Origin of the sequence: Burkholderia contaminans (genome assembly GCF_029633825.1) — a bacterium.
GTDB lineage: Bacteria > Pseudomonadota > Gammaproteobacteria > Burkholderiales > Burkholderiaceae > Burkholderia > Burkholderia contaminans.
Genome location: NZ_CP090641.1, coordinates 1,265,424 through 1,323,094 on the forward strand (window position 1 = coordinate 1,265,424; position 57,671 = coordinate 1,323,094).

General features: G+C 66.6%; 43 protein-coding genes, 2 rRNA genes and 1 pseudogene (1 of these 46 only partly in view). 22 read left to right on the forward strand and 24 right to left on the reverse strand.

The genetic code is table 11. The features are described from left to right. Positions 1 to 482, reverse strand: the start of a protein-coding gene (locus LXE91_RS23345) for a porin (RefSeq protein ID WP_039339654.1). Its footprint begins 712 nt before the window's first position; only the first 482 of its 1,194 coding nucleotides appear in the window; it begins with the start codon at positions 480 to 482; its stop codon lies beyond the left edge, outside the window. Between the two features lie 305 nt (positions 483 to 787). Between LXE91_RS23345 and LXE91_RS23350 the strand changes: the two genes are divergently transcribed. The 4 genes from LXE91_RS23350 to LXE91_RS23365 all read left to right on the forward strand — a co-directional run bounded on the left by LXE91_RS23350 (position 788) and on the right by LXE91_RS23365 (position 3,494). Beyond that, a complete protein-coding gene (locus LXE91_RS23350) occupies positions 788 to 1,420 on the forward strand; it encodes a LysE family translocator (protein ID WP_039339656.1) in 633 nt (210 codons plus the stop codon). Between the two features lie 12 nt (positions 1,421 to 1,432). Then, positions 1,433 to 1,969, forward strand: coding sequence for a GNAT family N-acetyltransferase (locus LXE91_RS23355; RefSeq protein ID WP_039339765.1), 537 nt, complete (start codon positions 1,433 to 1,435; stop codon positions 1,967 to 1,969). A 125-nt stretch (positions 1,970 to 2,094) separates the two neighbouring features. Continuing rightward, on the forward strand, positions 2,095 to 2,829 hold the full coding sequence (locus LXE91_RS23360) for a metallophosphoesterase family protein (RefSeq protein ID WP_039339657.1): 735 nt from the start codon (positions 2,095 to 2,097) through the stop codon (positions 2,827 to 2,829). Positions 2,830 to 2,882: 53 nt separating this feature from the next. Then, positions 2,883 to 3,494, forward strand: a complete 612-nt coding sequence (locus tag LXE91_RS23365) for an alpha/beta fold hydrolase (RefSeq protein WP_039339660.1) — start codon at positions 2,883 to 2,885, stop codon at positions 3,492 to 3,494. 90 nt (positions 3,495 to 3,584) lie between these two features. Here the strand turns inward: LXE91_RS23365 and LXE91_RS23370 are convergent, their stop codons facing one another. Both LXE91_RS23370 and LXE91_RS23375 read right to left on the reverse strand, forming a co-directional pair. After that, entirely contained in the window at positions 3,585 to 4,907 is a 1,323-nt protein-coding gene (locus LXE91_RS23370) for an ATP-binding protein (protein WP_039339661.1), read from the reverse strand. Next, on the reverse strand, positions 4,904 to 5,644 hold the full coding sequence (locus LXE91_RS23375; RefSeq protein ID WP_039339664.1) for a response regulator: 741 nt from the start codon (positions 5,642 to 5,644) through the stop codon (positions 4,904 to 4,906). Before LXE91_RS23375 ends, LXE91_RS23370 begins: the two co-directional genes overlap by 4 nt. Before the next feature lie 221 nt (positions 5,645 to 5,865). On the opposite strand from LXE91_RS23375, the gene LXE91_RS23380 reads away from it, so the two are divergent. Continuing rightward, the gene (locus tag LXE91_RS23380; protein WP_039339665.1) at positions 5,866 to 6,447 is read left to right on the forward strand and encodes a thioredoxin family protein; all 582 of its coding nucleotides are present in this window, start codon (positions 5,866 to 5,868) and stop codon (positions 6,445 to 6,447) included. Between the two features lie 55 nt (positions 6,448 to 6,502). Here the strand turns inward: LXE91_RS23380 and LXE91_RS23385 are convergent, their stop codons facing one another. Continuing rightward, complete coding sequence (locus LXE91_RS23385) at positions 6,503 to 7,141, reverse strand: FMN-binding negative transcriptional regulator (protein ID WP_039339668.1); 639 nt, start codon at positions 7,139 to 7,141, stop codon at positions 6,503 to 6,505. A gap of 123 nt (positions 7,142 to 7,264) precedes the next feature. Here LXE91_RS23385 and pdxR point away from each other — a divergent pair, with 123 nt between their 5' ends. Together pdxR and LXE91_RS23395 are read left to right on the forward strand one after the other, a co-directional pair. Next, positions 7,265 to 8,779, forward strand: coding sequence for a MocR-like pyridoxine biosynthesis transcription factor PdxR (gene pdxR, locus LXE91_RS23390; protein ID WP_039339670.1), 1,515 nt, complete (start codon positions 7,265 to 7,267; stop codon positions 8,777 to 8,779). 193 nt (positions 8,780 to 8,972) lie between these two features. Beyond that, positions 8,973 to 11,201, forward strand: coding sequence for a penicillin-binding protein 1A (locus tag LXE91_RS23395; RefSeq protein ID WP_039339672.1), 2,229 nt, complete (start codon positions 8,973 to 8,975; stop codon positions 11,199 to 11,201). 164 nt (positions 11,202 to 11,365) lie between these two features. Here LXE91_RS23395 and add read toward each other — a convergent pair whose 3' ends face one another. Next, entirely contained in the window at positions 11,366 to 12,466 is a 1,101-nt protein-coding gene (gene add, locus LXE91_RS23400) for an adenosine deaminase (protein WP_039339674.1), read from the reverse strand. A gap of 48 nt (positions 12,467 to 12,514) precedes the next feature. Further along, on the reverse strand, positions 12,515 to 13,864 hold the full coding sequence (locus tag LXE91_RS23405) for an NCS2 family permease (RefSeq protein WP_039339675.1): 1,350 nt from the start codon (positions 13,862 to 13,864) through the stop codon (positions 12,515 to 12,517). Between the two features lie 94 nt (positions 13,865 to 13,958). On the opposite strand from LXE91_RS23405, the gene LXE91_RS23410 reads away from it, so the two are divergent. Next, a complete protein-coding gene (locus LXE91_RS23410; protein ID WP_039339677.1) occupies positions 13,959 to 14,870 on the forward strand; it encodes a LysR family transcriptional regulator in 912 nt (303 codons plus the stop codon). A gap of 6 nt (positions 14,871 to 14,876) precedes the next feature. Here LXE91_RS23410 and LXE91_RS23415 read toward each other — a convergent pair whose 3' ends face one another. From LXE91_RS23415 to LXE91_RS23430, 4 genes are all read right to left on the reverse strand, one after another. Further along, entirely contained in the window at positions 14,877 to 15,929 is a 1,053-nt protein-coding gene (locus tag LXE91_RS23415; RefSeq protein ID WP_039339678.1) for a nucleoside hydrolase, read from the reverse strand. A 10-nt stretch (positions 15,930 to 15,939) separates the two neighbouring features. Continuing rightward, on the reverse strand, positions 15,940 to 17,052 hold the full coding sequence (locus tag LXE91_RS23420; protein ID WP_039339680.1) for a porin: 1,113 nt from the start codon (positions 17,050 to 17,052) through the stop codon (positions 15,940 to 15,942). A gap of 160 nt (positions 17,053 to 17,212) precedes the next feature. After that, complete coding sequence (locus tag LXE91_RS23425) at positions 17,213 to 18,532, reverse strand: hypothetical protein (protein ID WP_039339682.1); 1,320 nt, start codon at positions 18,530 to 18,532, stop codon at positions 17,213 to 17,215. Between the two features lie 388 nt (positions 18,533 to 18,920). Beyond that, positions 18,921 to 20,339 (reverse strand): MFS transporter, encoded by a 1,419-nt coding sequence (locus tag LXE91_RS23430; RefSeq protein WP_039339684.1) that lies wholly within the window; start codon positions 20,337 to 20,339, stop codon positions 18,921 to 18,923. A 450-nt stretch (positions 20,340 to 20,789) separates the two neighbouring features. On the opposite strand from LXE91_RS23430, the gene LXE91_RS23435 reads away from it, so the two are divergent. Continuing rightward, entirely contained in the window at positions 20,790 to 23,234 is a 2,445-nt protein-coding gene (locus LXE91_RS23435) for a DUF3772 domain-containing protein (protein ID WP_039339686.1), read from the forward strand. A gap of 117 nt (positions 23,235 to 23,351) precedes the next feature. On the opposite strand, the gene LXE91_RS23440 is transcribed toward LXE91_RS23435, so the two are convergent. Both LXE91_RS23440 and amaB read right to left on the reverse strand, forming a co-directional pair. Beyond that, positions 23,352 to 23,846 carry a hypothetical protein gene (locus LXE91_RS23440; protein ID WP_082139589.1) on the reverse strand — a complete coding sequence of 165 codons (495 nt, stop codon included), beginning with the start codon at positions 23,844 to 23,846 and terminating at the stop codon, positions 23,352 to 23,354. Positions 23,847 to 24,009: 163 nt separating this feature from the next. Then, the gene (gene amaB, locus LXE91_RS23445; RefSeq protein ID WP_039339689.1) at positions 24,010 to 25,521 is read right to left on the reverse strand and encodes an L-piperidine-6-carboxylate dehydrogenase; all 1,512 of its coding nucleotides are present in this window, start codon (positions 25,519 to 25,521) and stop codon (positions 24,010 to 24,012) included. Positions 25,522 to 26,153: 632 nt separating this feature from the next. On the opposite strand from amaB, the gene LXE91_RS23450 reads away from it, so the two are divergent. The 3 genes from LXE91_RS23450 to LXE91_RS23460 all read left to right on the forward strand — a co-directional run bounded on the left by LXE91_RS23450 (position 26,154) and on the right by LXE91_RS23460 (position 29,950). Further along, positions 26,154 to 27,734, forward strand: a complete 1,581-nt coding sequence (locus LXE91_RS23450) for an amino acid permease (RefSeq protein WP_039339695.1) — start codon at positions 26,154 to 26,156, stop codon at positions 27,732 to 27,734. Positions 27,735 to 27,890: 156 nt separating this feature from the next. Beyond that, positions 27,891 to 29,159 (forward strand): NAD(P)/FAD-dependent oxidoreductase, encoded by a 1,269-nt coding sequence (locus LXE91_RS23455; protein ID WP_039339699.1) that lies wholly within the window; start codon positions 27,891 to 27,893, stop codon positions 29,157 to 29,159. 116 nt (positions 29,160 to 29,275) lie between these two features. Further along, positions 29,276 to 29,950, forward strand: coding sequence for a TetR/AcrR family transcriptional regulator (locus tag LXE91_RS23460; RefSeq protein WP_039339701.1), 675 nt, complete (start codon positions 29,276 to 29,278; stop codon positions 29,948 to 29,950). 75 nt (positions 29,951 to 30,025) lie between these two features. Here LXE91_RS23460 and LXE91_RS23465 read toward each other — a convergent pair whose 3' ends face one another. Together LXE91_RS23465 and LXE91_RS23470 are read right to left on the reverse strand one after the other, a co-directional pair. Continuing rightward, a complete protein-coding gene (locus tag LXE91_RS23465) occupies positions 30,026 to 31,807 on the reverse strand; it encodes a phospholipase D-like domain-containing protein (RefSeq protein WP_039339703.1) in 1,782 nt (593 codons plus the stop codon). Between the two features lie 105 nt (positions 31,808 to 31,912). Further along, entirely contained in the window at positions 31,913 to 32,671 is a 759-nt protein-coding gene (locus LXE91_RS23470; protein WP_039339705.1) for a DeoR/GlpR family DNA-binding transcription regulator, read from the reverse strand. Positions 32,672 to 32,879: 208 nt separating this feature from the next. Here LXE91_RS23470 and LXE91_RS23475 point away from each other — a divergent pair, with 208 nt between their 5' ends. Both LXE91_RS23475 and LXE91_RS23480 read left to right on the forward strand, forming a co-directional pair. Continuing rightward, positions 32,880 to 33,065, forward strand: coding sequence for a hypothetical protein (locus LXE91_RS23475; protein WP_006480515.1), 186 nt, complete (start codon positions 32,880 to 32,882; stop codon positions 33,063 to 33,065). Positions 33,066 to 33,245: 180 nt separating this feature from the next. Then, a complete protein-coding gene (locus LXE91_RS23480) occupies positions 33,246 to 34,115 on the forward strand; it encodes a DMT family transporter (protein ID WP_039339726.1) in 870 nt (289 codons plus the stop codon). Positions 34,116 to 34,195: 80 nt separating this feature from the next. Here the strand turns inward: LXE91_RS23480 and LXE91_RS23485 are convergent, their stop codons facing one another. Then, complete coding sequence (locus LXE91_RS23485) at positions 34,196 to 34,357, reverse strand: hypothetical protein (RefSeq protein ID WP_157644948.1); 162 nt, start codon at positions 34,355 to 34,357, stop codon at positions 34,196 to 34,198. On the opposite strand from LXE91_RS23485, the gene nadE reads away from it, so the two are divergent. Next, on the forward strand, positions 34,356 to 35,204 hold the full coding sequence (gene nadE, locus LXE91_RS23490) for an ammonia-dependent NAD(+) synthetase (protein WP_039339729.1): 849 nt from the start codon (positions 34,356 to 34,358) through the stop codon (positions 35,202 to 35,204). The two genes, LXE91_RS23485 and nadE, sit on opposite strands and share 2 nt — an antisense overlap. Before the next feature lie 75 nt (positions 35,205 to 35,279). On the opposite strand, the gene LXE91_RS23495 is transcribed toward nadE, so the two are convergent. The 3 genes from LXE91_RS23495 to LXE91_RS23505 form a co-directional block, all read right to left on the reverse strand. Then, positions 35,280 to 36,956, reverse strand: coding sequence for a S10 family peptidase (locus LXE91_RS23495; RefSeq protein WP_039339732.1), 1,677 nt, complete (start codon positions 36,954 to 36,956; stop codon positions 35,280 to 35,282). 75 nt (positions 36,957 to 37,031) lie between these two features. Continuing rightward, positions 37,032 to 38,639, reverse strand: coding sequence for a S53 family peptidase (locus tag LXE91_RS23500; RefSeq protein WP_039339734.1), 1,608 nt, complete (start codon positions 38,637 to 38,639; stop codon positions 37,032 to 37,034). A 248-nt stretch (positions 38,640 to 38,887) separates the two neighbouring features. Beyond that, complete coding sequence (locus LXE91_RS23505) at positions 38,888 to 39,514, reverse strand: LysE family translocator (RefSeq protein ID WP_039339737.1); 627 nt, start codon at positions 39,512 to 39,514, stop codon at positions 38,888 to 38,890. 134 nt (positions 39,515 to 39,648) lie between these two features. Between LXE91_RS23505 and LXE91_RS23510 the strand changes: the two genes are divergently transcribed. After that, positions 39,649 to 40,113, forward strand: a complete 465-nt coding sequence (locus LXE91_RS23510; RefSeq protein ID WP_039339739.1) for an Lrp/AsnC family transcriptional regulator — start codon at positions 39,649 to 39,651, stop codon at positions 40,111 to 40,113. Positions 40,114 to 40,244: 131 nt separating this feature from the next. Here LXE91_RS23510 and LXE91_RS23515 read toward each other — a convergent pair whose 3' ends face one another. Next, positions 40,245 to 41,156, reverse strand: a complete 912-nt coding sequence (locus tag LXE91_RS23515; protein ID WP_039339770.1) for a LysR family transcriptional regulator — start codon at positions 41,154 to 41,156, stop codon at positions 40,245 to 40,247. A 138-nt stretch (positions 41,157 to 41,294) separates the two neighbouring features. Here LXE91_RS23515 and speB point away from each other — a divergent pair, with 138 nt between their 5' ends. The 3 genes from speB (at position 41,295) to LXE91_RS23530 (ending at position 45,305) form a co-directional block, all read left to right on the forward strand. Beyond that, positions 41,295 to 42,251 (forward strand): agmatinase, encoded by a 957-nt coding sequence (gene speB, locus LXE91_RS23520; RefSeq protein ID WP_039339741.1) that lies wholly within the window; start codon positions 41,295 to 41,297, stop codon positions 42,249 to 42,251. A gap of 54 nt (positions 42,252 to 42,305) precedes the next feature. Beyond that, on the forward strand, positions 42,306 to 43,631 hold the full coding sequence (locus LXE91_RS23525) for an MFS transporter (protein WP_039339743.1): 1,326 nt from the start codon (positions 42,306 to 42,308) through the stop codon (positions 43,629 to 43,631). Positions 43,632 to 43,802: 171 nt separating this feature from the next. Further along, positions 43,803 to 45,305, forward strand: a complete 1,503-nt coding sequence (locus tag LXE91_RS23530) for a purine-cytosine permease family protein (protein ID WP_046196904.1) — start codon at positions 43,803 to 43,805, stop codon at positions 45,303 to 45,305. A gap of 106 nt (positions 45,306 to 45,411) precedes the next feature. Here the strand turns inward: LXE91_RS23530 and metE are convergent, their stop codons facing one another. Continuing rightward, a complete protein-coding gene (gene metE, locus LXE91_RS23535) occupies positions 45,412 to 47,706 on the reverse strand; it encodes a 5-methyltetrahydropteroyltriglutamate--homocysteine S-methyltransferase (protein WP_039339745.1) in 2,295 nt (764 codons plus the stop codon). A 128-nt stretch (positions 47,707 to 47,834) separates the two neighbouring features. Between metE and LXE91_RS23540 the strand changes: the two genes are divergently transcribed. Continuing rightward, a complete protein-coding gene (locus LXE91_RS23540; protein WP_039339747.1) occupies positions 47,835 to 48,743 on the forward strand; it encodes a LysR family transcriptional regulator in 909 nt (302 codons plus the stop codon). 22 nt (positions 48,744 to 48,765) lie between these two features. Here the strand turns inward: LXE91_RS23540 and LXE91_RS23545 are convergent. Then, a pseudogene (locus tag LXE91_RS23545) lies at positions 48,766 to 49,173 on the reverse strand (CbtA family protein); the annotation flags it as partial. 200 nt (positions 49,174 to 49,373) lie between these two features. On the opposite strand from LXE91_RS23545, the gene LXE91_RS23550 reads away from it, so the two are divergent. After that, positions 49,374 to 50,966, forward strand: coding sequence for an inorganic phosphate transporter (locus tag LXE91_RS23550; protein ID WP_039339749.1), 1,593 nt, complete (start codon positions 49,374 to 49,376; stop codon positions 50,964 to 50,966). A gap of 366 nt (positions 50,967 to 51,332) precedes the next feature. Next, on the forward strand, positions 51,333 to 52,076 hold the full coding sequence (locus LXE91_RS23555; protein ID WP_039339776.1) for a 2OG-Fe(II) oxygenase: 744 nt from the start codon (positions 51,333 to 51,335) through the stop codon (positions 52,074 to 52,076). A 274-nt stretch (positions 52,077 to 52,350) separates the two neighbouring features. Here LXE91_RS23555 and LXE91_RS23560 read toward each other — a convergent pair whose 3' ends face one another. The 3 genes from LXE91_RS23560 to LXE91_RS23570 form a co-directional block, all read right to left on the reverse strand. Then, positions 52,351 to 53,775 carry a DHA2 family efflux MFS transporter permease subunit gene (locus tag LXE91_RS23560; RefSeq protein ID WP_039339752.1) on the reverse strand — a complete coding sequence of 475 codons (1,425 nt, stop codon included), beginning with the start codon at positions 53,773 to 53,775 and terminating at the stop codon, positions 52,351 to 52,353. Between the two features lie 704 nt (positions 53,776 to 54,479). Beyond that, positions 54,480 to 54,592 (reverse strand): 5S ribosomal RNA (gene rrf, locus LXE91_RS23565). Between the two features lie 154 nt (positions 54,593 to 54,746). Then, positions 54,747 to 57,627, reverse strand: a 23S ribosomal RNA gene (locus tag LXE91_RS23570). Positions 57,628 to 57,671: the final 44 nt, after the last annotated feature.

A 57,671-nucleotide genomic window follows, 5' to 3' on the forward strand; every position in this document is an offset into this window, starting at 1 on the left:
CTGTCGACCCGCGCGGTCTGGTCGAGATCGTCGATGTCGCCCGGGTGCGCGCCGAAGCCGCCGATGTACGACGACGGGCCGACCGGGCTCACGAAATCGTCGAGCGACGTGTACTGGCGGCCGAGCGTGACCGTGCCGTAGCGGTCGCTGCCCACGCCGACGAACGCCTGGCGGCCGAACTGGCGGCCACCCTGCCCCGACGTGCCGTTCGCGATGTCGAAGCCGTTCTCGAGGACGAACAGCGCGCGCATCCCGCCGCCGAGATCCTCGGAACCCTTGATGCCCCAGCGGCTGCCGGACAGGTTGCCGGTCGTGAGCCCGACGCTCGAATGGCCGGTGTACGCGCCCGCGGAGCCGACCCGCTCGTTGCTGCGGTAGGTCACCCCCGCATCGACGATGCCGTACAGCGTGACGGAGCTTTGCGCGGCGGCGAGGCCCGCGAGCGAGAGCAGCAGCGGGGCTGCGATCAGTTGCTTGTTCATGGTTGTCGTGTCTCCGGGCGTTGAACCCGTTGTTCTGTCTGTCAGTTGCGAGTAGCGCGCGGGCTGCGAGATCCGCCGGCGGTGCGAGGCCGGCGGCGTCCGCGCGCGACGACGCGGCGGGCATGCCCGCTGCGGCCGCCATGGTAGATGGAACCGGTTTCCATCGAAAGCGGAATAATGAAAACAGTTTCTTGCCAAAATCGAGATAGTCGGACGGGCAGCCTGGTGCGCAGCGCGCCGCACCTGTACAGCCCGGGTGGGCGCAACCGATAATCGAACGCGCGCCATCCATCGGGAGTGCCTTCATGCATGAAACGACCCTGCTGATCTTCGCCGCCGTCGCGTTCGTCGGTATCGCGACACCCGGCCCGACCGTGCTGCTCGCGCTGACCAACGGCTCGCGCTACGGTGCGCGCCGCGCGGCGTACGGCTTCGCGGGCGCGATGCTGTCCGACTTGGTGCTGATCGTCGCGGTCGCGCTCGGCCTCGGCGCGCTGCTGATGGCGTCGGCGTTCTGGTTCTCGGTGGTGAAGTGGCTCGGCGCCGCATATCTCGCTTACGTCGGCATCCGGCTGCTGATGTCGAAGGGGTCGCTCGACGTTGCCGCCGCGCACGATGGCCACGCATCCGGGCGCAACGCGTCGATCTTCGCGAAGAGTTTCCTCACCGCGGTGACGAACCCGAAGGGCTATCTGTTCTTCTCCGCCTTCCTGCCGCAGTTCCTCGATCCGTCCGCGCCGCTCGCGCCGCAATACGTCGCGCTCGCGGTCACGTTCGCACTGCTCGACGGGGTCGTGATGTTCGGCTACGCGCTGCTCGGCGCACGCGCGGTGCGGCTGCTGAAGCGCGCGGGGGCGCTGTGGCTCGAGCGCACGTGCGGCGCGATGCTGCTCGCGCTCGCCGGGTCGCTGGCGCTGTATCGGCGTCATGCGGCATAGGCGCGGATGCGGATGAGAGTCGCTACGCCGCCCCGCTCCGGCTTTCCCGGCCTGTCGCTGCGCCAGATCGAACGCGCCGACCTCGGCGCGTGGTACGCGTACCTGACGAACCCCGACGTCTACCGCCATACGAGCTGGAACCTGCGCTCGCCCGACGATCTGCTTCCGCTGTTCGACGCCATCGATTCGACGGACCCCGATTCGATCCGGCGTCTCGCCGTGATCGACGACGCATCGGGCGCCCTCGCCGGGACGATCGGCCTGCATACCGTATCGACCGTGAACCGCTCGGCCGAGATCGCATACGATCTCGCGCCGTCGCACTGGGGGCGCGGGATCGCGAGCGCGCTGTGCGAGGCCGTCACCGCGTGGGCATTCGCCGATGGCGGCTTCATGCGCATGCAGGCCGTCGTGCTGACCGGCAACGCAGGCTCCGCGCGTGTGCTGCAGAAGTGCGGCTACCGGTACGAAGGGCTGTTGCGCGCATACAAGATGGTGCGCGGCACGCCGGGCGATTTCGCGATGTACGCGCGCCTCGCGACCGACTGACCGCGCCCTGCGGCTTCAGACCCGCGGCTTGACGTACAGCCGCTCACCGCTTCGCGTGCGCTCGCCATTGGACGGCCTGCGCCGAATTGGCGACAATCGCCGTTCCCTTCCCCCGACGATCCCCCATGAAAATCGCCGCGCTGTCCGACATCCACGGCAACCTCGCCGCGCTCGACGCGGTGCTCGACGACGTCCGCCGCCGCGGCGCCGACGTGATCGTCAATCTCGGCGACATCCTGTCGGGCGCGCTCCATCCGCCCGAAACGGCCGACCGCCTGATCGCGCTCGACCTGCCGACCATCAAGGGCAATCACGAACGGCAGTTGCTCACCGGCGATCGCGAATCGATGCGGCTGTCGGATCGCTGGGCGCACGACACGCTGCGCGCCGATCATCTGGCATGGATCGCCGCGCTGCCCGAACGCATGACGCTCGGCGACGACGTGCTGATGGTGCATGGCACGCCCGACAGCGACCTCGTCTATTTCCTCGAAACGGTCACGCCCGACGGCTGCCGCGCGGCCACGCCCCATGAAATCGCGCGGCGCGCGGGCGACGAACCTGCATCGCTGATCCTGTGCGGCCACACGCACATCCCGCGCACCGCCAAGCTCGACGACGGCCGGCTGATCGTCAACCCGGGCAGTGTCGGGCTACAGGCATACACCGACGACCTGCCGCATCCGCACCGCATCGAGACGGGCTCGCCGCATGCGCGCTACGCGATGGTGTCGCGTACGGCCGCCGGCTGGAACGTCGAATTCCACGCGGTCGAATACGACTGGCGCACGGCGGCCGCCACCGCGGCATCGCGCGGACGCGACGACTGGACCGTCGCGCTGCGCACCGGCCGGTGCTGACACGCGCGCCGCGCCATCCCGATTCACTTCATTCACCGGAAAACCACACCGTCATGCCTGTTCCGTCGCAACTGCTCTTCCTGCCCGGTGCATCGGGCAGCACCGCCTTCTGGCAACCGCTCGCCGGTCTTCTCGAGCATCCGGCCGAGCGCCGGATCGTCGGCTATCCGGGCTTTGGCGACACCCCGCGCGATCCGGCCGTCGACGATTTCGACAGCCTCGTGCGTCATGTTCTGGAAACGATCGACCGGCCGACCGCCGTCGTCGCGCAATCGATGGGCGGCGTGATCGCGATGCGCGCGGCGCTCGACAAACCCGAACTGATCACGCACCTCGTGCTGACGGTCACGTCCGGCGGACTCGACATGGCCGGGCTCGGTGCGCAGAACTGGCGCACCGGTTTCGCGGAAGCCAACCCGCAGCTTCCCGACTGGTTCCTGACGTTCCGTGCCGACCTGTCGCAGGAGATCAGCCGCATCGCACAGCCGACGCTGCTGCTGTGGGGCGACGACGATCCGATCAGCCCCGTCGCGGCTGGCCGGCGCCTGCTCGAACGGTTGCCCGACGCGCAGTTGCACGTCGTGCCGGGCGGCCGGCACGATCTCGCGGCCGTGCATGCGGCGACGCTCGCGCCGCTCGTTGATGCGCATCTGCAGCGCGGGTGACGTCGAGCGCTTCGGTTTCGGTTTCGGCTTCAACGTCAGCTTCGGTTTCATCACGAGCCCGAAACCGCGCCGCCCACGCACCGCATCCGGTCACCCCGCATTCCTCAACGTCAGCCGCGCCTCGAGCCCGCCGCCGTCCGTCCGGTTGGTCAGCGTGAGCGTGCCGCCCATTGCAAGCGCGAGCTGCCGCGCGATCGCGAGGCCGAGCCCCGTGCCGCCCGTCTCGCGGTTGCGCGACGTCTCCACGCGCCGGAACGGCTCGAACACCGCGTCGAGCTGATCGTCCGGAATGCCGGGCCCGCGGTCGAGCACGGCGATCACCGCGCCGCCGTCCGGCGCGGCGTGCACGTCGATCTCGGCCGCGCCCGCGAACTTCAGCGCGTTGTCGACGAGGTTGCCGACGATGCGGCGCAGCGCCTTCGGCCGCGTGACGAGCGCGAGCGGCGCGCGGCTGTGCAGCGCGACGTCCTGCCCCGCATCCGTGTAGTCGCACACGATGCTGTCGAGCAGCGCGTCGAGATCGATACGGCGCGCGGCTTCCTCGTTGCCGTGCAGCGTCCGCGCGTACGCGACGCCCTCCTTCACCAGATGCTCCATCTCGAGCAGGTCCTGGCGCAGCTTCGCGCCCTGCGCGTCGTCCTCCATCATGTCGGCGCGCAAGCGCATCCGCGTGATCGGCGTCTGCAGGTCGTGCGAGATCGACGCGAGGATCTGCATGCGCTCGGCCATGTACTGCGCGATGCGATCCTGCATCGCGTTGAACGCCCGGGCGGCGCGCGCGACTTCCGACGGCCCGCCCTCGTTCAGCCGCTCGCCCTTCAGGTCGGGGCCGAGCGCATCGGCGGCCTGCGCGAGCTGCTTGAGCGGCCGCGTCGCGAGCCGCACCGCGAGCCAGCAGCATGCGGCCAGCACCGCGAGCTGCAGCGCGAGCACGACCGGCAGCCAGCCCGACAGCGGCACCGTCGACATCGGATGGATGTCGATCGTCAGCGGCGACCCGTCGGTCAGGCGCAGATGCACCTGCAGATGTTCGCGGTCGCCGGGAATCGCGTTCGCGGTCAGCGGGTAGTCGCCGCCGATGCCATCGGAGATCGAGCGCTCGACGCGCGCCGACAGCCGCGCTTCCGGCGGCGTGCCGGTCTCGCCGGGCCCGAGGATGAACGTATAGCTGCGCCGCGCGAGGCGCGGCAGCCACGCGGCCCGCTCGCCGGGCGGCAGGTGATCGAGCAGCGCGACCGAGCTCGCGACCTCGCGCTCGATGTAGCCCATCATCAGGTTGGTGGTCGCCTGGTCGCGCTCGGTCATGGTGAGCCAGAACGACAGCGTCTGCGCGAGCGCGAGGCCCACGCACAGGATCAGCGCGAGCCGCGCGAACAGCGAGCGCGGCCAGTGCCACGGCATGCGCGCGCTCATTGCGTACCGTCGACTGCAGTCACGGCCGACGAGAACACGTAGCCCTCGTTGCGCAGCGTCTTGATGTAGCGCGGTTCGCGCGCGCCGTCGCGCAGACGCTGGCGCAGCCGGCTCACGAGCAGGTCGATCGACCGGTCGAACGGATCGGATTGCCGACCCTGCGTGAGATTGAGCAACTGGTCGCGCGTCAGCACGCGCTGCGGGTTGTCGAGGAATACGCGCAGCAGCCGGTATTCGGCGCCGCTCAACGCGACCAGCGTGCCTTCCGCATCGAGCAGGTGGCGCCCGGTCGTGTCGAGCCGCCATTCGCCGAACGCGAGCATCTCCGCGGTTTCCGTCACCTGCATGCCGGGCGGCAGCATGCGCGCGCGGCGCAGCACCGAGCGGATCCGCGCGAGCAGTTCGCGCACCGCGAACGGCTTGGCCAGGTAATCGTCCGCGCCCATCTCGAGGCCGATGATGCGGTCGGTTTCCTCGCCGCGTGCGGTCAGCATCAGCACGGGCACCGTGCGGAACTTGCCGGCGCGCAGGTCGCGGCACAGCGTGAGGCCGTCCTCGCCCGGCATCATCAGGTCGAGCACGATCAGGTCGGGCGCGCCGTCGTCCAGCACGTTGCGCATCTCGCGGCCATTCGCGGCCAGCGAGACGCGCATGCCGTTCTTCTCCAGGTAATCCGCGATCAGTTCGCGGATCGCGCGGTCGTCGTCGACGATCAGCACGTGGTCGATCTTGTCCATGAGTCGGTGTCGAGGTATTCGGGCAGGTGATGTCCGCTTTTATACCGCACGGCGGGCAGGCGTTTGTATCCCAATGTATCGCGCCGCCGCGACGACACACAACATTGCACACGCGTGGCTCGCCGGACACATCGCAGATACGTCGGCGCCGCCTAATGGGGCCTGTCGAAACCCGTCCGGCCGCCGCCACCGAGCGCCGGCCTCCCGCTCAGGAGAACGCCATGCTGCCCCGATTCAAGATCGCCGCCCTCGTCATCGCCCTTGCCGCCACAGCCGGGCTCGCCGCCTTCGCGGGCACCCGCGACGACGCGGGCATGCCGGCTTCGCAGGCCGGCACGGCCGCGCCCGATTTCACGGGCATCGACCGCTGGCACAACAGCCCGCCGCTGACGCTCGGCCAGTTGCGCGGCAAGGTCGTGCTCGTCGATTTCTGGACGTACTCGTGCATCAACTGCATTCATACGATTCCGTACGTGAAGGAGTGGGACCGGAAGTATCGCGACCAGGGGCTCGTCGTGGTCGGCGTGCATACGCCGGAATATCCGTTCGAACGCGACGCGAAGAACGTCGCCGATGCGATCAAGCGCTTCGATATCCGCTATCCGGTCGCACAGGACAATCGCTACGACACGTGGCGCGCGTACGGCAACGAGTACTGGCCCGCGCTGTACCTGATCGACGCGAACGGGAAGGTCGTCTATACGCGCTATGGCGAAGGCGGGTACGACAAGACCGAAGCCGCGATTCGCACCGCGCTCGCGCAGGCCGGTGAAGGCGCGAAGGGCGCGACGCGCACGCAGTGACGGGCCGGTGCGCGGGCGTGGCGCTTGCCCGCACATGCCTGCCCGTCGCGGGCGCTCACCCGCGCTTCGCGTCGGCCGCCGCGATCATCGCTTCCCCGATCGCGAGGTTGCCGTTCGCGACCAGCGCGTCGCCCGCGCCGCGGATATCGGCCACGTCCTTGTTCTGCCCGAGCTTGCGTTTGCCGACGAGCCGCGTGATCTCGATCTGCAGCCCGACGATCGCCTGCAGCATCGCGTCGAGATAATCCGCCGGCGCGTCGCCCATCTTCCAAGGCACCGGCTGCGACGCCTCGTGCGTGCGCGTCAGCCGGGCGACCACGCCGCGCACGAACTTCGCGTCGTCGCGCACCGTGATGCGGCCGTGCGCATGCACGACCACGTAGTTCCACGTCGGCACCTGCCGGTGCGCGACATGCTTGCTCGGATACCAGGTCGGCGAGATATACGCGTCGCCCGCGCGGAAGATCACGAGCACCTCGTCGCCGTTCGCAACGTCCTGCCAGACCGGATTCGCGCGCGAGACGTGCGCATGCAGTTCGCCGAGGCCGCCGTCGCCGGGCAGCAGTTCGAACGGGATGTGGTTCGCGTCGAGCCCGTTGGTGCCGTGCGTGATCAGGCTGCCGAACGGATGCTGCACGATCAGCTCGCGCAGCGCGTCGGGGTTGGGTTCGTTGAAATCGGCGGGGACGTACATGTCGGCTCCACGGTCGCGCGGGGGTGGGAACGGATCGGGCGCTGGCCCGTCATGCAACGATTGTGGCGCCAAACTGGTTTATGCTGTAGAGCCGGTTTGGAACAATTTCAGCAGACCAGAATCATGGCAAGAACGGCCCGGAATGCCGATATCCCGTCGCTCGGCGCGCTCGATCGCGCGGCCGGCGACCTGAGCCGCCAGCTCGCGCAGGCGCTGCGCGAGGCTGTGCGGCGCGGCGACGTCCATCCGGGCGACGCGCTGCCGTCCACGCGGCTGCTTGCCACGTCGCTGCAGGTGGCGCGCGGCACCGTCGTCGATGCGTATGCGCAACTCATCGCCGAAGGCTTTCTCGAATCGCGCGGCGGCGCGGGCACGCGCGTCGCAAATGCGCTCGCGCTCGCCGGGCCGCCGCCCGTCGACGCTCCCGAACCGCCTGCGCGGCGCCACCCGCCGGCGCATACCGGCCTCCCCGAGCCGGCCGCCACCTTCGCGAGGATCGCCGGCGAATTCCGCCCGCTGCCGGCCATGCCGTTCGCGATCTCGGTGCCGATCGGCCTCACCGCGCCCGACGACATCTGGCGCCGGCTCGGCAACCGCCTGCGCGCACGCGGCGCCGGCGCACCGTCCGGCTATGCCGATCCGCAAGGCGCGTTGCCGCTGCGCGAAGCGATCGCCGACTACGTGCGCCGCTCGCGCTCGGTGCGCTGCCATGCCGACCAGGTCGTGATCACGAGCGGCACGCAGCAAGGGCTGCATCTCGCGAGCCAGGTGCTGCTCGGCGCGGGCGATCAGGCATGGGTCGAGAATCCGGCCTATCGCGGCATCACCGCACTGCTCGACAGCACCGGGCAGCGCGACGCGATGGTGCGGGTGCCGGTCGACGCCGACGGCCTCGACGTCGACGCCGGCATCCGTCTCGCGCCGCATGCGCGGGTCGCGTTCGTCACGCCGTCGCACCAGTACCCGCTCGGCATGCCGCTCAGCATGGCGCGGCGCAATGCGCTGCTCGCCTGGGCGCGTGGGCAGCGCGCGTGGGTGGTCGAGGACGATTACGACAGCGAGCTGCGCTACGAAGGCCATCCGTTCCCGTCGCTGCAGGGGCTCGACCCCGACCGCGTGATCTACCTCGGCACGTTCAGCAAGATCCTGTTTCCGTCGCTGCGGCTCGGCTACGTGATCGCGCCCGACGATCTCGTGCCCGCGTTCTGCGGCGCCCGCGTGCTGATGGATCGCCATGCGCCGACTGCCGACCAGCACGTGCTGGCCGCGTTCATCGCGGACGGCCACCTCGACCGCCACATCCGCCGCGTGCGCGGCGTGTATGCGGAACAGCGCGCGCTGCTGATCGACACGCTCGGTGCGCGGCTGCCGCGCGAGCGCGCGTGGGTGCAGCCGGGCGACCAGGGGATGCATGTCGTGCTGTGGCTCGCGGAAGGAATCGACGATCTCGACGTAGTCGAGCGCGCCGCGCAAGCCGGCGTCGCGGTGCGTGCCGTGTCGCCGATGTTCGCGCCGGGCACGGCCCGCCCGGGGCTCGTGCTGGGCTTCGGCGGGTTCGGCCGCGCGCAGATGGAGGCGGCCGCGCAGCGGTTGGCGGATGTGGTCGCAATGGCCGCCGACGCCGCCGTGCCGCGCTGACCGGACGGCGTCGAACGCTCGCGGGCCGGCCACGATTCGTCGGGAGAATCGCGCCGGGCTGCGCCGTAAAAGGTTGTCGGCGGGCAACAAACGTAATCGTCTGTAAATCCTGCAAGCAAACGGCCGTTTTGGCGGGCGTCGCATGGGTGCCGTTTGCTAGGATCGCGCCTCTTCCACCCGCGCTCCTGCCGCCTTGAATCGCTTCGTGCCGCTTCTCCGAGACGCGTGGCTCCGTTGCCGCGCCCGCGTCGTACCGTTCGCCGCCGCCTGCGGCGTGCGCATCCGCGCGCTGGGCGCCGACGCGCTGCATCGCCTGCGTCATCCGACGCGGCGCGGCGTCGCGCTGACGCTCGCCGCGATCCCGGTGCTGGGCCTGCTGGTGCTGCTCGCGTTCATTCCGTTCACGCCGAGCATCGGCGACATCCGCAAGGCGCGCATCGACCGCCCCGCGCGCGTGCTCTCCGCCGACGGCCAGCTGATCGCCGAGTTCCGGCCCGTCAACCGCGAATGGGTGCCGCTCAAGCAGATCTCGCCGCACATGGTCGACGCGCTGATCGCGACCGAGGACCACCGCTTCTACGCACATCACGGCATCGACTTGCGCCGCACGATCGCGGCCGGGCTGCACACATTTTCAGGCGACCGCCAGGGCGGCTCGACGATCACGCAGCAGCTCGCGCGCAACCTGTATCCGGATGAAGTCGGCCGCGCGCCGACGCTCACGCGCAAGGTGAAGGAGCTGATCACCGCGTTCAAGATCGAGTCGGTGTACAGCAAGGACGAGATTCTCGAGACCTACCTGAACACCGTGCCCTTCCTGTACAACGCGTACGGCGTCGAAATGGCCGCGCGCACCTACTTCGGCAAGTCGGCCGACCAGCTCGACATCGTCGAAAGCGCGACGCTCGTCGGGATGCTGAAGGGCAACAGCTACTACAACCCGGTGCTGAACCCGGAGCGCGCGGTGCAGCGACGCAACATCGTGCTCGACCGGATGGCGCAGATGCACATGCTGACGCCGCGGCAGCTCGCGAAACTGCAGCGCCAGCCGTTGCGCGTCGACTTCGAGCCGCAGTCGGGGCAGCCCGGCCTCGCCCCGCACTTCGCGGTGCAGTTGCGCAAATGGCTGATCGCGTGGGCCGATCGCAACAACTACGATCTGTACTCCGATGGACTCGTCGTGCGCACGACGCTCGACGCGCGACTGCAGGACATGGCGACGCAGGCGCTGACGCGGCAGACCGAACGGCTGCAGGCGATCGCCGATAGCGCGTGGCGCAGCCCGTCCGGCTGCGGGCTGCGCAACGACCTGTTCCGCGGCTTCATCCGCCAGACGCCCGACTATCGGCAGGCGCGCGACACGGGGCTGACCGATGTCGCGGCGCTGAAGCGGCTCGGCGCCAATCGGGATTTCATGCGCGCGCTGTGCGAGCGCAAGACGCAGGTGCAGGCCGGCTTCGTCGCGATCGATCCGCGCAACGGCGCGATCCGCGCGTGGGTCGGCAGCCCCGATTTCGGCAGCGAGCCGTTCGATCACGTGTCGCAGGCGCGGCGCCAGCCCGGCTCGACGTTCAAGCCGTTCGTCTATGGCGCCGCGTTCGCGGACGGCATGCGGCCGGGCGATACGTTCGTCGACCGCCCCGTGGCGATCCCGATCGACGGGCGCGCGATCTGGCGCCCGACCGATGCCGAGCCGCCGACCGATGAGCCGATGACGTTGCGCGATGCGCTCGCGCTGTCGCGCAACCGCATCACCGCGCAGGTGATGCAGCACGAAGGCGCCGCGAAGGTCGCGCAGCTCGCCCGCGCGATGGGCGTGCGCGAGAGCCCGCTCGACGCGGTGCCGTCGCTGGCGCTCGGCACGAGCCCCGTCACGCTGAAGGAGATGGTGTCCGCGTACGGCACGATCGCGAACCGCGGCGCATACGTCGCGCCGCAGATGATCACGCGCATCGAGGATCGCGACGGCAAGGTGCTCGCCGTCTTCGGCAGCGCGCCGCCCGAACGTGCGTTGCCTGAGCCCGCCGCGCAGACGCTAGTCGACGTGATGCGCGACGTCGTCGATCGCGGCACCGGCGCCGACATCCGTTCGCGCTACGGAATTCGGGTCGACGTCGCCGGCAAGACGGGCACGACGCAGGACAATGCGGACGGCTGGTTCATCCTGATGCATCCGCAGCTCGTGGCCGGTGCGTGGGTCGGCTTCGACGACGGCAGCGTGACGCTGCGCAGCGACTACTGGGGCGCTGGCGCGCACAGCGCGTTGCCGATCGTCGGCACGTTCTACGATGCGGCACTGCGAGCGCGGGCGATCGATCCGCACGCGCAGTTCTCACCCGACTTCCGGCCGCGCATCGCGCCGGCGCCGCGGCGGCGCGCGCCGCATCCGGGCCTGTTCGACTGGCTGAGGTTCTTCCGCTGACCGGAGTGCCGGCGAGTACGACGGCCGTCCGTTCGACTGGCGCGTCGTCGTCGCGCAATGCCGCAACCGGGGGACAGTGCTCCAGTTTTGCGCGACCGCGACACGGCGGACATGCCAGGGCATCACACGGTTGAAGCACCGGCCGGCTTACAACGCCACCGTGCTCAGCCCGCCGCGAGCGTGGCTGCCAGCACGTCGAATTCCGGCGCCCACGCCGCACGCCACGCAGCCTTCGTCGTGTCGTCCACCCACGCGCCGTCGATCCCGTTCAGCATGAACTGCTTCAGCTCGGCCACGGTGAAGCCGAAATGGCTGAACATCAGCTCCCACGCCTCCGACGGATTGACCTTGTGCAGCGTCGGATCGTCGGTGTTCGGATGGATCTTCAGCCCTAGGCCCGGCATCTTGCGCATCGGGTGCCGTTCCGCCCATTGCTCCGGCGGCAGCGTGCGCAGGTAGTACGAATTCGTCGGCACGACGGTGAACACGATCCCGCGCTCCGCATAGCGGGCGCACAGCTCCGGGTTGTCGACGATCGTATAACCATGATCGACGCGATCGACCTGCAACAGATCGACGGCCGTCTCGACGTTGCGCCACGGCATCCCGAACTCGCCCGCGTGCGCGGTCGTGCGAAAGCCCGCCGCGCGTGCATTGCGGTAAGCCTTCCAGAACAGCTCCGGCGGCCGGTCGTTCTCGCGATAGTCGATCCCGAGCCCCGCGACTTCGTCCGCGCGGTTCGCCTTCATCCATTCGACGATCGCCACCGCTTCGTCGGGATCCTGCTCGCGGTCGATGCTCGGGATCAGGCGCGCGCCGATCCCGAAGTCGCGTGCGGCGTCGCGAATACCCGTCACGATCGCGGCCTGCGCATCCGCATACGCGATACCCGACACATGCACCGTACCCGTCGGATTCCAGAAGAATTCCGCATGCCGCACGTTGTACGCGGCGGCATCCTCCAGATACTCGTAGGCGATCCGCCGCAGGTCGTCGGGCTGCGTGAGCAGATACCGGTCGAGCGCGCGCAGCACATGCAGCACGCCGACCGGCTTCTCGCCGCGCGCATAGAACGCGTCGATTTCCGCGCGCTCGATCGGCGCACCGCTGCGCTCCGCGAGTGCGACGAACGTGTCGTGCCGCACCGCGCCGAGCAGGTGGCAATGCAGCTCGATCTTCGGCAGCGCATGGAAGAAGGCCCGATGGGCCGGCGTGATCTCGATGCCCGTGCGCGCGGCCGGGACGTTGCCTGGTGTTCCCTTCATTGCAGTCTCTTTTTTTGGGTAGTGCAGATGCGTCGCGAATGCCGTCTCTCAGTGCGGCTTCACGACAGTCCAGAAGTAATAGCCGAGCGGAAGCGCGAGCACGACGAGCCCCCACGACACGTCGCGCCAGCGGCCCGCCAGCAGCTTGACGAGCACGTAGCACAGCAGGCCGCCCGCGATGCCGGTGCCGAAGCTGTTCGACATCAGCGTGAGCAGCACCATCGACATCACGGGCAACGCATCGGTGAAGTCGTCGAAGTGCGTATGGCGGATCGTCGCGAACATCGACAGCCCGATGAGGATCAGCGCCGGCGCGGTCGCCTCTTTCGGGATCGCGAGCGCGACCGGCACGAACAGCAGCATCGCGGCGAACAGCACGGCCGCGGCCAGCGACGACAGCCCGCTGCGGCCGCCGGCCTCGACGCCCGCCGCCGATTCGATCAGCGCGGTCAGCGCGGGAATGCCGAACACGGGCCCAAGCGTCGCCGCGAGCGAATCGACGAGGAACGGCCGGTTGATGTTCGGCAGGTTGCCCTGTTCGTCGAGCAGGTTCGCCTTCGCACCGACCGCGAGCGCGGTGCCGAGCGTCGAGAAGAATTCCGCCGCGAAGAACGCGAACAGGTACGGCGCGGCCGCGAGGCTCAACGCGCTGCCGATGTCGAGCTTGAACGCAATCGGCGCGATGCTGTGCGGCAGCGACACGAACGACGCGGGCAGGTGCGTGACGCCGAGCGGCACGCCGGCCGCGGCCGCGACGAGGATCGCGATCAGGATCGCGCCGGGCACCTTGCGCGCCTGCAGCACGATCGCGACCGCGAGGCCGATCAGTGCGACGAGCGCGCCCGGCCGCGAGAAGTCGCCGAGCGCGAACGCGTTGGTCTTCGCGTTCGCGACGACCATCCCCGCGTTGCGCAGCCCGAGCATCGTGACGAACAGGCCGATCGACGCGCCGAGCCCGAGCTTGATCTGCACGGGAATCAGCCGAACCACGACGCCGCGCGCGCCGAGTATCGTCAGCAGGAAGAACAGCACGCCCGATACGCAGGCGATGCCGAGGCCCGTCTGCCAGCCGACGTGCTCGGTCGTCGCGAGCGTCACGCCGATGATCACCGAGCCGCCGATGCCGGGGCCGACGAGGAACGGCAGGTTCGCGTAGAGCCCCATCAGCGTCGTGAACAGCACGAACACGATGATCGTCGCGGTCGTCGCCGCGCCGCGCTCCATCCCGCCCGTCGCGAGCAGCGACGGGATCACGACGAGCAGGTACGCGGCCGCGAGAAACGACGTGACGCCCGCGATCGTCTCCGTGCGCACGCTCGTGCCGCGCGCGGCGAGCGCGAAGCGGCGTTCGAGCCAGTTGGCCGGCGCTCGCGCCGGCATCGTGTCAATCGCTGACATGGTGGTTCTCCTGTGATTCCGAATATTGTCCTGTGCCGATTCACGCAGCGCGGTCTTATACTGCCGCGTACCGCATCCCGACCGTTATTGCCCGATGTCGTCCGACCGCTCGTCGCTGCTGCCCGCGCTCACGCTGCGGCAGGTCCAGCACTTCGTCGTGCTCGCGCACGCACGCAGCTTCACGCAGGCCGCGCAGGCGCTGTCGCTCACGCAGCCCGCGCTCACCGCGTCGATCCGCCAGATCGAGTTCCTGCTCGGCGGGCGCCTGTTCGCGCGCTCCGCGCACCGGCTCACGCTCACCTCCGCGGGCGAAGCCGTGCTGCCGCTCGCCGAACGCCTGCTCAACCAGGCGCGCGGCACCTTCGACGACATGACGCGGCTCATCGGCGAACGCATCCAGACCGTGCGCATCGCGTTCATCCCGTCGGTCGCGGGCCGCCTGCTGCCCGCGCTCAATGCACTGCGCGACGCGCACCCGACGCTGCGCTTCACCCTCACCGACCTGCCGAACAGCGCGCTCGTCGAAGCCGTGCGCGACAGCGTCGCGGATCTCGGCATCGGCGTGCGCGAACCGGACAGCGACGACGGCACGCTGCGCTACCGGCAGCTTTTCGAGGACGAGATCGTGATCGTCGTGCGGCATGACGATCCGCTCGCCCGCGCGAAGAGCGTCACGTGGGCCAGGCTCGTCGATCGCGAGCTCGCGGTGTTCGTGCGCGGCAGCGTCAGCGAATCGCTGCATCGCACCGGCGGCGCCGAGAAGCTGCGCCTGAACGTCACGTACCGGATGGAATACACCGAGCCACTCTACGCGCTTGCGCGCAACGGCCTCGCCACCGCCGTGCTGCCGAGCCTCTACACGATGCATCTGCACGATCCCGAACTCGTCGCGCTGCGCGTCGACAAGCCGCGCGTCACGCGTGCGATCTCGCTGATCTCGCTCGCCGGCGACGATCGCGGCCCGCACGTGCGTGCGTGCCGCGAGTGGATTGCGAAGCACATCTGATTGCCTTCAGGGCAGCTTCGCGATGCGCTCGACGAGCGCCGCGTAGAAGCGGTCCGCGTCGACCTCGTTGATCCACGTCGCGTTCGCCGTGCGGCCGCTGCGACCGTTCCAGTCGACGACGGTCTCGCCGAGCGTCCACGGCCCGGTCGTCTCGACCATCACGTTCACCTTGCGTCCGCCGAACAGCGTCGGATCGACGAGATAGCCGACCGCGGTCGGGTCGTACATCGGCGCGTCTTCGACACCGCGCCGCTTCTTGTTGTACGCGAGCTCGGCATCCATGATGTCCGCGACGATCGCGCCGCAGCGGTTGCCGAGCGCGCGGAACGGCGCGACGCGCGCCGGCGTGATCGGCGCTTTCACGGCGACATCGCGCGGCAGCACGACGATCGGCATGCCGCTGCCGAATACGACTTCGGCCGCCTGCGGATCGACGTAGATGTTGAATTCGGCGGCCGGCGTGATGTTGCCGCGCTCGAAGAACGCGCCGCCCATCAGCACGATTTCGCGCAACGCGCCGCGAATCTGCGGCGCTTCGACCAACGCGGTCGCGAGGTTCGTCAGCGGGCCCAGCGCGCACAGCGTCACGCTACCCGGCGCTGCACGGCTCAGCGCATCGACGAGATACGACACCGCGTGACCGGCGGCAAGCGGCGCCCGCGGCTCATGAAGTTCGACGCCTTCGAGCCCCGTCTTGCCGTGCACGTTCGCGGCCGTCACGAGATCGCGCACGAGCGGACGCGGGCAGCCTGCGTAGACGGGCAGCGTCTTCGTGCGGCCGGCCCAGTCGCGGATGATCCGCGCATTGCGTTCGGTCAGGTCGAGCGGCACGTTGCCCGCGACGGCAGTCAACGCGCGCACGTCGAGCCGGTCCTGCGCGCCCAGCGCGAATAGGATCGCGATGGCGTCGTCCTGCCCCGGGTCGGTATCAATGATCACCGTGCGGCGCGCGGCCTCGCCGCCGGCCGCGAATGCGCCCGTTTCGGGCAGCAGCGCGGTGCCGGCCAGCGCGGCGGACAGTTTCAGGAAGGTGCGGCGGGATGCGATCGGATGGGTCATGGTCGGGCGCTCAGAAAACGTGCCGGACGCCGACCGTCGCCATCATCTGGCGCGTGCCGGTCGACCGGGCGTACGCGAAGATCTGCGCATGGTCGGCGTCGCCGGCCGCCTGCTGCGCGATCACCGTCAGCGCGACATCGGTGCGTTTCGACAGGAAGTAATCGGCCTGCAGGTTCACCTGGTGCCATTTCGGCCGCTTGTCGATCACGTCGTACTTGCCGTTCGTGAACGCATACGCGGCGCCGAGGAAGAGCTGCGGCGTCATCGTGTAGACGACGTTCACGCCGAGGTTCTGCAGGTGCAGGTGCGTGTTGTCGAGGTAATCGTAGCGCACGTCGGTAAACATCGCCGCGAACTGCGCGCGGCCGATCGTGTAGAAGCCGCCCGTGCCCGCGATCCGCTGCCGGCTCGCGTAGGCCGCGGGCGACATCGCGCTCTTGCTGAAGATCAGCAGCGGCGACGCATAGTCGTTCGCGATTGCGCCGTCCTGGTTCGTCGCGCTGTACGGATGGTTGTACTGCGCGTAGACCGCGCTCCAGCGCAGCGGGCCCTCCTCGTAGCCGAGCCCGAAGCTGTATGCGCTGTTGTTCGCGAAGCCGGTCGCGTTGCTGAAGCCGTACAGTGCGGTGAATTTCAGGCCGTAGTAGACGGGGCTCACGTACTTCACCGAGTTCTGCACGCGGATGTCGTTGTAGCCGTTGTCGTTGTCGCCGATGTTCACGCCGTTGCTCGCGATGATCACCGGCCCGATGTAGTCGTGGATCGCGTCGTACTGGCGGCCGAACGTCAGCGAGCCGTAGGTGCGGTCGGCGAGGCCGACGTAGGCCATCCGACCGAACTCGCGGCCGTTCTGCGCGGCCGTGCCCGTCATCACGTTGAAGCCGTTCTCCAGCTGGAAGATCGCGGACAGCCCCTGCCCGAGATCCTCCTTGCCCTTCAGCCCCCAGCGCGGGTTCTGGTTCGTGGCGGACAACGCCTGCCAGGCGTTCTTGCCGCCCTGGTTGGTCGCGAACCCGACACCGGCCGAGATGAGACCGTACAGCGTGATGCTGCTTTGCGCACAGGCATGCGTCGCGAAGGCGCCGAGCATCGCGAGCGGAGCGAGCTTGTAGAGAGTTTTCATCGGGTCGTGTGATCGGTGGTGGTCCAGGCGCGGCAGGGTTCCGCGAAACTGGCCTCGACTATACGAACCCGGATCGGATAATAAAAGTTTGCTTTTATTATGGTTCAATAAAACGGATTTATTCTCATCCAGATCGCTCCCATGCCCGACGCACCGGCCGTCAGTCCGCCGTGTCGCCGCCCTTCGGCAGCTTCGACCACGCCTTGCGCCCCGGCAACGGCGACCACGCCGGCCGCGTCTTGCGTGCGCTGTCGATCACGACCAGGTAGCGGCCCGCGATCGGCGTGATGTCGCGATCGCGCCGCAGCACCCACAGCGACTTGCCGGCCTCGACGCGCGCCTGGTAGTCGTCGTCGAGCAGGCCGTGCTGGTCGAAGAACGTGTTCAGCGACGCGGGAATGCGCACGCACCCTTTCGAGTGCCGGATGCCCAGCAGCGATTCGAGGCGATCGGGGTCGGTCGCATGCATCTGGAAGCGCATCGGCGATACACCGCCCTTGCCCCAGCCGCGCTCGCCGTCCACCCAGCCGAAGTCGTAGATGCGCATGTCGCGATGCCCGTAGCCGCGAATGCCGTTCTCGTTCGTCGTGCCTTCCGCGCGGAAATCCATGTTGTCCGGCGAGTGGTGGAACACACCGAGCGGCGTCAGGAAATGGTCGTACTTGCCCGGCAGCCCGGTGCCGACCGGCGATGCACCGATCATCAGCCATGCGTTGGCCGGCGTCGCGCGGAAATAGATGAAGAGCGCCTGGACGTTCGGTGCGCGGTCGACCATCGCAACGTATTCGCCGGCCAGGTTGCCGAGGTCCGCATCGGCGAGCGCCTTCTGGAGCCGCTCGCCGTACGCGCGCTGTTCGCTCGCGGGTACGGTCAGGCGCCGCGTGACTTCCTGCGTGAAGCGCTTGCGCATGTCGATCGCGCGCGCCGTCGCATTTTTCGCCTCTTCGGCGGACAGGGGCGGATGCTGGCGCGGCGGTGTCGGTGCGGGGGCTTCGGCCTCGCTGGCGGTCGTGGCGGAAGCGGCTGATGCAGGTGCGACAGCGGAAGCGGCGGAGGCTGCGGATGCGCCCGATGCACTCGATACGCCCGTTGCCGGGCTGGCAGGCTGTGCCGGATGCGCGTGCGATGCGGCAGGCGCGGGCTGGGCGGCCGACGCACCCGACGATGCATGCGCCACCGAAGCGGGATGCGTCCGAGAAGCTGCCGATGCGGGTGACTCGACTGATGAGGATGACGTAGCGACGGGCGACGATGCGTCGGACGCCGCAAAAGCAGACCGCTCGACCAGCACGGAGATCGGCAGTGTCGCAGCAAGCCAGATACATGCAGCGGCGGCACGGGAAAGACAACGCGGTTTCGCAAATCGCCGCGTGAAGCTGAAAGGCATCATACGTTCGAAGCCATCGGCCGATCCGGCCGCCGCATGCTGCTGTTGCGAGCGGCGCATCTTCCGCGCGAGCCATCGACACGTCCGGCGCATCGCATGCGCCCGGCGCCGACGCCTCTTCGCGGCGGAGCCGTTCGCTGTTGCAACGCGGTCGGTCCGATGGCGGCTAATGAGTCGTCAGGCCCTTCATTTTACGCGTCCGTACAGGAATCGGCAGTGCGGAAAGTCGTGGTTTTGCGCTTCGTCACGCTTTGTTTCAACTCGTTTCCGCTCGCTTTTTCTTTGCGTGGCAGGTTTGCTGGTTGGGCGTTCGAGATCGATGCAGATAGCCGCGTGTTTCGCCAGGGCTAGACTGCATCTTCAATTCGATTCGGATACCAGATCATTCGAGATATGCGGTACACGCCGTCCGCGCGATGCAATCGCCATCGCATCGCACGCATGCCGCCTGAACGGCGCGACACGCGTGCGCAACCACCGATTACTTCGAGATGGTTTCGAGCGCGACGCCCTTCGTACGCGGCCCCATGAACCCGATCGCAGCCATTACGATCACCATCGCGCCCGCGATGAACGCGAATACGCCGAACGTACCGAAGCCCTTCAGCACGGCCGCGATCACGAACGACGAGAAGATCGCCGAGAAGCGGCTCCAGGAATAGACGAAGCCGACGGCCCGTGCACGGATCGACGTCGGGAACAACTCGGCCTGATACGCGTGGAAGCTGTACGACATGATGTTGCTGGCGAGCGTGAGGCCGATGCCGAGCACGATCAGGAACGCGCCCACCGTCGTCTGGCTGAACAGCAGCCCGCAGACGACGATCGCCGCCGCCATCGCGACGATCACCGACTTGCGCTCGAAGCGGTCGGCGATCACGAGGCCGATCAGCGGGCCGATCGGCGCGGCGAGCGCGATCACGCTCGAATACATCAGGCTCGACGTGATCGTGATGCCCTGCTTGATCAGCAGCGTCGGTACCCAGTTCGCAAAGCCGTAGAAGCCGACCGTCTGGAACACGTTGAAGATCGTCATCATGATCGTGCGGCTGCGATACGGCTGCACCCACATATCGCGGAAGCTGCCGCGCGGCGGTACGGGCTCGGCGGGCGCGGGCGGCGGCAGCGGCCGCCCGAATTCGGCTTCGACCTTCGCCTCGAGCGTGCGCATAATGCGATCGGCTTCTTCGACCCGCCCCTGCTGCGCGAGCCAGCGCGGGCTTTCCGGCAGTTCGCGGCGAATCCACCACACGAAGAGCGCGCCGTGTGCACCGATCAGCACGACCCAGCGCCAGCCGTCGAGGCCGAACGGGGCATGCGGCACGAGCAGGTACGCGAGGAACGCGACCACCGGCACCGCGACGAACCCGACCGCCTGCTCGCACGCGAATGCACGGCCGCGGATCTGTTTCGGAACGAGTTCGGAGATGTACGTGCCGATCGTCACCATCTCGACGCCGAGGCCGAGACCGACGACGAAGCGCCAGAAGTTCAGCCCGGCGGCGGTGTCCTGGAATGCCATCACGACGTTGGCGGCCGTGTACCACAGCAGCGACCACGTGAAGATCGCGCGGCGGCCGAAGCGGTCGGCGAGGAAGCCGCACGCGATCGTGCCGATGAAGAGCCCGGAGAACAGCGCGGCGATGAAGCTCGCGACGCCCGTAGTGCCGAACAGGCCGTGCGTCGTCGCCGACAGGATCCCGCTTTTCACGAGGCCGGGGGCGACGTAACCGCTATAGAGCAGGTCGTAGAGCTCGAAGAAAAAGCCGAGGCTCAGCAGGATGACGAGTTTCCAGACGGTGCGGGTTGGCGGCAGGCGGTCGAGACGGGCCGAGATGGAGCCGGGTTCGACGGGTGAGGATTGGGCAGATGCCTGCGAAAGGCTGTCCGTTGAGGCCATCGTGGGCGCGTCTCCTGATCGTGTCGTGTTGTTGTCCGGCGGCCGGCGAGCCGCCGTCGGGCGAATCGGTGCATTGTACCGGCGCGTCCGTCCGGCGCGCGCACACGGCCCCGATATCCGGAACGCGACGACGGGCCGGCCACACACCGGCCCGGAACCGCTTCGGACACCCCATTTTTGCGCCAGATAATGTGTAACTTGCGTAACCGTCTGTCGGGTACTGAAAACGCGCCAGAACTGCAATCTGTCGCCATGCCGCGGCGGCGCCCGCCCCACCGCCCGGGCCTGGTGCGCCGTTTCGCGCGGGCACGCAGCACCGGAATCGCCACAAACGGGGTAAGCAATCGGGACAACCACGCGTTCCACACCCCGGTAACATGCTACCGGGCCAACCACCGGCTTCCGGGCGCCTTTCGGCGACCTGAATTGTCGGCAAATCGTAAGCATTCCATGTCCATACAACGACTATCCACCTACGCTCGCCGGATCGCCCTGATCGCGTTGCTGCAGTTCGCGGCAATCGCGACTGCGTCGGCGTTTCCGGCGGCCGCCTCGGCCCCGAACGCGAGCGGCGTCGGCGCGCCCGTCCCGGCCATCTCGCTGAACGACGCCGTCGCGCAGCTCAAGCAGATGCAGGCCGAACTCGACCGCATCAAGCAGCAGACCTCGAACGCGTCCAACAGCAAGGAGCTGGACGGGCTCAGCGACTCGACACAGGAGCTGAGCACCGATGTCGAGAAACTGCAGAGCGATCTCGTTCCTCAGCGTGCGCAGATCCAGGGGCAGCTCGACGTGCTCGGCCCCCCGCCTGCCGAGGGTGCCGCCCCGGAAACGCCTGCCGTCGCGAAGCAGCGGGCCACGCTGAACGCGCGCAAGACACAGATCGACGCGGCGCTGAAGCAGGCCGCCGACCAGAAGGCCAGCCTCACGAACCTGAACGAGCAGTTCGCGAAGCTGCATCGCGGCCTGCTGAAGAACCAGCTCGCGTTCCGTTCGGGCGGCATTTTCAGCGCGCAGTTCTGGCTGCCGCTGTTCCATCTTTCGCCGGACGACGCCCAGCGGCTCGGGGATTTCGACGAGGAAATGCTCGACATGCTGCGCTCGTCGTGGGTGCCCGGGCAAAAGGCGATCACGGTGCTGCTGCTGGTTGCCGCATTCGCGGCATGGATCGGCGGCCGCCGGCTCATCGAGCGCGGGCTCGCGTGGTTCTGCGTGAACCGCCTGCCGGCCACCCGTTTGCGCCGCAGCGCGCTGGCGTTGTCGACCGCGCTGGCGACGCTGCTGGCAACCGCCATCGCCGTCCAGATCTTTTACCTCGCCGTCGCGCGCCATTACGACCTCACGCCGGCGCTGAACGATCTGTGGGACCAGTTCGCGAAGCTCGCCGCAACCTGTGCCCTGATCGCCGGGCTCGGCCGTGCGCTGCTGTGCACGAAGCATCCGTCGTGGCGCCTGCCCGCGCTCGCCGATCCGGTCGCGCTCGCGATGAAGCCGTTTCCCGGCATCCTGGCCGCACTGCTGCTGGTGTCCGGCACGCTCGAGTCGATCAACCGGATCGTCGACACCAGTCTGTCGGTCACACTGTTCGGCCGCGGGATCGTATCGCTCGTCGTCGCGGTGACGGTCGGTGCGTCGCTGCTGCGCTCGAACCGCGCGCGCAGCGCGCTCGCGGCCGCCGGCGAAGCGCCCGAGCAGCGCTCGACGCTCGCCGGGCTGATCCATGCCGCCGTCACGCTCGCCATCATCGCAACCCTGATCGCACTCCTGATCGGCTACATCACGGTCGCGCGCTTCATCACCTATGAGCTCGTGTGGTTCGAGATCGTGCTGGGCGCCACCTACATCCTGATCCAGCTGACGCGCGACGCGAGCGAAAGCCTGTTCTCGTCGAGCCTGACGACGGGCCAGCAGATCAAGCACCTGTTCGCACTCGAGGATCGTCACCTCGACCAGGCCCGCACGGTGCTGTCCGGCTTCGGCACGAGCCTGCTGATGCTGATCGCGGCCATCGCGCTGCTGACGGGCGGCTTCGGCACGACGCCGGGCGACCTGATGGACAGTGCAGTCGCGATGATCGGCAGCCAGCGGCTGCAGAGCCTGAACATCATGCCCGACCGGATCATGAACGCCGTGATCGGGTTCGCGATCGGCTTCTACCTGCTGCGCTCGCTGCGCCGCTGGCTCGACAGCGAGTTCATGCCCGCGCTCGGCATGGATACCGGGATGCGCGTGTCGCTGATCACGCTGTTCACCAACGTCGGCTACGTGCTGCTCGTGCTGATGACGCTCGGGCTGCTCGGCGTCCGGTGGAACAACCTCGCGTGGATCGTCAGTGCGTTGTCGGTAGGTATCGGTTTCGGCCTGCAGGAGATCGTGAAGAACTTCGTGTCGGGGCTGATCCTGCTGACCGAGCGCCCGGTGAAGGTGGGCGACATGATCAGCATCGCGGGCGTCGAAGGCGACATTCGCCGCATCAACGTGCGCGCGACCGAGATCCAGCTCAGCGACCGCTCGACCGTGATCGTGCCGAACTCGCAATTGATCTCGCAGAACCTGCGCAACGTGACGATGGGCAACAGCACGCAGGGCGTCGCGACGCTGGTGCTGACGTTCCCGCTGAACACCGATCCCGAGCAGGTGCGCGACCTGCTGCTCGACGCCTATCGTTCGCATGCGGCGATTCTCGAGAAACCGGCGCCGTCGGTCACGTTCAGCCAGCTCACGCCGGACGGCATCACGCTGAGCGTGACGGGCTACGTGTCGAGCCCGCGGATCGCCGGTTCGACGAAGAGCGATTTGCTGTTCGAGATCCTGAAGCAGTTGCGCGCGGCGGGCATCACGCTGTCGAGCCCGCAGATGCTCGTCGTGCAGAACATGCCGGCGGCGGAGCAGTGATGCACGTTCCGCGCCGCGCGCATTCACGCTAGGCGAGCTGTCCGCAGGCGGTGCGAAGGTTCGCGATATCGTCCCGCTCGCCTGCGGTTGGTTTGCCGGTATTTGGCCGGATGCCAATCAACCTGACGCATTCGTCAATGGCGGCAAGGGAATCTCGCCCTGCTCCAGGACGGCGATGGTCTTGCGAAGAAAGGCCAGCGGCTGATCGGTTCTCGTGCCGTACAAATCGACGATCCCGACTTCGACGACGGCTTCGACCAACGTCATGAATCTTTGCAACTCGCCCTCCGGCAGTGCCGATTCGATTCCTGCCGGAACGGGATCGCCTCTGCCGTTGAGTTCGAGCAAAGCCCCGCTGCACTCCCACTCGGGCAAGCTTCCGGCGACAGCGATGGAATCGAGATGAGCGAGAAGCGCGTCGATGGCCGCGTGCGAAAACCCGTTTGCGTCGCAATAGCGACGCAAACACGAAGACGCATAGACTTGCATCCCGACCGGCGACAACATCGCCAGCCTCTCGAGAAGCTCTTTTCCGTTCACGATCTCGGTACCATCAACCGGGGCCGGCTGATCCGTTTTGCCCGAGAAAGAGTCTGTCGACGTGTCGCCCATACGCGTTCCCGGCCGGTCATCGATTAATCACCCGCGCCAATCGCCCCAATCGACGCCTACGCACACGATACCGTATTCCCCGCTCCAAACATAAAGGGCCGGCACCGCAACGCGGCAGCCGGCCCTTTCTACTCCTACGCAGCGCCCTCCCGGGCGCCCCGCATCAAACGTCGAACTTCACGCCCTGCGCCAGCGGCAGCTGACGGCTGTAGTTGATCGTGTTCGTCGCGCGGCGCATGTAAGCCTTCCACGCATCCGAACCCGACTCGCGGCCGCCGCCCGTTTCCTTCTCGCCGCCGAACGCGCCGCCGATCTCCGCGCCGCTCGTGCCGATGTTCACGTTGACGATCCCGCAGTCGCTGCCCGCTGCCGACATGAACTGCTCGGCCTCGCGCATGTCGTTCGTGAAGATCGCCGACGACAGGCCTTGCGGCACCGCGTTGTGCAGTTCGATGGCGTCGTCGAAGTTGTCGTAGACCATCACGTACAGGATCGGTGCGAACGTTTCGCGCTCGACCACCGCCGATTGCTTCGGCATCCGCACGATGGCCGGACGCACGTAGTACGCATCCGCGTGGCCGACGTCGACGCGCTCGCCGCCCTTCACTTCACCGCCCTGCTCGCGTGCATCGCCCAGCGCCTTCTGCATCGCGTCGAACGACGCGCGATCGACCAGCGGGCCGACCAGCGTGCCTTCTTCAAGCGGGTTGCCGACCTTCACCGACGTGTAGGCCTTCTCGATGCGCGGCAGCAGCTGGTCGACCAGGCTGCGATGCACGATCAAGCGGCGCAGCGTCGTGCAGCGCTGGCCGGCCGTGCCGACCGCCGCGAACGTGACGGCGCGCACCACGAGATCCAGATCGGCGCTCGGCGCGACGATCATCCCGTTGTTGCCGCCGAGTTCGAGGATGCCGCGCGCGAGACGCTGGCTCAGCACCTTCGCGACTTCCTGGCCCATCCGCACGCTGCCCGTCGCGCTGACCACCGGCACCTTCTTCGACGCCGTCAGCACCTCGCCGACATCGCGCATGCCGAGCACCAGCTGGCTCAGTTCCGCCGGCGCGACGCCCGGGTGGGTCTTCTCGAATTCGCGGATCGCCTTCTGCAGCAGCACGTGGCACGCGATCGCGGTGAGCGGCGTCTTCTCGGACGGCTTCCACACGACCGAATCGCCGCACACGAATGCGAGCGCGGCATTCCAGGCCCACACCGCGACCGGGAAGTTGAACGCCGAAATCACGCCGCACACGCCGATCGGGTGCCACGTTTCCATCATCCGGTGGCCCGGGCGCTCGGACGCGATCGTGAGGCCGTAAAGCTGGCGCGACAGACCGACCGCGAAATCGCAGATGTCGATCATTTCCTGCACTTCGCCGAGACCTTCCGACGTGATCTTGCCGGCTTCGAGCGTGACGAGGCGGCCGAGCTCGGCCTTGTGCTCGCGCAGCACGTTGCCGAACACGCGCACGAGTTCGCCGCGCACCGGTGCCGGCACCGTGCGCCACTTGAGGAATGCGTCGTGCGCGGCGTCGATCTTGCGCTCGGCGTCGGCGGGCGTGTCGACGGCCAGCGTCGCGAGCGTCGCGCCGTCGAGCGGCGAACGCGCGGTCAGCGCATTGCCTTTCCACTGGGCGAGATCGATATCGAGCGCGGCAAGAATGTCGTTGAATTGCATCACTTCCTCTTCAGGGACAGATTGATCGGTGCGGCGGCAACGCCGCCCGCGTGATTCGATTGGAGCGCGTTCGCGCGCCCTGTGCAAGCGGATGCGCCGCGCGGCAGGCCCGGTGCGCCGTGCGGCGCATCGCGCTGCGCCGCCGCCGGAAGCCCGCCGGACGGCGCGCCCCCGCCTCGCAGGGCACGATCCATGAAACACATTGTCGGTGGCCACAAGTCGGGCCGCTATTGATATTAACTCACGACTTCATTCCGAAAACGCAACACCCTGGCGGGATGACACAGTGCGTTTCCTCGCGGATATGGGACTTGTCCAAGGCCCGTGACCAAGCCATTCGCCACGTCGTGACGGAGAACAAGTTGATGACAAACCCGCATCACCCTGTTCGGAAATATCGTTTGCCGCCCGCGCACGGGGCACACACAATCGTTGCGACGTCGAGGTGCCACGCACCCGGCGCGCCACCGGCCGCCATCACGGCTGTCGGACGACAGACGAAGGCGCACGCATCGCGGCCCGGTTCATCCGGTCCGTTTCAGCACCGCATCACCGCTGCCCGGCCCGCGGCCGGCAACGCGTCGCGCTTCGTCACCGAAAAACAATCCCGGAGACAGCGCCCAGCGCCCGCCATGCATTCAAACGCCCGCCCCGATTCGCCCCGCCCCTCCGGCTCGCCGCCGGCGAAGCCGTCCCTCCACCGTGCACTGCAGGCACGCCATCTGCGGATGATCGCGATCGGCGGCTCGATCGGCACGGGCCTGTTCGTCGCATCCGGCGCGTCGATCTCGCAGGCCGGCCCCGGCGGCGCAATGCTCGCGTACATGGTGATCGGCCTGATGGTCTATTTCCTGATGACGAGCCTCGGCGAAATGGCCGCGTTCATGCCCGTATCGGGCTCGTTCGCGACCTACGGCGCGAAGTTCGTCGACGAAGGCTTCGGCTTCGCACTCGGCTGGAACTACTGGTACAGCTGGGCCGTGACATTGGCCGTCGAGCTCGTCGCCGGGCAGCTCGTGATGAACTACTGGTTCCCGCATGTGCCGGGCGTCTGGTGGAGCGCGCTGTTCCTCACGCTGATCTTCGCGCTCAACGCGCTGTCGGTGCGCGGCTTCGGTGAAGCCGAATACTGGTTCGCGCTGATCAAGGTGCTGACGGTGCTCGCGTTCGTCGGCGTCGGGCTGCTGATGATCTTCGGGATCATGCAGGGTGGCCCGAGCGCGGGCTGGAGCAACTTCACGATCGGCGACGCGCCGTTCGCCGGCGGCTGGGCGACGATGCTCGGCGTCGCGATGATCGCCGGCTTCTCGTTCCAGGGCACCGAAATGATCGGCGTCGCGGCCGGCGAATCGGAAAACCCGCGCACGACGATCCCGCGTGCGGTGAGCCAGATCTTCTGGCGCATCCTGCTGTTCTACGTGCTGGCGATCTTCGTGATCGGCGTGCTGATTCCCTATACCGACCCGAGCCTGCTGAAGAGCGACGTGACCGACATCGGCGTGAGCCCGTTCACGCTCGTGTTCCGCCACGCAGGCCTCGCGTTCGCGGCCGGCGTGATGAACGCGGTGATCCTGACGGCCGTGCTGTCGGCCGGCAACTCGGGCATGTACGCGTCCACGCGGATGCTCTACAACCTCGCGACCGAAGGCCGTGCGCCGAAGATCTTCGCGAAGCTGTCGCGCGGCGGCGTGCCGCGCAACGCGCTGTACGCGACGACGGCAGTCGGCGCCTTGTGCTTCCTCACGTCGCTGTACGGCGACAAGACCGTGTACCTGTGGCTGCTGAACACGTCGGGCATGGCCGGCTTCATCACGTGGCTCGGCATCGCGGTCAGCCACTACCGCTTCCGCAAGGGCTTCCTGAAGCAGGGCTACCGGCTCGATCAGCTGCCGTACCGGTCGAAGTGGTTCCCGTTCGGCCCGCTGTTCGCGTTCGCGCTGTGCGCGGTTATCGCGCTCGGCCAGGACTACCAGGCGTTCCTCTCCGACAAGATCGACTGGGTCGGCGTCGCCGCGACCTACATCGGCCTGCCGTTCTTCCTCGCGATCTGGCTCGGCTACGCGATCGTGCGCAAATGCCGCCTCGTGAGCTACGAAGACATGGAGATCGCACCGTGGATCGAACGCAACGCGACGCCCGAACCCGCCGCCCAGGCTGAAACCAGCTACGCGGGCTACGTCGCCCGCCCGGCCAACCCGACGCCGGGCGCCTGATCGCGCGGCTCGGCCCGGAACAACCCGGATCGCACAGGCCGCCATGCGAGTGCGGCGGCCGGCGCCCGAACAACCGCCATTCGACGCGGCGCGCACGTTCAGGCAAGATCGACGCGCGCCGTCTGTTTTTCCGCCGTTCAAAGTCAACGAAATCGCATGCAGAACTTCTACGAAGCCACCGTTACCCGCCAGCCCTACCCGCAACTGACCGGCACGATCGACACGCAGGTCTGCATCGTCGGCGGCGGCCTCGCCGGCCTGTGCACGGCGCTCGGCCTCGTCGAGCGCGGCGTGCGTGACGTCGTCGTGCTCGACAGCGAATGGGTCGGCTTCGGCGCATCGGGCCGCAACGGCGGCTTCGTCTTCGGCGGCTACAGCCTCGACAACGCCGACCTGCTGCGCACGCTCGGCCGCGACGAAGGGCGCCGGCTGTACCGGCTCACCGTCGACGCGGTCGAACTGATCCGCGCGCGGATCGCGCGCTACGGCATCGACTGCGACATCGTCGACCAGGGCGTGATGCTGGCGAACTGGTTCGACGATCCGTCCCGGCTCGACAGCGTGCGCACGCTGATGAAGGATGAACTCGGCGTCGACTGGGAACCCGTTTCGACGGACGCGCTGCGCAAGCGGCTGAAGACGCAGCGCTATTACGGCGGCCTGTTCGAGCCGAACGCCTTCCACTTCCATCCGCTCAAGTACGTGCTCGGCGTCGCGGCGGCCGCATCGCGCGGCGGCGCACGCGTATACGAACGCTCGGCCGCGCTCGGCATCGCGCGCGAAGGCGCCGGGTACGTCGTGCGCACGGCGCAGGGCACGGTGCGCGCGAAGGACGTCGTGTTCGCCGGCGGCGGCTACGCGCGCGGCGTGTCGCCGCGCATCGAGCGCGCGGTGCTGCCGATCGCGACCTACGTAATCGCGACCGAGCCGCTCGGCGCGCGCCTGCCGGATGCGATCGACGCGCCGTACGCGATCTACGACACGCGTTTCGCGTTCGACTATTACCGTCCGCTGAAGGACACGCGCATCCTGTGGGGCGGCCGGATCTCCGTGCTCGACCGCGGCCCCGACGCGATCGCGCGCCTGCTGCGGCGCGACCTGCTGCGCGTGTATCCGCAACTGGAAGGCGTGAAGGTCGACTACGCGTGGGGCGGGCTGATGAGCTATGCGCGGCACAAAATGCCGCAGATCGGCCGCGACGCGGATGGCGTGTGGCACGCGATCGCGTTCGGCGGCCACGGGATGGCGCCGACCACGGTTGCCGGCGAAGTGCTCGCGGCCACGCTGGCCGAAGGCCGGCCGGTGCCGGAAGGCTTCAACGCGTTCGGGCTCACGCGCACGTTCGGGCTGGCGGGCCTCGCTGCCGCCCAGCTCACGTACACGGCGTACCAGGCCCGCGACGCGCTCGCGTCCTGCCGCCGCTGAGCGGCGGCCACGGCGGCCGAAACCGCCCTGCCGATTAGAGCGGAAGGTCGGCCGGGCGGCGATTTCCCACATGCTAGAATGGCTTTTCCAAGCCGCCGAAGCCACAATAAGTCCACATGAAAGCAGGAAGCAAGGCCGCCACGCCCGACACCCGCGCGCTTCCGTCCGATGCGCGGCGCAAATACGATCCCGAGCAAACCAAGCGCAACATCCTCGACGTCGCCACGCAGGAATTCTCCGCGATGGGCCTCGCCGGCGCGCGCGTCGATGCCATCGCCGAGCGCACGAACACGACGAAGCGCATGCTCTATTACTACTTCGAAAGCAAGGAAGGCTTGTACGAGGCCGTGCTGGAGAAGGTGTACGGCGATATCCGCGCGCTCGAGCAGGAGCTGCACGTCGGCGACATGGAGCCGCGCGAGGGCATGCGCCGCCTCGTCGAATTCACGTTCGACTATCACGACAAGCATCGCGACTTCGTCCGCCTCGTGTCGATCGAGAACATCCACGGCGCGAAGTATCTCGAACAGCTCAAGTCGTTCAAGAACCGCAACGTCAGCATCATCAAGACGCTCGAGGAACTGGTCGAGCGCGGCGCGGCGAGCGGCGCGTTCCGCAAGGACATCGACGCGTTCGACCTGCACCTGCTGATCAGCTCGTTCTGCTTCCACCGCGTGTCGAACCGCTACACGTTCGGCGCCGCATTCGGCCGCGATCCGTCGGCGCCGCGCCTGCGCGCGCGGCACCGGGACACGATCGCCGACGCCGTGCTGCGCTACGTCGCCGCGTAAGCGGCGGCGGCAGCCGGTTTCCCTGCCGGACTCACGCCGGGCGCGCGATATCCGCGCCCGTCATTCTCTCGTGGGTCAATCCGTCGGCGCGGTCGACGCCAGTGCGATCCGCGCCTTCTCTTCCGGGCTTCCCGCCACGTAATACTTCTTCGCCCAGCTCGAATCGGGTGCAAGCGCGAGCCGCGCATGCGCGCCCGTGCCGTGCTGCTTCGCATTGATCGTCAATGCCCGCGCACGATAGTGCTCGTAAAGCCGCAGGAATTCCGCGAGATAGATCGCCGCGATCCGCTGGTCGCGGATCTCGAGCAGGTTCTCGTCGTTGTACTGCTCCGAGTTGCGGCTCATGTTTGCCGAACCCGTATAGATGACGGGATTCGCGCCCTCCGCATCGATCACGATGAACTTGTGATGGATCACGACGGGCGGGAAGGCGGGTGCCGGTTCACCCGGGAACAACCGCAATTCCGGCTCGAAACCCTGCGGGACGGTGGCTGGCGAGAAGTACTCGGCGTCGATCACGTCGTGGTTGTCGCGGTTGCGGTGATACAGCTCGAGGTTCGCGAGCGTCGCCGCATCGAGCGTCTGGCCGGCCTGCTGCTCCGTGTCGGCCTTCGTCGCGCTGCCCACGTTGATCTTGTTCACCAGCCCGAACATCATCAGCCCGCGGTCGCCGGCCGCGAAACACGCGTCGCGCAGCGCCGCGTCGGTCGGCATGAACAGGCAGAAGCACACCGAATGCTTCGCAGCGGCGATCGCGGCGACGATCGTGTCGATCTCGGTGCGCTGCCCCGCCGGCTCCGGCGAAAACGCGAGCCGCACCTGCGCACTGCCGATCGTCATCGGCGCCGACCAGCCCGGCGACAGCTTCGCCGTGTCCGCGATCGACGGATTCCCGGCCAGCGCATGCGCACGATCGTTGTACAGCGCGGCGAGCGCGGGCGAATCGAACGCGTGCAACACGTTCGCCTGCTCCGTGAGCCCCTCGGTCGTGAAGTTCGCGGAGCCGGTCAGCACACGCGTGGGCACCGCGCTCGACGACGCATCGGTCACGATGAACTTGTCGTGCATGATGTGCGTCTTGTCGCGCGGCGCGAGCGTCGCGAGGCCCTGCAGCGCGTCGACGGCCGGCTGGTTCGGCGACGGCAGCGGCGGCTTGCCCTTGCGCGCCGTCGTGTGCGCGTCGTAGACGATCGCGAGCGACGCTTCGCCGTGCTGGCGCCCGAACGCTTCGAACGCGGGCAACGCCCACAGCGTGTCGGTCAGGTGATAGACGGCCGATGCCGCGCGCGACGCGGGGTCGAGCATCTCGGCGAACACCTGCTCCATGTCGTTCGCGAGCCACGTGCGCAGCTTCAGCGCCTGCTCGGCGCTCGGCGCCGCATTCGGCGCGAGGCCCAGCGCCGCCACCTGCTTCGCGAAGGCCTGCGAGCTGACCACCGCGCGGTTGAACCACGTGCCGATGCCGTCCTCGATGTGCGCGGGCAGCACGACATCGCACACGCCGGCTTGCACGTCGAGCACCTGCAGGTTCGCCGGCGTGCCGACGACCGGATACACGTCGTAGCGGAACGCCGCGCCGCGATCCTGCGGATCGATGCGCGCGTCCCACCACATGAATTTCTGGATCGGCGCCTGGTCGGTCGGCGCGTCGCCTTGCGTATGCGCGGCCGGGCCATCGAACGTCAGGCGGTTCGGCAGCCAGCTGTCGGGCGCGCGCGTCTTGCCGTCGGCCGACCAGAAGCCCGGCGTGCGCCGGATCGCGAAGCCGAGGAAATCGGACCGCGACGCCGCGTCGGGCCAGTCGAAGGCCAGCAGGACCAAGGTGGGGGAAAGATAGCTGCGCACGCTGACGGTCATTCGTTGCTCCCTAGCCTGGCGGCCGGTCGAGGTGAATGGGTCAGTCTTGACGGCAGTTCTTCCCTGCGGATGACGGTTCGATGAACCTTGTATGTCGGACGCGCGTCAGTCGCACACGAGCAGCTCGATGCCGCGCGCGGTCAGCGCACGGCGCACGGCCTTGTCGGGCGCCCGCTCGGTCACGAGATAGCGGGCGGCGGCCGTGCCGTTGATCCGCACCGGCGTCACGCGGCCGAATTTCGAATGGTCGGCGACGATCATCGCGGTGCCGGCCGCCGCGATCATCCGGCTACGCACCTCGGCCGCGAGCCGCGAGTAGTCGGTGCATTCGCCGTCGGGCGTGATGCCGCCGGCGCCGACGAACGCGAAATCGACGTGGTACTGCGCGAGCTGCTGGATCGTGTCGAGCCCGAAGGTCGCATCTTCGTCGTCGGACAGCTCGCCGCCGAGCAGCGTCACGCGGTTGCCGTTGCGCCGCGCGAGCACGAATGCGGTACGCCAGTCGTTCGTGTAGATCGACAGCCGATGCCGGTCGGCGAGCGCGAGCGCCACCGCATGCGGCGTGCTGCCCGAATCGATCAGCACCGATGCATCGTCGGGCACGAACTCGGCGGCGCGCCGCCCGATCGTGCGCTTCGCTTCCGCGTTCGCGGCTTCGCGCTCGGACAGGCTCGGCTCGCGGCGATCCGCGGCCAGCGCGCCGCCGTGCGTCATCACGAGCAGGCCGCGCGCGGCCAGTGCGTTCAGGTCGCGCCGCACGGTCTCGCGCGACACGTCGAGCGAGCGGACGAGTTCCGCGACCGACAATGCGCCCGACCGTCCGAGTTCCGACAGGATGAATTGATGACGTTGTTCCGCCAGCATCGCGTGTGCGCCCGAGGCGACTGGTAATGGCTAAGCCGACCATTGTATTACGGCCGTTTGACGGGCATTTGACTGCGCCGGGAAACCCGCCGGGCCGCGTTTCACGAAAGCGAAATTCTGTATTGCCAGACGCGCGCGAATCGGCGCGGCGCCGGTTGCTACACTTTGCGCTTCGCCGAACGACAGACCAAGCAAAGGGGCTCGCGCCATGTACCGCAAAGGCAGTGTGATCGAAATCCAGTTTCCGCCCGAACGTCTCAACGACGCGGCCGGCGATCCGTACTGGATCGACCTGACGCTCGACGAGGCCCGCCGGCTCTACGAACAGCTCGCCGCGCGCTTCGCGACCGACGCACGCGCCAACCAGCCGCTCGACACGTTCTCGATCGACTGATCCCCGCGGCCTCACACGCGCCCGCTCCGCATCCCGGGGCGGCGCCCCGCCTCTCCCGGCACCGGCGGCCGCCTGTGCGGCACACAGCATGAGTGCAGGATTCGACAAGACGCCCGCATCGCTTCCCCCGATACTGGCGGACTTCACGATTCCGTCCGGCCGCGTCGCGGCCCGCCACGCATGCTGACCTCGCTCGTCGCCGCCGCTTTCGTCGCCCTCTGGTCCACCGGCTTCATCGTTGCGCGGGCAATCAAGCCCTACGCCGATCCCAACCTGTTCCTGCTCGCGCGTTTCGCGGGCACGGCCGCGCTGTTCGGCGCGGTGGCGCTCGTTTCTCGCGCGCCGTGGCCGGCCCGGCGCGAATGGCCACGCCACCTGATCGCGGGCGCGCTGCTGCAGGGCGTCTATCTCGGCGCGAGCTACTGGGCCGTCGCGCAAGGGCTGAACGCCGGCGTCATGGCGCTGCTCGGTGCGCTGCAACCGCTCGCCACCGCCGTGCTCGCCGTCCCGCTGTTCAACGAGCGCCTGCCCGCGCGCGGCTGGGTCGGGATGGCGCTCGGGCTTGCCGGCGTCGCACTCGTGCTGGCGCCGAAGGTGATGGGCGGCGTGGCGCCGCCGTCGGGCGCCGCGCCGGCGTGGCTCGTCGTCGCCGTCTCGGTGCTCGCGGTCGGATCGATCACCGCCGGCTCGCTGTACCAGAAAGGCAAGCTCGCGCAGAGCGACCTGCGCACGGCGGTGGCCATCCAGAACTTCGGTGCGGCGATCGTCGCGGCCGTCTTCGTCGCGCTGCTGCACGAGACGCGCTGGATCGGCGCGCCGGCGCTGTGGGTGTCGCTCGTGTGGGGTGTCGTCTTCCTGTCCGGCGGCGCGGTCACGATGCTGATGTGGATGCTGCGGCGCGGCAACGCCGCACGCGCGACGTCGCTGCTGTTCCTCGCGCCGCCGCTGGCCGCGTTGCAGGGCTACTGGCTGTTCGGCGAGACGCTCGCGGCGATCCAGCTCGCCGGCTTCGCGCTCGCGCTGGTGGGCGTCGTGCTCGCGCGGCGCTGACGTGCCCGCCCGTGTGTGCGGTCACGGGTGCATGCACGCCGGCCGCCACGCGCATCGAATGCCGGCCGTGCGAACACCCGTTACGCGGCATCGTTGCACCCGGCCGGCGCACCGTGCACCACGGCGACGCAGCCCGTCTCGCCGAAGCAACGCGAAATCGCCGGATCGCACGCCCGGCGCGGCGCCGCGCCGCGATTGCGCTTATGATGGGCGCCTTGATTTCGTTCCGGAACTTCCTTCATGACATCCGCCGATTACGCCAGCCGCCAACGCGCGATCATTGCCGAACTGAACGTCGCCACGCACTTCGACGCCGAGGCCGAGATTGCCCGCCGCGTCGAGTTCCTCGCGCAATATCTTCGTTCGACCGGCCTGCGGACCTACGTGCTCGGCATCAGCGGCGGCGTCGATTCGTCGACGGCCGGCCGGCTCGCACAGCTGTCGGTCGAAAAGCTGCGCGCCGGTGGCTACGACGCCCGCTTCATCGCGATGCGCTTGCCGAACGGCGTGCAGAACGACGAAGCCGATGCGCAGCGCGCGCTCGCGTTCGTCCGCGCGGACGAGGAACTGACCGTCAACGTGAAGCCGGCCGCCGACGCGATGCTCGGCGCGCTGGTCGCGTCCGGCCATGCGTTCGAGACGCCGGCCCAGCAGGACTTCGTGCACGGCAACGTCAAGGCGCGCGAGCGCATGATCGCGCAGTACGCGGTGGCCGGCGCGCGGCGCGGCATCGTGATCGGCACCGATCACGCGGCCGAGTCGCTGATGGGTTTCTTCACGAAGTTCGGTGACGGCGGCGCGGACATCCTGCCGCTCGCGGGGCTGAACAAGCGTCGCGTGCGCGCAGTGGCCCGTGCGCTTGGCGGCGACGAACTGATCGTGATGAAGGTGCCGACGGCCGACCTCGAGGAACTGCGCCCGCTGCGCCCCGACGAGCATGCGTACGGCGTCACCTACGACGAGATCGACGACTTCCTCGAAGGCAAGCCCGTCGCCGACCACGTGTACGAAACGGTGCTGCGCTTCTACGACGCGTCGCGCCACAAGCGCGCGCTGCCTTACACGATGTTCGACTGGCCGGCCGCATAAGCCGGCCGCCCACGCTGAAAAACAACGCCGCGCGCACCGTCACGGCTGCGCGCGGCGTCCTGCCGACGGGCGCCGCTACGCGTGCCCGCCCGTCTTCGTCGCCTGCAGTGCGCGAATCCGCATCCGTGCGCCCGTATCGCTGACCGTCGCGTCGTACATCGCCGCGAGATCGCGCTTGAGCGCGGTGCGCGAGCCGCCGTCGAGATACACCATGTGCCCCGACGGATAGAAACGCGCGGACAGGTTCTGCCGCACCTTCTGATCCTCGAGCGGCATCTGCTGCAGGTCGAGCACGGTCTGGTAGAACGGCGTGACGAAATCGTAGAGGCCGTTCGCCGACAACACCTTCAGGTCGACGTTCAACGCCATCACCGCCGCGAGATCGCCGGCCGTATAGAGGATCACGTTCCCCTGCGCGTCGATGCCCTGCTGCGCGCCGGTCGGGTCGACGTGGTGGAAATCCCAGTTCTGGAACGCCTGGTCGTTCAGGTCGGTGAACGCGGAACTCGACGTGAACTTCAACTGCTCGTTCAGATAGCTGTTCCACATCGCCGTATAGACGCCCGTCACGGCCGTCATCGTCGGATCGTTGCCGCCGGAGTTCGGGTCGATCTTGCCGGCGATGCCCGACGAGATCCCGGTCACGCGGCCGTCGTACGAACCGAGCGCCAGCCCCTGTGCCTGCAGCAACGTCGTCAGGAACAGCGAATTGCCGCGCGCGTTGTAACCCGCAATGTCGAGCCCCCATGTCTGCAGCGTCGCCGCGTCGATGCCCGTGTATTGCGACAGCTTCTTCACGGCGGCCGGGTCGGCATGCGGCACGTTGCGCAATGCGGTCAGGTAGTCGGTGCGCGCGAACTGCGCGACTTCCTCGACGAACGCGCCGAGATCGGTCGGCGCCGGCGTGACGCCAAGTTTCTTGTGATACCACGCATCGGCCGCCGCGGTCGGCAACGCGCCGACCGGGTTGCCGGCCTGCCGGTAGTCGAGGATCGACGATTGCAGCGTGACGCCGTTCAGGTCGACACCGTCCTCATGCAGCTTGTACGCGAGCACGCAGCTGCGCGCGGTGCCGTACGATTCGCCGAACAGGTATTTCGGCGAATTCCAGCGGTTGTTCTTCGTCAGGTAGCGCTTGATGAACTGCTTCAGCGAATCCGCATCCTGGTCGACGCCCCAGAAGTTGCGATTCTTGTTCGGCGCGATCGCCGCCGAATAGCCGGTGCCGACCGGGTTGATGAACACCAGGTCGCTGTGGTCGATCATGCTGTCCGGGTTGTCTTCGATCTGGTACGGCGCGGGCGGCGTAAACCCCGGCATCGACGTCTTGATGCGCTTCGGCGCGAACGACCCCAGCAGCACGAACACCGACGACGAACCCGGGCCGCCGTTATAGAAGAACGTCACGGGACGCGTTTCTTCCTTCGCGCCGTCGGCCGTGAATGCGACGTAGAAGAGCTTCGCGGCCGGCTGCGAACTGCTCGGGTCGACCGTCACGAGGTGGCCGGCCGTTGCCGTGTACGCGATGCGCTTCCCGTCGATCAGGATCGTGTGATGCGTGATCGCGGCCGCCTCGGTCGTGTCGGTCACCGAGTCGTCGGGACCGTTGCCGTAAGCGACCGGATCGAAGAACGGCTGGTCGCGGCCATGACTGAGCGCGACCGGGTTGACGGTCGGCGGCACGCCATGCGAGTTGTGGTCGCCGTGATGCAGCGGATACACGCCGCCGGAAGATGCGGAATCGATGCCCATCGTGCTGCTCCTGGAGGTGAGAAAAAGGCGCGGACCGGAAGCCCGCGCCATACGGAAAGACGTGTACCGCGGCCGTCAGCTCGACGGCTTGCGCGTCAGGATCGCGGCGAGCTGCGCGCCGTTCGGGCTGCCGAGGCCCGTACACGCATCCCAGCCCTGCGCGGCCGCGTACGTACCGTTCGATCCCTGCGTGATGTCGCGCAGCGCACCCGGATTCTTGTAAAGCACCGGATTGATCCAGCCGGCAGTCGCACCGCCCGCCGCCGCAGTCGACGCCGCATTGATCCGTGCAATCAGCGCGGCCCACAGCGGCGCGACTGCGCTCGTGCCGCCCATCACCGTGGCCGTGCCCGCGATCGACACTTCGTAGCCCGTCTGCGGCGACGCATCGCCCGCCACATCCGGCACGCCGCGCTTCGCGAGCGGTGTGCTGCTGCCGTCGGCGCGCGTGAGTTTCAGCCCCTGCTGCCACGCCGGCAGGTCGAACAGCGTGCTGACGCCGCCCCCGCCCGCGCCGCCGCCGGCCGCCTCGTCGTTCCACGTGACCTCGCTGCGGATGCCCTGCCCGGGCAGCGCGTCGAGCTGCGTGCCGCCGCAGCCGAGCACGTACGGGCTCGATGCCGGGAAGTCGACATGATCGGCGCCGTCCTGCAGCCCGTCGCCCGAACCGCTGTCGCCCGATGCCGCGCACACCGTGATGCCCTGCGCGGCCGCCGCCTGCAGCACGCGGTTGAACGCCTGCGCGGACTGCGCTTGCCAGATCGCCTCCGGGCCGCCCCAGCTGATCGAGATCACCGACGGCTTGTTGGTCGTGTCGTTGACGGCCGCGTTGACGGCCTGGATGAAGCCCGCGTCGCTGTTCGGTGCGAAGTAGACGGCAATCTTCGCGGCGGGCGCGATCGCGCCGGCGATCTCGATGTCGAGCGCGACTTCGCCGTCCGGGCCGCTCGGGTCGCCGGTCGGCGTGTTGCGGCCGGTGCCGACGTTCACGTCGACGAGCGTCGGCGGTGTCGTGATGCCGAGCCCGCGGAAATACTGCTGGATGTCGGCCGCGCGGTAGCCGCCGCCGAGCTCGATGATCGCGATGCATTGCCCGGCGCCGTCGCCGGCCGGGAAGCCGTACAGCGATGCCAGCTGGATCGGGGTGAACGTGACGCCCGCCGCGCCGCCGCGCGCGGGCTTGAACGGCGGTCGCAACCGGAAGTGCGGCCGCGCCTGCGGACGGCTGTCGAGGCCGAGCACGGCCGTGACGGCGTCGCCGAGATCGTCGGGCAGCGCGATCGGGCCGGAGCGGCCGCGATACTGGCCGATCGACTTGTGCTCGAAGCGCTCGAGCTTGACGCTGAACGCCGCCTCGAACTGCTGGATCGTGCCGGACAGCACGACGACGCTTTCAACGGGATCGACGCGATCGACCGTCAGCTGGTGACGACGTGCGAAGTCCTCGGCCTTGCGAATGTCGTCGGGATCGGCGGAAAAGCGTTGCGCGAAAGTTGCGCGCGACACCGGTTTCGCTTGCGCGTCGCCGGTGGCGAGCTGGTGAAGCAGCGTATCGAGTTGCCCTTCTTCCTGCCGCCGCAACATGATCGTGACGTGGATGCGTTCTGCCGGATCGCACGGGCCGAGGCACTTGGACTCGGCGACGATTCGGGGTTCACGGTCGGCGTGAAGATGCCTTGCCATGTTCAGACCCTCCTTGGTACCGCGTTGCACGGAACAGCCAGGAAATCGGACAGGGCCGGCGGGAGACGGTTCCGTTCGGTCGGTCGGGTTCGCGCAGCGCGAAGTAACAGGGAGTTTAGAACAGTCAGACGATTTGCGCGCACGCCCTTCTGCGACGGGGCGCACGCGCGGGCCGGCGTGGCGCGCGGCCTGCCTCGGGCGCGGCGCCGCGCCGCGCGACCTGCGCCGGCGCGCCGCCGCATCGGCACTCAGTCCATCGACAGGCGCAGCGCAAAGCCGATCAGCGCCGCGGAAAACGTCCAGCGCTGCACCGTCTGCGCGAGCGGGTGCGCGCGCATCCACGCGGCGATCCGCGACGCGCCGAACACGCACGCGAGGTCGAAGCACACGCCAGCCGCCACCAGTAGCGCGCCCAGCTCGAACATCTGCAGCACGACCAGCCCGGCCTCGGGACGCACGAACTGCGGCAGCAGCACCGAGCAGAACAGCAGCGCCTTCGGGTTCAGCAGGTTGGTGAGCAGGCCCTTCACGAACGACTGGCGCAGCTCGCCCGCCGTCGCTGCCGCATCGCCGTCGCCGAGCGCGAACACGGGCGAACGGAACACCTGGATCGCGACATAGGCGAGATAGAGCGCGCCGCCGTAGCGGATCACTTCGTACAGCCACGGCGCGCTGCGGATCAGCGCCGCGACGCCGCAGGCGGACAGCGTCACGTGCGCGGTGCGCGCGAGCGACAGGCCGGCGGCCGCCGCCATCCCCGGCCGCACGCCGCGGCCGATGCTGGTCTGCAGCACCAGCGCCATGTCCGGCCCCGGCACCGCGTAAATGGCCGCCAGCGCGGCGAGATAAATCAACAACAAATGCGTGGAAATCATGGTCTGCCCCTCTCCTCCTACGGCGATATGTTGCCGCCAGAGTGCGAGGGATTATTGGCCATCTTTGGTTCAGGATTGGCGATCCGTAGGGGAATCCGCCACAATTATGGAATCCATAAAAGGATTCCGCCAACATGACCGAACTCGACAAAACCGACCGCGCCATCCTTGCCGCGGTGCAGCGCGACGGCCGCCTGCCGATCGCGCGCCTCGCCGATTCCGTAGGCCTCTCCGAGACCCCGTGCGCGCGGCGCCTGAAGCGTCTCGAAAGCGACGGCTACATCGAGCGCTATCGCGCGCAGCTGTCGCGCCAGGCGCTCGGTTTCGGTGTCGTCGCGTTCGTGCTGGTGCGGTTCGCGACGCACGATCGCAAGACCGCCGACCGCTTCGAGCGGGAGGTGCTCGGCATCGAGCGGATCCTCGCGTGCCACAACGTGGCGGGCACGGCCGACTATCTGCTGCAGGTCGTGGCGCGCGATCTCGACGACTACGGCACGTTCCTGCGCGAGTCGCTGCGGATGCTGCCGGGCGTGACGTCGATCGAATCCGCGCTGTCGCTGCGCGAGGTCAAGCATGACGCGGGGCTGCCGGTGCCGTGATGCCGGCGGGTGGACGGCACGCGCAAGCCGAACGCGTGGCCCGGTTCGTCACTTCGACGCCGATCGATGTGGGCCGCGCCGGATCGGGTCGCGCCGCCGAAACACTCGTTCACATTGTTGAAGCCGGCGGCCTACGCGATGTCGGGCGGCTGGTGCGCGTGTTCGAGATCCTCGAGAAACGCTTCCACGAGCGGATTGCCGCGCCCGTTGCGCGCGACGACCATGTGGAACGTCACGTCGTAGCGCAGCTGCTCCGGATTGAGCGGCGTGAGCAGCCCTTGCGCGACGTACGGTGCCGCGAAGTGCTGCGGCAGATAGCCGAGGTGGTGGCCGGACAGGATCAGCAGCGCAACGGCCTCCATGTTGTCGGCGGTCGCGGTCACGCGGTCGGGCGTCGTCGACATCTGCGCTTCGGGCAGCGGATACGAGCGCCACGCCCATTCGAAGCCCGCGACGTCGGCCGGCGTCAACGCGCCGGCGCCGTCGAACAGCGGATGGCCGCGCCCGCAGTACGCCACCTGGCGCTCGATGAACAGCGGCGTGTAGTGCAGCGTCGGCACCCGGTGCCAGAAGTAGCCGACCGCGATCTGGATCTCGTCGCTCAGCAGCTTTTCCTCTAGATCGCCCGGCGCGCGCACGGAAATCGAGAAACGCACGGCCTCGTCGCGGGTGCGGAACGCGGCGATTGCCTCGGCGATCCGTGCGTTCTGGCTCACCGGCGTATGGCCGATCAGGCCGATGTGCAACGTGCCGACCAGCTGGCGGTCCATGTGCCGCGCGGCCATCCCGAATTCATCAAGCGCGGCGAGCAGCTTGCGGCTCATTGCGTGAAACCGCTCGCCCTTCGGCGTGAGCCGGAAACCGCTGCGGCCGCGCTCGCAGAGCCGGTAGCCGAGCCGCGTCTCGAGCGACGACAGCTGCGCGCTGATCGTCGATTGCCCGACGTTCAGCACCGCCTGCGCGGCCGATACGCCGCCCGCTTCCGTGACCGCGAGAAATACGCGGATCAACCGCAGATCGAGGGTCGACAGATTCCCCAGCACGCTCATCCCCTTCCATACATCGATGAAAATCGATGTTTACGTCGATATCTTCGCATTCTTCTTTCCCGGCGGAGCGCGTAAAACTGTGCGCCAAGCCGCGTCGCATGATACGGCACCCCACATCGGAAGAGACAGCCCATGAACGACCACACCCATTTCCAGCCGCTCGGCGGCAATGAAATGCCGCGCTGCGGCGGCATCGCGACGATGATGCGCCTGCCGCACGTGGCGAGCGCCGAAGGCCTCGACGCCTGTTTCGTCGGCGTGCCGTTCGATCTCGGCACCTCCAACCGCACCGGCGCGCGCTTCGGCCCGCGCCAGATCCGAACCGAATCCGTGCTGCTGCGCCCGTACAACATGGCCACGCGCGCGGCACCGTTCGACTCGCTGCAGATCGCCGACATCGGCGACGTCGCGATCAATCCGTACAACCTGCACGATTCCATCGCACGCATCGAAGCCGCGTACGACGCGATCCTCGAGCACGACTGCAAGCCGATCACGCTCGGCGGCGACCATACGATCGCGCTGCCGATCCTGCGCGCGATCCACCGCAAGCACGGCAAGGTTGCATTGATCCACGTCGATGCACACGCCGACGTGAACGACACGATGATGGGAGAAAAGATCGCGCACGGCACGCCGTTCCGCCGCGCGGTCGAGGAAGGCCTGCTGCACGGCGACAAGGTCACGCAGATCGGCCTGCGCGGCACGGGTTACGCCGCCGAGGATTTCGACTGGTGCCGCGAGCAGGGCTTCCGCGTCGTCCAGGCCGAGGAATGCTGGAACAAGTCGCTCGCGCCGCTGATGGAAGAAGTGCGCGCGCGCATCGGCGACACGCCCGTCTACATCACGTTCGACATCGACGGCATCGACCCGGCCTACGCACCGGGCACCGGCACGCCGGAAATCGCGGGCCTCACGGTGCCGCAGGCGCTCGAGATCATCCGCGGCGCGAAGGGGTTGAACATCGTCGGTTGCGATCTCGTCGAAGTCGCGCCGCCGTACGACCCGTTCGGCACCACTGCGCTGCTCGGCGCGAACCTCGCGTACGAGCTGCTGTGCGTGCTGCCGGGCGTCGCATACCGCGACTGATCCCCGCGCCGACACCTATTCCAAATCAGGGCATTCAGAGGAGCACAAATCAAGATGGGGACTTCCGTCAAGCAACCCAAGCGGGCGGCGCTCGCGTCGTTCGTCGGCACCACGATCGAGTGGTACGACTTCTATAGCTACGCGACCGCCGCCGCCATCGTGTTCGGGCCGTTGTTCTTCCCCGGCGAAAACCGCTTCATCAGCCTGCTCGCGTCGTTCGGCTCGTTCGCGGTCGGCTTCTTCGCGCGGCCGCTCGGCGGCGTGATGTTCGGCTACCTCGGCGACCGCTTCGGCCGCAAGCGCTCGCTGCTCGCGACGCTGATGCTGATGGCCGTGTCGACCGTCGCGATCGGCCTGCTGCCGACTCATGCGCAAGCCGGCGTGATCGCACCGATCCTGCTCGTGCTGATGCGCGTGCTGCAAGGCATCGCGGTCGGCGGCGAATGGGGCGGCGCGGTGCTGCTCGCCGGCGAGCACGCGCCGGAAGGCAAGCGCACGTTCTTCGCGTCGTTCGCGCAGCTTGGCAGCGCGAGCGGCCTGATCCTGTCGATGCTCGCATTCGGCGCGATCAGCACGCTGTCGAAGGACGACATGATGAGCTGGGGCTGGCGCGTGCCGTTCCTGGCAAGTTCCGTACTGCTGATCGTCGGCTTCGTGATCCGCGCGAGCGTGTCGGAATCGCCCGAGTTCGAGGAAGTCAAGAAGAGCGGCAACATCGCGCAAAAACCGCTGCGCGAAGCGCTCAAGTACTGGCCGCTGCTGCTGCTCGCGATCGGTGCGAACGTGTACGGCATCGCCGGCGTGTATTTCAGCAACATCTTCATGATCAGCTACGCGACGCAGTTCCTGTCGCTCGACCGGTCGATGGTGCTGCATTGCATGACGATCGTCGCCGTGCTGCAGTTCGTCGTGCAGCTCGCGGCCGCGTTCCTCGCGCAGCGCTTCGGCACCACGCGCGTGCTGCTGATCACCGGCGCTTGGGCCGCGATCGTCCCGTTCGTCATGCTGCCGCTCGTTCACATGGGCTCGCCGCTGTCGATCACGGTCGGCGTCGGCCTCGCGACGCTCGCGGAATCGGGCTACTACTCGGTGGTCGCGGGCTTCGTCAGCGGCATCTTCGTCGCACGCATCCGCTACACGGCGATTTCGATTGCGTATCAGGTGTGCGGCGCGCTCGCCGGCGGCCTGACGCCGCTCGTCGCGACCATCATCGCGCAGAACACCGCGCCGCAATGGTGGCCGCTCGCGCTCCAGTACACGAGCGCCGCGATCCTGTCGTCGCTGTGCGTGTGGCTGATCTCGCGCCGTGTGAGCATCGACGATGCGGGCGCGGCGAACCGGAAGGAAACGCCGCTGCCGCGCAGCGTACGCACCGCGTAACGTCCCGCAACGGGCAGGCACCTCGCCTGCCCGTTTTTCGTTGCACACCCCGGCGGTGCGGCGCACCGCCTCCCGTTCCACGCTATTCATCGCTTGCCACGAAGGCGTCACGGCAGGCTGGCGCACGCGGTCGCAATGCCGAACCGCGCACGACCCAGGAGACAAGTCGTCATGACCCGCCCCGATACCCTCGATCTCGGTCGCACCGAATCGGCTGGCCTCGCGATCGAGCACCACTCGATCGACTACATTCCCGAACACGAGCGCCACGCAAAGCTCGCCAGCCAGGGGCCGTTCTGGTTCCTCGGCAACTTCCATTTCTTCACGATCTCGATCGGTTTTGTCGGGCCCGGCATGGGCCTGTCCGCCGGCTGGACGACGCTCGCAGGCGCGCTCGGGATCATGTTCGGCACGATCTTCATGGCGTTTCACGGCTCGCAGGGGCCCGAGATGGGGCTGCCGCAGATGATCCAGTCGCGCGCGCAGTTCGGCTATCGCGGCGTGATCGTCGCGCTGCTCGCGACACTATTCGTATTCGTCGGCTTCAATGTCGTCAACGTGTCGTTGATGGTCGACGGCGTGCACAACGTATTCGGGATCGACGGCGGCTTCGTCGCCGTCGCCGCCGTGACGACGGGCGCGCTGCTCGCCATCTACGGCCATGACCTGATGCATCGGACTTTCACGTGGGCGCTGATCGCGACACTGCCGCTCTATGCGCTCGTGACACTCGCACTCGCGTTCGGCCACGCGACGCCGGCCCCTGCCACCATTGCACCGGTTGCCGCTCCGGGCTTCAACTGGATCGCGTTCGCAACGCAATTCGCGATCGCCGCGAGCTACAACATTTCGTATGCGCCGTATGTGTCGGACTATTCGCGTTATCTGCCGAAAAACACGAGCCGTGCAAAGCTGATCGCAGTGATCTTCGCCGGCGCGTCGCTGTCGGGCACCTGGATGATCGGCCTCGGCGCGTGGCTCGCGCAGAAGCTGCATGCGGCCGATGCGCTGGTCGCGATGAACGACGTCGGCACGTCACTCATGCCGGGCCTCGGCAAGCTGATCGCGATCGTGTCGCTGGTCGGCTTCCTGCCGATCATCGCGCTCAACGCGTACAGCGCGATGCTGACCGTGCTGACCGCCGCCGATTCGATCGTGCCGATCCGGCCGACGCGCCGCGCGCGCGTTGCATCGATCATCGCGATCAGCACGTTCGTGCTGGCCTGCGTATTCGCGATCCGCGGCAACGGCATCGCGCTGCTGCAGACGTTCCTGACGCTGATGCTCTACTTCCTCGTGCCGTGGACCGCCGTGAATCTCGTCGACTATTTCTTCGTACGCCGCGGGCACTATGCGATCGCGCACTTCTTCACGCCGAACGGGCTCTACGGCGCGTGGCAACCGCGCGGCATCGTCGCCTACCTCGTCGGCTTCGCGGCGATGGTGCCGTTCTTCTACATCTTCGACGCCGAGGCGAACCGCGAGATTTTCGTCGGGCCGTTCGCTCGAATGCTCGGCGGCGTGGATATCGCGTGGCTCGTCGGCCTGGTGGTCGCGGGGGCTGCGTACTGGCTGCTGTCGAGGTCGCTCGACCTCGCACGCGAACGCCGCATCATTGCCGAGACGCCATCACCCGAAACGCTCGCGGAGCCGCTCGAACACGAGCGCGCGTGACCGCACATTGCCCGTGACACCGGGCCAGCCCGTCACGGAATGAGTCGCGCCGTCGGCCGCCGCGCCCGATCATCGATCGCGGCGGCCGGCACGCGACCTTCGCGCGTTACTGCACCGGGTTGCGCAGCGTCTTCGCGGCGGCGACCATGTTCGTCAGCGCCGGAATCACTTCCGCCCACTGGCGCGTCTTCAGGCCGCAGTCCGGGTTCACCCACAGGCGTTCCGCCGGAATCCGCTCAGCCGCCTTCTTCATCAGGCCGACGATATGCTCCTGCGTCGGGATGTTCGGCGAATGAATGTCGTACACGCCTGGCCCGATTTCGTTCGGATACTTGAAGTCGTCGAACGCATCGAGCAGCTCCATGTCCGAGCGCGACGTCTCGATCGTGATCACGTCCGCATCCATGTCGGCGATCGACGCGATGATGTCGTTGAACTCCGAATAGCACATGTGCGTGTGGATCTGCGTATCGTCCTGTACGCCGTTCGCGGTGATGCGGAACGATTCGACCGCCCACTTCAGGTACGCGTCCCACTGCGCGCGGCGCAGCGGCAGCCCTTCGCGCAGCGCCGCCTCGTCGATCTGGATCACGCGCACGCCGGCCTTCTCGAGATCGAGCACTTCTTCACGGATCGCCAGCGCAAGCTGGTAGCACGACACCGAGCGCGGCTGGTCGTCGCGCACGAACGACCAGTTCAGGATCGTCACCGGGCCGGTCAGCATGCCCTTTATCGGCTTGTTCGTCAGCGACTGCGCGTACGTGATCCACTCGACCGTCATCGCCTTCGGGCGGCTGATGTCGCCGAACAGGATCGGCGGCTTCACGCAGCGCGATCCGTACGACTGCACCCAGCCGAACTGGCTGAACGCGTAGCCGTCGAGCTGCTCGCCGAAGTATTCGACCATGTCGTTGCGCTCGGCTTCGCCGTGCACGAGCACGTCGAGTTCGAGCGATTCCTGCTCGCGGACGCTGCGCTCGATCTCGGCGCGCATCGCCGCGCGGTAGCCGGCTTCATCCAGCGCGCCGGCCTTGAACTGGCTGCGGGCCTGGCGGATTTCGCCGGTCTGCGGGAACGAGCCGATCGTCGTCGTCGGGAACGCGGGCAGGTTCAGGCGTGCCGACTGCTTCGGCGCGCGCTGCGTATAGGGGCTCACGCGGTTGCCGAGCTGCGCATCGATCCGGGCGATCGCGGCCTTCACCACCGGGTTGTTCACGCGCGGCGAATAGCGACGCGAATGAATCGCGGCGGCGTTCGCGGCCAGCGCATCGGCCACCTTGTCGCGGCCTTCGTTCAGTGCGGTCGCGAGTACCTTCAGCTCGTCGAGCTTCTGTAGCGCGAACGCGAGCCATGACCGGATTTCCGCATCGAGCTTCTCCTCGCTCGCGAGATCGACCGGCACGTGCAGCAGCGAGCACGACGGCGCGAGCCACAGGCGATCGCCCAGTTGCTTCGCGAGCGGCTCGAGCCAGTCGAGCGTCGCGTTCAGGTCGGTCTTCCAGATGTTGCGGCCGTTGATCGCACCCACCGACAGCACGCGCGAGGCCGGCAGTTCACGCACCAGCGCGGCGACTTCGTCGCGTGCGTTGATCGCATCGACATGCAGGCCGTCGACCGACAGCGAACTCGCGAGCGCCAGATTGCCCTGCAGTTGGCCAAAGTACGTCGCGAGCAGCACCTTGATGCGACGCGTTTCGAGCGCGGCGTACGCGGTCTCGAAGGCTTGTTGCCACTCGGCGTCGAGTTCGGTGACGAGGATCGGCTCGTCGATCTGCACCCATTCGACGCCCTGCGCGGTCAGCGTGTCGAGCAGCGCGCCGTACACCGGCAGCAGCTTCGGCAGCAGCGCGAGGCGGTCGGAATCGTCCTTCGCCTTGCCGAGCCACAGATACGTGACGGGGCCGAGGATCACCGGCTTCGCGGCCACGCCCTGCGCCTGCGCTTCCGCCAGTTGCTGGAGCAGACGCGACGGATCGAGCGAGAAGTTCGTGTCCGCGTGGAATTCCGGCACGATGTAGTGGTAGTTCGTGTCGAACCACTTCGTCATTTCACCGGCCGCGACGCCGCCGCAGCACGCGGCATGCGCGTCCGCCGACTGCGCCGAACGGCCGCGCGCGACACGGAAATAGTTGTCGAGCACGTCGCCGTGGAAACCCTGCACGCGCTTCGGCAGGTTGCCGAGCGTGAAGCTCATGTCCAGCACCTGATCGTAGAACGCGAAGTCGCCGATCGGCGCCAGGTCCAGGCCGCGCTGATCGTTCCAGTGACGCTGGCGCAACTCGGCGCCAAGCGCCTTCAGCTCGTCGCGCGACGATTCACCTTTCCAGTAGCGTTCGAGACCGAACTTGAGTTCGCGCTTCGCGCCGATGCGCGGAAAACCGAGGTTGTGTGTCGTGACCATGAGCTGCCGTCCAGAAGGGAAATTGAATGTCCGGCAGCCATGATAGGGATTTCAACACATGAAATAAAATGGCATTATTTCATTCATCCATTAAAACTGTTCATGTATCTATTGCGCGAGCGATACCCATGCTGGAACGATTCCATCTCGTCGTCATTCGTGAGGTCGAGCGCCAGGGCTCGCTGACCGCGGCCGCAAATGCGCTGCACCTCACGCAATCGGCGCTCAGCCATACCGTCCGGAAAATCGAGCAGCAGCTCGGCACACCGATCTGGGATCGGGAGGGTCGCGGCCTGCGGCTCACGCAGGGCGGGCAGTATCTGCTGAAGCTGGCGCATCGGCTGCTGCCGCAGTTCGAGCTCGCCGAGGAGCGGATGAAGCAGTACGCAAAGGGCGAGCGCGGCACGCTGCGCATCGGGATGGAGTGCCACCCGTGCTACCAGTGGCTGCTGAAGGTCGTGTCGCCGTACCTGTCGCGCTGGCCCGACGTCGACGTCGACGTGAAGCAGCGCTTCCAGTTCGGCGGCATCGGCGCGCTGTTCGGCTATGACATCGACGTGCTCGTGACGCCCGATCCGCTGAACAAGCCGGGCCTGCGCTTCGATCCCGTGTTCGACTACGAGCAGGTGCTGGTGGTCGCCGATTCACACCGGTTCGCGAACGCCGACTATGTAACGCCCGAGCAGCTGACCGACGAGATCCTGATCACCTACCCGGTCGAAACCGACCGACTCGACATCTACAACCAGTTCCTGACGCCGGCCGGCATCGTGCCGAGGCGGCACAAGTCGATCGAAACGACCGACATCATGCTGCAGATGGTCGCGAGCGGGCGCGGCGTGGCCGCGCTGCCGAGATGGCTTGCCGACGAATACGCGGACCGGATGCCGGTCGTGCCGGTCAAGCTGGGCAAGAAGGGAATCGCGAAGCAGATCTTCCTCGGCATCCGCGACGCGGATGCGTCGGTCGACTATCTGGCCGCGTTCGTCGCGCTGGCGCGCGAATCGACGTGGAGCGCGCCACGCATGCTGCGCTAGGCGCGCTCCGTTGCGCTGTGCGTCAGGCGGCGCGCATGCCGACGCGTTCGCCGCGCTCGACCCATGCGCCGAACAACAGGCCGATCGTCGTCCACATGATCACCTGCATGCCGATGGCCGCCACGCGGAATTTCCAGAGCAAGGCCGCCGGGAAACCGGCCGGCAACTCGCTGACCGACGGCAGCCCGATCTGCACGGCCGCGATGATCGCGACGAACACGAGCCCGGCGACGATCGACGCGTTCCACTGCCCGAGCTTCGCCAGCAGATGGCGGCGCACGCTGACCGAGAACACCATCGTCGCGACCGGGATCGCGATCATCAGGAAGAACAACCCCGTGCGATAGCCGATCGTGTCGGGCTCGCCGACCGACGGCGGATTGGCCGGGTACTTGATGTTCGGCACGATCACGAGCGCGACGATCGGCGCGACATGGCGACGTAGCCGCCTGCCGTGTCGCGTTTGCGATATCGACCACGACACGAGCCGACGCGACGCGTCGTATCGCCATTGCCTGGCGACGTTCACCTTACATCGCGGCAAGACATTCCGTTCGTTCTCCCTGCTGTCATCAAACTGACTGCTAGCCAAAGCTAGGATCGATCGAGGTTCCCTTACGAGATACCGTCATGAATCAACCTGCTTCGTCTGCCCCGAACAATTCGGGTTCCGTCGAGCGCACCAAACAGCTCGGCTACGTCGTCTTCCTGCTGGTGCTCGCGATCGGTGCGGTCTATATCGCCACGCACCTGGTCGACGATCTGTCGCCGATGCGCGAGGGATCGCTGTTCCCGTACCTGATGCTCGGCGCCGCGCTGCTGATCGCGCTCGGCTTCGAATTCGTCAACGGTTTCCACGACACCGCGAACGCGGTAGCGACCGTGATCTATACGCACTCGCTGACGCCGAACGTCGCGGTGATCTGGTCGGGCATGTGGAATTTCCTCGGCGTGATGATCTCGAGCGGCGCCGTCGCGTTCGGCATCCTGCAACTGCTGCCGGTCGAGCTGATCCTGCAGGTCGGCAGCGGTGCGGGCTTCGCAATGGTGTTCGCGCTGCTGATCGCCGCGATCGTATGGAATCTCGCGACCTGGTATTTCGGGTTGCCGTCGTCGAGCTCGCATACGCTGATCGGGTCGATCATCGGCGTCGGGCTGATGAACCAGCTGATGCACGGGCCGTCCGGCACGAGCGGCGTCGACTGGGGCCAGGCGCTCGGCGTCGGCAAGTCGCTGCTGCTCTCGCCGCTCGTCGGCTTCCTGTGCGCGGCGCTGCTGCTGCTCGTGCTGAAAACGCTCGTGCGGATTCCGGAGTTGTACAAGGAGCCGCCGAAGGACCAGCCGCCGCCGTTCTGGATTCGTTGCCTGCTGATCCTGACCTGCACGGGCGTGTCGTTCGCGCACGGCTCGAACGACGGCCAGAAAGGGATGGGGCTCATCATGCTGATCCTGATCGGCACGGTGCCGACCGCGTATGCGCTGAACAAGGCCGTGACGCCGGCCGAGACACAGACCTTCGTGGCGGTCGCGAACCAGGCAGCCGCGACGTTCGGGAAGTACACGAACGGCGTTGCACCGTCCGCGAACCCGCGCGCCGACGTCGAGCTTTACGTACAGCATCGCGAACTGACGCCGGCCGTGATCCCCGCCGTTCAGCAGTTGTCCACGTCGCTCGCGACCGCGGTCGGTGCATCGGGCTCGATGGCGGCCGTGCCGCAACGCGACGTCGACAACGTGCGCAACACGATGTATCTGGTATCCGAAGCAATCCGCCTGATCGAGAAGTCTGGTCAGCCCGCGTTCGCCGCCGACGACAAGCTCGCGATCGACAACTATCGCAAGCAGCTCGACCACGCGACCAAGTTCATTCCGACGTGGGTGAAGGTTGCGGTCGCGATCGCACTGGGCCTCGGCACGATGGTGGGCTGGAAGCGGATCGTCGTGACCGTCGGCGAAAAAATCGGCAAGCAGCATCTGACGTACGGACAGGGCGCATCGGCCGAACTCGTCGCGATGCTCACGATCGGCGCGGCCGATGTGTACGGATTGCCGGTGTCGACGACGCACGTGTTGTCGTCGGGCGTCGCCGGCACGATGGCGGCGAACGGATCGGGCTTGCAATGGAGCACGGTGCGCAGCCTCGTGCTGGCGTGGGTGCTCACGCTGCCGGCGTCGATCGTGCTTGCCGGCGGGCTCTATTGGTTGTTCCGGTCGGTGGCGTAAGCCGTGATGCGGCGGGTGGCTGGCAGGAGCCGGCTACCTGCTGCGGAAGAGTCGTCCCTCGGCTCTGGGCCTTTCCGCCTTTCCGCCTTTCCGCCTTTCCGCCTTTCCGCCTTTCCGCCTTTCCGCCTTTCCGCCTTTCCGCCTTTCCGATTGGCCCCGTCGACGCATCCCGTGCGTCCATGCCGTCGCGAGCGCTCACCTTCTTCGTTTCCCGAATTGAAGCGCAAGATCTGGAACGCGCCGGCGCGAGTACACCCATAGACTGGGCTCATCAACATTTGTCGTAGGCTCCATCGTGCGGACAACGTGGCCAACGCATCCGCACGACTATATGGCGCCACATTGCCGACGAACCGAGGAATGCCCGTGAACATTGCCGACCTGCAACCTGCCGTCGAATCGGTGGAAATCGCGCAACGCGTCGACGCGATCGACTGGACGACCGTCGATGCCGATCTCGATCGCTACGGATGCGTGCGCGTGCCGGGCCTGATCTCGGCAAGCGAATGCGCGGCGCTCGCGTCGCTCTATCCTCACGATGCGCTCTATCGCTCGCGCGTCGTGATGGCGCGGCACGGATTTGGTCGCGGCGAATACAAGTATTTCGCGTATCCGCTCCCCGTGGCCATCGCCGAACTGCGTGCGACGATCTATCCGCATCTCGCGCCAATCGCGAATCGCTGGAACAAGGCCCTCGGGATCGACGTCCGCTATCCGGCAGACCACGCGGCCTTCCTCGATCGCTGCCATGCAGCAGGACAAACGCGACCGACGCCGCTGATCCTGCAATACGGCGCCGACGACTACAACTGCCTTCATCAGGACCTGTATGGCGAGCACGTGTTTCCGCTCCAGGTCGCGATCCTGTTGTCGGCGCCGGGCCGTGATTTCACCGGTGGCGAATTCGTTCTGACGGAACAGCGACCACGCATGCAGTCGCGCGCGGAAGTGGTGCCGCTGACACAAGGCGACGCCGTCATCTTCGCCGTGCACGGCAGGCCCGTGCAGGGAACGCGCGGCGTCTATCGTGTCAACCTGCGCCACGGCGTCAGCCGGATCCGGAGCGGCCACCGCCACACGGTCGGCATCATCTTCCATGACGCGCTGTAACGGCGACCGGGGCGAGCACGACGTTGTCGCGCCATTCATCACACCGGCGGACTCGCGCGGAAATATCGCGCATCCGACGTGCCAATCGCGCGTGATCGATCGGGGTTCCTGGCAAGCAGGAATCACCGCGCAATCAGTTCACTCGTCCACCGTGGCAGATGACCATTTCCGCTTCCCGTCGAAACTGTCGCTACACGTCGGACCCACGTTCAAAGTGAGCGACAGAGCGCTCCGACACTCACCTGTCGCAGCAACAGTCGACAGAAAACGCGGCCTACCCGCGCGCCACATTCGCCCGCAGCCGGTCGCCCGCATCGGAAGCGAGCCGTGCGTAGCCCGGCAACGTCAGCAACGCGAGCACGCCCGCCGCGACGAACGCCCAGCGGAAGTCGTCAAGCACGTAGTGCACGCCGGCCGCATCGCCCCGCACCAGCGCCGCGAGTCGAAGCGACAACGCACCGAACGCAATGCCCATCCCGATCGTCATCTGCTGAGCAGCGCTCCACAGCGTGCTCGCCGCGCTTGTCTGCCGGGCCGGGATATCCGCATAGGCCAGCGTCGCGAGCGTCGTGAACTGCATCGACCGCGTCAGTCCGTAGACGAATACGACGACTAGCGTGATCGCCAGTGGCGTCGATGCGGTCAGCCAGCCGCATGCGATCGTGAACAGGCCGACTATCGTCACGTCGACGAGCGCAACGCGCCGGAAGCCAAAGCGATCGAGAATCCACGACGTTCCCGCCTTCATCCCGAGATTGCCGAGCGCGCTTGCGAGCAGCAGCAGGCCGGACTGGAATGGCGACAACCCGAAGCCGATCTGGAACAACAGCGGCAGCAGGTACGGCACGGCATTGATGGCCATCCGCGTGATCGACCCGGTGATCACCGTCACCGAGAAGGTCGGCACCTTCAATGTCGTGAAGTCGAGCAACGGATGCGTGCAACGTTGCGCATGCCACCATGCGGCAATGCCGAACAGCACGCTTGCGCCCACTAGGACTGCCGCACGCGTAAAGTGAACGTCCTGCTGGCCGGCCGCTTCGGTGCCGATCAGCAGACAGGTCAGCGCGCCCCCGGCGAGCATGAAACCCACCCAGTCGAGTGGCCGTTGCTCGTCTGCTCGCGTGTTCCGGACAATCAGCCAGGTGCAGACCAGTGCCGCAATCCCGAACGGGACGTTCAGCAGGAAGATCCATCGCCACGACGCATAGGTCGTGATGAAGCCGCCGATCGGCGGCCCGACGACAGGGGCGACGATGCCTGGCCACGTGATCGTCGCGATCGCGCGCATCAGCTTTGCCTTCTCGGTGCTGCGAACGACGATCATCCGCCCGACCGGCACCATCATCGCCCCGCCGACGCCTTGCAGCAGGCGCGCAGCGGTGAATGTCACGACACCCTCGGACAACCCGCACAGCACCGACGCACCGGTAAAGACGACGATCGCGCTGGCGAACACCGTGCGCGAGCCATAGCGGTCCGCGATCCAGCCGCTGATCGGGATGAATACGGCAAGCGCCAGCATGTAGGCCGTCATTCCGAGGCTCAGCGCGTTCGGCCCGACGCCGAACGAGCGCGCCATTTGCGGCAGCGCGGTCGCGATCACCGTCGTGTCGAGGTACTCCATGAAGAACGTTGCGGCGACGAGATACGGCAAGAAGTCGGTCGTCCGACCACCTTGGGCAGGGCTGTCAGTCATGAACGGTACGGGAGACGGAATACGGAGGACACCGACCGCCGGCGGTTGCCTGGAAACGCCGGGAATCGGGACGAAAGGCGATATTACCCCGAAGGGCGCGCGCTCCGCTCTGCCGGGCCTGTCGCGCGAATGGACTTTATGCGCATAGATTTTTATGACGATTTGGCGCTGAGTTCGTTGTGTGCGCCGACGATTGCGTCGATGCATCGTGTCGAAGGACCGGTAGATGGTTCAAGATGCCATTTGCCCGGACACATCAATCGCCAGTCATTTTCGACAAACGTCGCACATCATCAGCCATTCCGCTGCCATTCCGGATAAATCGACGTCTAATTGAATCGACGTCTGATGTGGACTACTGGGGGTCGATTGATGTGTGGTACAGGGAGAGCGTTGGGAGATCTCATTAGCGCAGCGCTGCAGATCGCTCGAGAACAGCGGTGACCTGAGTCGCCGCATTCGACGCTCCGATTCCAGCCAGGTTGACGTGCGGCGCAGCCAATGGCCGAGAACATTGAAGGCCTGGATCGACGCATTCCACGCCTCAGTCTCGCCAGATTGACGTGCGGTGCGGCGAAACGTGCCTGGAGGTAGGAGTGCCGCGGAGCTGTATCAAGCCGGCCGCCCATCCCGGTCCCCCGCGCATTTCCGTCGCTGAAATGCAAAAACCCCCGCCTTTCGGGCGGGGGTCTCTGGCTTAGGGAGCCTGACGATTACCTACTTTCACACGGGAATCCGCACTATCATCGGCGTAGAGTCGTTTCACGGTCCTGTTCGGGATGGGAAGGGGTGGGACCGACTCGCTATGGTCATCAGGCAAAAGGGGTTGTTGCGCTGGCTTCGCAGCACAACCAATCCTGGAAGAAGCAGTAATCTTGAGTTGTGTGTATCACACACGAGAATCCAACTTATCGCTTTGGATCGCAGCCAGTGCTGTCGCACGGCGCCGATCTACAAGGCAGACTTGTTATAGGATCAAGCCTTACGGGCAATTAGTATCAGTTAGCTGAACGCATTACTGCGCTTACACACCTGACCTATCAACGTCCTGGTCTCGAACGACCCTTCAAGGGGATCTAGTCCCCAGGGATATCTCATCTTAAGGCGAGTTTCCCGCTTAGATGCTTTCAGCGGTTATCTCTTCCGAACATAGCTACCCGGCGATGCCACTGGCGTGACAACCGGTACACCAGAGGTTCGTCCACTCCGGTCCTCTCGTACTAGGAGCAGCCCCCTTCAAATATCCAACGCCCACGGCAGATAGGGACCAAACTGTCTCACGACGTTTTAAACCCAGCTCACGTACCTCTTTAAATGGCGAACAGCCATACCCTTGGGACCGGCTACAGCCCCAGGATGAGATGAGCCGACATCGAGGTGCCAAACACCGCCGTCGATATGAACTCTTGGGCGGTATCAGCCTGTTATCCCCAGAGTACCTTTTATCCGTTGAGCGATGGCCCTTCCATACAGAACCACCGGATCACTATGACCTGCTTTCGCACCTGCTCGACTTGTCGGTCTCGCAGTTAAGCACGCTTATGCCATTGCACTATCAGCACGATTTCCGACCGTACCTAGCGTACCTTCGTACTCCTCCGTTACGCTTTGGGAGGAGACCGCCCCAGTCAAACTGCCTACCATGCACTGTCCCCGACCCGGATCACGGGCCAAGGTTAGAACCTCAAACAAACCAGGGTGGTATTTCAAGGACGGCTCCACCGAAACTAGCGTTCCGGTTTCATAGCCTCCCACCTATCCTACACAGATCGGTTCAAAGTCCAATGCAAAGCTACAGTAAAGGTTCATGGGGTCTTTCCGTCTAGCCGCGGGTAGATTGCATCATCACAAACACTTCAACTTCGCTGAGTCTCGGGAGGAGACAGTGTGGCCATCGTTACGCCATTCGTGCAGGTCGGAACTTACCCGACAAGGAATTTCGCTACCTTAGGACCGTTATAGTTACGGCCGCCGTTTACCGGGACTTCAATCAAGAGCTTGCACCCCATCATTTAATCTTCCGGCACCGGGCAGGCGTCACACCCTATACGTCCACTTTCGTGTTTGCAGAGTGCTGTGTTTTTATTAAACAGTCGCAGCCACCAGTTTATTGCAACCCCTTCACCCTTCTGGCGCAAGCCAGTCAAGCTACAAGGGCGTACCTTATCCCGAAGTTACGGTACCAATTTGCCGAGTTCCTTCTCCCGAGTTCTCTCAAGCGCCTTAGAATACTCATCTCGCCCACCTGTGTCGGTTTGCGGTACGGTCATCGTTAGACTGAAGCTTAGAGGCTTTTCTTGGAACCACTTCCAATTGCTTCGCTCCCTAAGGAGCTCGCGCCACACCCTTGAATTCCGCGCCCGGATTTGCCTAAGCGCCTTCTCCAATGCAGCGACCGGGACTTCCAACACCCGGACAACCTTCCGCGATCCGTCCCCCCATCGCATCTAACAATGGTGCAGGAATATTGACCTGCTTCCCATCAGCTACGCATTTCTGCCTCGCCTTAGGGGCCGACTCACCCTACGCCGATGAACGTTGCGTAGGAAACCTTGGGCTTACGGCGAGGGGGCCTTTCACCCCCTTTATCGCTACTCATGTCAGCATTCGCACTTCCGATACCTCCAGCACCCTTTACAAAGCACCTTCGCAGGCTTACGGAACGCTCTCCTACCATGCGTGCTAAGCACGCATCCGCAGCTTCGGTATATAGCTTAGCCCCGTTACATCTTCCGCGCAGGACGACTCGATCAGTGAGCTATTACGCTTTCTTTAAAGGGTGGCTGCTTCTAAGCCAACCTCCTGACTGTTTTAGCCTTCCCACTTCGTTTCCCACTTAGCTATATTTGGGGACCTTAGCTGGCGGTCTGGGTTGTTTCCCTCTTGACACCGGACGTTAGCACCCGATGTCTGTCTCCCGTGATTGCACTCTTCGGTATTCGGAGTTTGCTATGGCGGGGTAATCTGCAATAGACCCCCCAACCATGACAGTGCTCTACCCCCGAAGGTGAGACACGAGGCACTACCTAAATAGTTTTCGGAGAGAACCAGCTATTTCCAGGTTTGTTTAGCCTTTCACCCCTATCCACAGCTCATCCCCTAACTTTTCAACGTTAGTGGGTTCGGACCTCCAGTACGTGTTACCGCACCTTCATCCTGGCCATGGATAGATCACCTGGTTTCGGGTCTACGCCCAGCAACTGAACGCCCTATTCGGACTCGCTTTCGCTACGCCTGCCCTATACGGTTAAGCTTGCTACTGAACGTAAGTCGCTGACCCATTATACAAAAGGTACGCCGTCACCCCTTACGAGGCTCCGACTGTTTGTATGCATGCGGTTTCAGGATCTATTTCACTCCCCTCCCGGGGTTCTTTTCGCCTTTCCCTCACGGTACTGGTTCACTATCGGTCGATCACGAGTATTTAGCCTTGGAGGATGGTCCCCATCTTCAGACAGGATTTCACGTGTCCCGCCCTACTTGTCGCACACCTAGTTCTTTTCATACTGTTTTCGCCTACAGGGCTATCACCTGCTATGGCCGCACTTTCCAGAGCGTTCGGCTAACAATACAAATAAAGAGTGCAAGGCTCATCCCATTTCGCTCGCCACTACTTTGGGAATCTCGGTTGATTTCTTTTCCTGCGGTTACTTAGATGTTTCAGTTCACCGCGTTCGCTTCGCATGGCCTATGTATTCAGCCATGGATACTCCAAAAGGAGTGGGTTTCCCCATTCGGACATCTACGGATCAAAGCTTGTTTGCCAGCTCCCCGTAGCTTTTCGCAGGCTACCGCGTCCTTCATCGCCTGTGATCGCCAAGGCATCCACCACATGCACTTGTTCGCTTGACCCTATAACGAGTCTGTCTCATCGACAGTCGCTACAGGTTGAGTTC

Bases quoted from the DNA above. Each gene is read 5' to 3' on its own strand.
- LXE91_RS23350 (WP_039339656.1), top strand. From the start codon at position 788: ATGCATGAAACGACCCTGCTGATCTTCGCCGCCGTCGCGTTCGTCGGT.
- LXE91_RS23355 (WP_039339765.1), top strand. From the start codon at position 1,433: ATGAGAGTCGCTACGCCGCCCCGCTCCGGCTTTCCCGGCCTGTCGCTG.
- LXE91_RS23360 (WP_039339657.1), top strand. From the start codon at position 2,095: ATGAAAATCGCCGCGCTGTCCGACATCCACGGCAACCTCGCCGCGCTC.
- LXE91_RS23365 (WP_039339660.1), top strand. From the start codon at position 2,883: ATGCCTGTTCCGTCGCAACTGCTCTTCCTGCCCGGTGCATCGGGCAGC.
- LXE91_RS23370 (WP_039339661.1), bottom strand. From the start codon at position 4,907: ATGAGCGCGCGCATGCCGTGGCACTGGCCGCGCTCGCTGTTCGCGCGG.
- LXE91_RS23375 (WP_039339664.1), bottom strand. From the start codon at position 5,644: ATGGACAAGATCGACCACGTGCTGATCGTCGACGACGACCGCGCGATC.
- LXE91_RS23380 (WP_039339665.1), top strand. From the start codon at position 5,866: ATGCTGCCCCGATTCAAGATCGCCGCCCTCGTCATCGCCCTTGCCGCC.
- LXE91_RS23385 (WP_039339668.1), bottom strand. From the start codon at position 7,141: ATGTACGTCCCCGCCGATTTCAACGAACCCAACCCCGACGCGCTGCGC.
- pdxR (WP_039339670.1), top strand. From the start codon at position 7,265: ATGGCAAGAACGGCCCGGAATGCCGATATCCCGTCGCTCGGCGCGCTC.
- add (WP_039339674.1), bottom strand. From the start codon at position 12,466: ATGAAGGGAACACCAGGCAACGTCCCGGCCGCGCGCACGGGCATCGAG.
- LXE91_RS23405 (WP_039339675.1), bottom strand. From the start codon at position 13,864: ATGTCAGCGATTGACACGATGCCGGCGCGAGCGCCGGCCAACTGGCTC.
- LXE91_RS23410 (WP_039339677.1), top strand. From the start codon at position 13,959: ATGTCGTCCGACCGCTCGTCGCTGCTGCCCGCGCTCACGCTGCGGCAG.
- LXE91_RS23415 (WP_039339678.1), bottom strand. From the start codon at position 15,929: ATGACCCATCCGATCGCATCCCGCCGCACCTTCCTGAAACTGTCCGCC.
- LXE91_RS23420 (WP_039339680.1), bottom strand. From the start codon at position 17,052: ATGAAAACTCTCTACAAGCTCGCTCCGCTCGCGATGCTCGGCGCCTTC.
- LXE91_RS23425 (WP_039339682.1), bottom strand. From the start codon at position 18,532: ATGCGCCGGACGTGTCGATGGCTCGCGCGGAAGATGCGCCGCTCGCAA.
- LXE91_RS23430 (WP_039339684.1), bottom strand. From the start codon at position 20,339: ATGGCCTCAACGGACAGCCTTTCGCAGGCATCTGCCCAATCCTCACCC.
- LXE91_RS23435 (WP_039339686.1), top strand. From the start codon at position 20,790: ATGTCCATACAACGACTATCCACCTACGCTCGCCGGATCGCCCTGATC.
- LXE91_RS23440 (WP_082139589.1), bottom strand. From the start codon at position 23,846: ATGGGCGACACGTCGACAGACTCTTTCTCGGGCAAAACGGATCAGCCG.
- amaB (WP_039339689.1), bottom strand. From the start codon at position 25,521: ATGCAATTCAACGACATTCTTGCCGCGCTCGATATCGATCTCGCCCAG.
- LXE91_RS23450 (WP_039339695.1), top strand. From the start codon at position 26,154: ATGCATTCAAACGCCCGCCCCGATTCGCCCCGCCCCTCCGGCTCGCCG.
- LXE91_RS23455 (WP_039339699.1), top strand. From the start codon at position 27,891: ATGCAGAACTTCTACGAAGCCACCGTTACCCGCCAGCCCTACCCGCAA.
- LXE91_RS23460 (WP_039339701.1), top strand. From the start codon at position 29,276: ATGAAAGCAGGAAGCAAGGCCGCCACGCCCGACACCCGCGCGCTTCCG.
- LXE91_RS23465 (WP_039339703.1), bottom strand. From the start codon at position 31,807: ATGACCGTCAGCGTGCGCAGCTATCTTTCCCCCACCTTGGTCCTGCTG.
- LXE91_RS23470 (WP_039339705.1), bottom strand. From the start codon at position 32,671: ATGCTGGCGGAACAACGTCATCAATTCATCCTGTCGGAACTCGGACGG.
- LXE91_RS23475 (WP_006480515.1), top strand. From the start codon at position 32,880: ATGTACCGCAAAGGCAGTGTGATCGAAATCCAGTTTCCGCCCGAACGT.
- LXE91_RS23480 (WP_039339726.1), top strand. From the start codon at position 33,246: ATGCTGACCTCGCTCGTCGCCGCCGCTTTCGTCGCCCTCTGGTCCACC.
- nadE (WP_039339729.1), top strand. From the start codon at position 34,356: ATGACATCCGCCGATTACGCCAGCCGCCAACGCGCGATCATTGCCGAA.
- LXE91_RS23485 (WP_157644948.1), bottom strand. From the start codon at position 34,357: ATGAAGGAAGTTCCGGAACGAAATCAAGGCGCCCATCATAAGCGCAAT.
- LXE91_RS23495 (WP_039339732.1), bottom strand. From the start codon at position 36,956: ATGGGCATCGATTCCGCATCTTCCGGCGGCGTGTATCCGCTGCATCAC.
- LXE91_RS23500 (WP_039339734.1), bottom strand. From the start codon at position 38,639: ATGGCAAGGCATCTTCACGCCGACCGTGAACCCCGAATCGTCGCCGAG.
- LXE91_RS23505 (WP_039339737.1), bottom strand. From the start codon at position 39,514: ATGATTTCCACGCATTTGTTGTTGATTTATCTCGCCGCGCTGGCGGCC.
- LXE91_RS23510 (WP_039339739.1), top strand. From the start codon at position 39,649: ATGACCGAACTCGACAAAACCGACCGCGCCATCCTTGCCGCGGTGCAG.
- speB (WP_039339741.1), top strand. From the start codon at position 41,295: ATGAACGACCACACCCATTTCCAGCCGCTCGGCGGCAATGAAATGCCG.
- LXE91_RS23525 (WP_039339743.1), top strand. From the start codon at position 42,306: ATGGGGACTTCCGTCAAGCAACCCAAGCGGGCGGCGCTCGCGTCGTTC.
- LXE91_RS23530 (WP_046196904.1), top strand. From the start codon at position 43,803: ATGACCCGCCCCGATACCCTCGATCTCGGTCGCACCGAATCGGCTGGC.
- metE (WP_039339745.1), bottom strand. From the start codon at position 47,706: ATGGTCACGACACACAACCTCGGTTTTCCGCGCATCGGCGCGAAGCGC.
- LXE91_RS23540 (WP_039339747.1), top strand. From the start codon at position 47,835: ATGCTGGAACGATTCCATCTCGTCGTCATTCGTGAGGTCGAGCGCCAG.
- LXE91_RS23550 (WP_039339749.1), top strand. From the start codon at position 49,374: ATGAATCAACCTGCTTCGTCTGCCCCGAACAATTCGGGTTCCGTCGAG.
- LXE91_RS23560 (WP_039339752.1), bottom strand. From the start codon at position 53,775: ATGACTGACAGCCCTGCCCAAGGTGGTCGGACGACCGACTTCTTGCCG.